Here is a 42,501-nt window from a genome sequence, read left to right as displayed (position 1 = left end):
GGATATAAATAAACCCACAAAAGACTTGTGTTCTGAATAAGTATGAAACAAGTCTTTTGTGGGTGTTTTATGTCCAATTTATCACATTGAAAAATATCAGAGTGAACAGAGCTATGCCTACACTATCAGCTCGGCTGCGTCCGGTGACAAGAAAGTGTTGATTCAGACTTTTCCGAGCTGCATGCGGTAGTATTTTTCGTAGAGACCGCCTTTTTTGATGAGCTCTTTGTGAGTGCCGCGCTCTTTGATGCCGTCTTCGTCAAGGACGATGATCTCGTCGGCGCCAAGGATCGTTGAAAGTCTGTGGGCAATGGTAATGGTGGTTCTTCCAACCGAGAGTTTATCAAGACTTTCCTGAATGTATCTTTCACTTTCGTTGTCGAGAGCGCTGGTTGCCTCATCAAGGATCAGGATAGGAGGGTTCTTAAGGAACACTCTTGCAATGGCGATACGCTGTTTCTGACCTCCGGAGAGCCTTGCGCCTCTTTCTCCAACTTCAGTATCAAAGCCGTTTGGAAGGCTTTCAATAAATTCGAGAAGATCAGCATTTTTTGCAGCTTCCACAATTTCTTCCATTGTGGCATCCTGCTTACCGTATGCGATATTTTCTTTTACCGTTCCATTAAAAAGATATACATCCTGCTGAACGATTCCGATGTAGGAGCGAAGGGACTTCTGAGTCACGTCTCTAATGTCAGTACCGTCAATAAGGACAGAGCCTTCTGTGACATCGTAGAATCTTGGAAGAAGTGAGCAAAGCGTTGTCTTTCCGCCGCCTGAAGGCCCAACTATGGCAACTGATTTTCCAGCTTCCACATGTAAGTTTATATCTTTTAACACTGCTTCATCTTCTTCATATGAAAAGCTTACGTTCTTATAATCGATAACGCCCTGGACATCCTTAAGCTCCCCGGCGTTTTCTTTGTCCACGATCTCAGGCATGGTATCCATAACCTCGCGGAATCTTTCAAAGCCGGCAAGCCCCTTCTGGAGCTGCTCCGTAAACTCAACAAGAACATTTACCGGATTGATGAAAATATTAATGTAAAGAGCGTAGATAGCAAGGTCTTCGCCGGTAAGCTGGCCCTTGGCTATAAAGAAGCCGCCTGCCACAAGCACTGTCACGAACATAAGGCCTTCGAACAGATTGTTTCCGGAGTGGAATTTGGCCATCTGACGGTAGTTTGCCTGCTTGGAGTCAAGGAATGCGATGTTGGATTCATCAAATTTCTTTTTCTCAATTTCCTCACCGGTAAAAGATTTAACGACTCTTATTCCACCTAATGTGTCCTGGAGAGAAGAGTTGATACCTGCAATTTTCCTTCTGTTATCAGAAAATGTGGCGCGCATTTTTCTGTTCTGGCTCACTGAAAAAACAGCCATGCATATGACAACAGCCACAAGGCACAGAGTCATAGGTACATTTATTCTCATAAGAAGAATGAAAGAGCCGACTATTTTTACCACTGAAATAAAGATGTTCTCCGGGCCGTGGTGGGCAAGCTCGGAAATATCGAATAAGTCGGACACGAGCTTACTCATCATTTCGCCTGTGTTGTGAGTGTCATAGTAGGAAAAAGAAAATGCTTCAAACCTCTCAAACAGATCATGCCTCATTCCTGATTCCATCTTCGCACCCATCATGTGACCCTGATAAGTAACATAGTATTTGCAAAGTGACCTGACTATGTACATGATGACAAGGCCAAGCGCCACAAGTCCCAAACGGCTTAAGATGACTTTTGGCTCTTCAAGGAAAAGAGTGCTTCTTAAGATCCTCAAAAACTGAGGAAAAGCCAAATCTATCACAGAAAGTATCGACGCGCATACAAGATCAAATATAAAAACGCCAATATATGGTTTGTAGTAGGGGATAAACTTTTTTATAAGCTTCATAATATGCTCCTCAAAATAATGTTATGTATAATTATACATTGTGCACTATTTATTATCAAGCATTGGAATGACAAACTTTAGCGCTGTAAATGGTTAAAACTATGTGGTATAATGTGAGTCAGTTTAAAATGATTTTGTCAGGAGGCAGATATGATCAATCAGCAGTATAAAGAAATGCTTGGGGCTAAATCTGTTATCAGAGAGCTTTCAGAATATGCAACAGCCAGGGGAAAAGAGATCGGATATGAGAATGTTTTTGATTTCAGCCTGGGAAATCCAAGTGTAGAAGTTCCAAAAGAGTTTACAGAGGAAATGATACGTCTTTTGCAGAATGAGGATACAATGACTCTTCACGGATATACTCCAAGTCTTGGAAACCCTCTTTATAAGGAAAAGATTGCAGAGTCTTTAAATGAACGTTTTGGGATGAATTATGGTCCGGAGCATATATTTCCTACTACCGGAGCTGCAGGCGCAATAGCTCATGCGGTTAGAGCTGTTACTGAGCCGGGGGATGAGATGATCACATTTGCTCCATTTTTTCCTGAGTATTTTCCATATATTAAAGGCGCAGGCGTAGAGCTTAAGGTCGTTCCTGCAGATACAGATTCTTTCCAGATCAATTTTGACAAGTTCGAGGAAATGCTTGGCGATAAAGTTATGGCAGTTCTTATCAACACTCCAAACAACCCTTCAGGCGTTGCCTACGGCACTGCAACATTGACCAGACTTGCAGATATATTAAAGAAGAAATCGGCTCAGTACGGACACACTATCTTCCTTATTTCTGATGAACCATACAGAGAGATAGTTTTTGAAGGCGCTGATACTCCATATGTTTCAAAGTTCTACGACAATACACTAAGCTGCTATTCATTTTCCAAATCTCTTTCTCTTCCGGGAGAAAGAATCGGATATGTTGCTGTAAATCCTGCCTGCGAGGGCGCAGAGTATATCGTGCCAATGTGCGGACAGATATCAAGAGGCACAGGCCACAACTGCCCTCCATCAATAATCCAGCAGGCAGTTGCAAAAGTATGCTCACTTACAGCAGATCTTTCCGTGTACGAGACCAATATGAACATAATCTACAAGACCCTTAAAGAACTTGGATTTACTGTGGTTAAGCCTGACGGAACATTTTATATCATGCCAAAGGCTTTAGAAGAAGATTCCATCAGCTTTTGCAAGAAGGCCAAGGACTACGATCTGATATTTGTGCCTGCTGACGGCTTCGGGGCTCCGGGATTCTTCAGAATGGCTTACTGTATTGATACAGAGAAGGTTGAAAGAGCCATGGTACGCCTTCGCGAGTTTGTCAAAGACAATTACTCCGCATAATATGGGCAAAGGTGATAATTTTTATTTCATAAATGCGTTGACAATGCGGTTTAAACAGAGTAAACTCTATTTCGTAAATGACTTCACTGTTTTAAAGAGTTACATAAATCAAGTGTGATTTTGAGGAGGGGACAAAAATGCCTGAAGTAAAGAAGACAACTTCTTCTGTTAAGCCAGCGACAGCAACAAAAGCTCCTGTAACAGAAGTAAAAAAATCTGAAGTTAAAGAACTTACTGAAGCTATCATCAAGGAAGAAGCTAAAAAAGAAGCTGCTAAGAAACCTGCAGCAAAGAAGGCCGAAGCTAAAAAGCCTGCAGCAAAAAAAGCTGCTCCTGCAAAGAAAGCTGAGCCTAAGAAAGCAGAAGCAAAGGCTGCTAAGAAACCTGCAGCAAAGAAAGCTACAACTGCAAAGAAGGCTGCTCCTGTAAAGAAAGCTGCTACTAAGAAAGCTGCTCCTGCAAAGGCAGAAGAGATCAAAGTTAGCATCGAGCTTCAGTATTCATACAAGCATATTCCATATGAAGATCTTATTCAGAACTCCAAGAATAACTTCCAGTATGAAATGGGTGGAAATGTTGATGAGATCAAGAAACTCAGCATTTATGTAAAACCTGATGAAGACGCTGCTTATTATGTAGTAAATGATAAGGTTCAGGGAAGAATCGGTTTATAATTTCAACGCGTATTTAGCGCTCTCTACGAAAGTAGGGAGCGTTTTTTTTCTTAATATTTATTTTATAAAAAGCGTTGTTGACATTACACTCTCATAGTGATATTTTAAGTTACAGAAGATATTAGCACTCGAATCAAGTGAGTGCTAACATCAAAACCATTCCGATGAATTTAACCGGTGAATACATAGGAAGGGCAATATGGAATTAGATGAGAGAAAAAGAAAAATACTTCATGCAATAGTTAAGAACTACCTTGAAACTGGAGAACCAGTCGGTAGCCGTACTATTTCCAAGTACACGGATCTTAATCTTAGCTCTGCAACAATCAGAAATGAGATGGCTGATCTTGAAGAGATGGGACTTATCTTACAGCCTCATACATCAGCAGGCCGTATTCCTTCTGATCAGGGCTATCGAGTATATGTGGATGAGATGCTCCGTGACAAGGAACAGGAAGTTGAGAACATGAAGGAAATGCTCCTCGACAAAGAGGAGAAGCTTGAGAATCTGCTTAAGCAGGTTGCCAAGACACTGGCGGTAGATACCAATTATGCAACAATGATATCTGCTCCGCAGATCAGGAAAAATAAACTTAAGTTCATACAGATAAGTAAGGTTGATGAAGGACATCTTCTGGCGACAATAGTTATAGAAGGAAATGTCATAAAAAACAAGATCATTCCGGTTGAGGAAGTTTTAGACGATGCAACAATGCTTAAGCTGAACATCCTTATGAACACAAGGCTTGACGGACTTGCTGTAGAGGATATAAATCTTGGCCTTATAGCTGCAGTTAAGCAGGAAGCTGGAATCCACAGCGAGATAATAGGCAACGTTATTGATGCGGCTGCCGAATCTATCACAGCTGATGAGGACCTTCAGATATATACAAGTGGTACCATGAACATCTTCAAGTACCCTGAACTTACAGATTCCACCAAGGCCAGTGAGCTTATCAGTACCTTTGAGGATACCAAGGATCTTTCAAGTATCGTAGAGGATACACTTTCCTCCGATTCTGAAGAGACGGGGATTCAGGTATATATCGGTAATGAGACACCGGTTCAGGCCATGAAGGATTGCAGTGTTGTAACAGCAACCTATGAGCTTGGCGATGGAATGAAGGGAACTGTTGGTATCATAGGACCCAAGAGAATGGATTACGATAAAGTTATTTCAACATTAAAGAATATGAGACATGCGCTTGATGATCTGTATAAAAAGGGCTAGCGCAGTTAATATAGACAAGTGTTAGGAGGCAATGAATTGAGCAATAAAAAGAAGCAGGTAAGCGAACAGGAAAAAGAAGTTCTTGAAAATATCATGGAAGACCTTGAAAAAGAAGCCAAAGAAAAAGAGGCTGCTGAAAATAAGGAATCAGATTCAGAAGAAGTAAAGGAAGAAGCTGAAAAATCTGAAGAAAAAGAGCCTTCCAAAAAAGAAAAGAAAGATCCTTTAAAAGAGAAGCTTGATGAACTCAATGACAGACTTATAAGACAGGTTGCTGAGTTTGATAATTTCAGGAAAAGAACTGACAGAGAAAAAGCTCAGATGTTTGAACAGGGACAGGGCAGTGTTTTAGAAAAGCTTCTCCCTATCGTAGATAATTTCGAGCGAGGACTTGCAGCAGTTCCGGAAGACGAAAAAGACGGAGCCTTCGCAGATGGTATGAACAAGATTTATAAGCAGCTTATAAAGCAGCTTGAGGATCTTGGAGTAACCCCTATTGAAGCCGTGGGAAAGGAATTTGATCCAAATCTCCACAACGCTGTAATGCAGGTTGAAAGTGAAGAGTATGAATCAGGTATTGTAGCACAGGAACTTCAAAAGGGATATAAGTTCCACGACACCGTGCTCAGACACAGCATGGTTGGTGTTAGCAAATAAGTTATATAGATGATTACAAATGCACAGCGTATTTTAAGCGTGCAAATGATCGAATTTAAATTATGGAGGACAAAGAAATGAGTAAGATTATCGGTATCGATCTTGGTACAACTAATAGCTGCGTAGCAGTTATGGAAGGCGGAAAGCCAACTGTTATAGCAAATGCAGAAGGTGCTAGAACAACTCCTTCAATCGTTGCATTTACAAAGAATGGTGAGAGAATTGTTGGTGAACCTGCAAAGCGTCAGGCTGTAACAAACGCTGACAACACAATTTCATCAATTAAGAGAGACATGGGTACAGACAATGGTCGTACAATTGATGGCAAAAAGTATTCACCACAGCAGATTTCAGCTATGATCCTTCAGAAGCTGAAAGCTGATGCAGAACAGTATCTCGGCGAAAAAGTTACAGAAGCAGTAATCACAGTTCCTGCATATTTCAATGATGCTCAGCGTCAGGCAACAAAGGATGCTGGTAAGATTGCAGGTCTTGAAGTAAAGAGAATCATCAACGAGCCTACAGCAGCAGCTCTTGCTTATGGTCTTGACAATGAAAAAGAGCAGAAGATCATGGTTTATGATCTTGGTGGTGGTACATTCGATGTATCTATCATTGAGATCGGTGATGGCGTTATCGAAGTTCTTTCAACAAACGGTGATACACACCTCGGTGGTGATGACTTTGACCAGGCAATCATCAACTGGATGATCCAGGATTTCAAGAATAAAGAAGGCGTAGACCTTTCAGGCGATAAGATGGCTATGCAGAGACTTAAGGAAGCTGCAGAGAAGGCAAAGAAGGAACTTTCTTCTTCAACAACAACAAACATCAACCTTCCTTTCATTTCAGCAGGCGCTGATGGCCCTAAGCACTTCGATGTAGATCTTACAAGAGCTAAATTCGAAGAACTTATCCACGACCTTGTTGAGAGAACAGCTATCCCTGTTCAGAACGCTATGAAGGATGCAGGTCTTACTAACTCAGATATCGGAAAGGTACTTCTTGTTGGTGGATCAACTCGTGTTCCTTGCGTAGTAGAGAAAGTTAAACAGCTTACAGGTCAGGAGCCTAGTAAGAACCTTAACCCTGATGAGTGCGTAGCAATCGGTGCTTCTATCCAGGGTGGTAAGCTTGCCGGAGATGCAGGTGCTGGTGACATCCTTCTACTTGATGTTACTCCACTTTCACTTTCTATCGAGACAATGGGTGGTGTTGCTACAAGACTTATCGAGCGTAACACAACAATCCCTACAAAGAAGAGCCAGGTATTCTCAACAGCTGCAGATAACCAGACAGCAGTAGATATCAATGTTCTTCAGGGTGAGAGACAGTTCGCTAAGGACAATAAGTCACTTGGACAGTTCAGACTTGATGGAATCCCACCAGCAATGAGAGGTGTTCCACAGATCGAAGTTACATTTGATATCGACGCTAACGGTATCGTTAACGTATCCGCTAAGGACCTTGGAACAGGTAAAGAGCAGCATATCACAATCACAGCTGGTTCTAACATGTCTGATGAAGATATCGATAAGGCTGTTAAGGAAGCTCAGGAATATGAAGCTCAGGATAAGAAGCGTAAAGAAGGAATCGATGCTCGTAACGATGCTGATTCATTCGTATTCCAGACAGAGAAAGCTCTTCAGGATGTTGGCGACAAGATCGACGCTTCTCAGAAGCAGCTTGTAGAAGACGATATCAAGGCTCTCAAGGAAACACTTGAGCAGACAAAGGATAAAGAACTTTCTGACAGCGAGATCGATTCTCTTAAGAGCCAGAAAGAAAAGCTTATGAACGATGCTCAGGCACTCTTTGCTAAGATGTATGAGAATGCACAGGGAGCAGCAGGCGCAGGTCCTAACATGGGAGCAGGCGCAGGCCCTGATATGAGTGGTGCTTCAAATAACGCTTCATCATCAGATGACAACGTAGTTGATGGAGATTACAGAGAAGTTTAATTGATATAGGGATACATAGTCTTAGGCTGCTGTGCTTGCACATTGCAGCCTATGACCATGAATACCAAAAAGATTTGAGGAATATATATGGCAGAGCAAAAGCGCGACTATTATGAAGTCCTTGGCGTTAGTAAGAACGCCTCTGAGGATGAAATAAAAAAAGCATACAGAGTACTTGCCAAGAAGTATCACCCGGATATGAACCCAGGTGATGCTGCGGCAGCTGAAAAATTCAAAGAGGCATCTGAAGCATATGCTGTTCTTAGTGACCCTGAAAAGAAGCGTCAGTACGATCAGTTTGGACATGCTGCGTTTGACGGAGGTGCCGGTGGATACGGTGGCTTCGACTTTAACGGTGCTGACTTTGGTGATATATTCGGTGATATATTTGGCGATTTCTTTGGCGGCGGAAGGTCACGTCAGGGAGCAAGAACAGGCCCTTCAAAGGGTGCTAACTTAAGAGCAAGTGTAAGGATCACATTCCTTGAGGCAGTATTTGGATGTGAGAAAGAGCTTGAACTTACAATTAAAGATTCCTGCCCAACCTGTCATGGGACAGGTGCTAAGCCCGGAACATCAGCTCAGACATGTTCCAAGTGCGGCGGTAAAGGCCAGATAGTATATACACAGCAGTCATTCTTTGGAACTGTTCGTAACGTTCAGACTTGTCCTGAATGTGGCGGAACAGGTAAAGTTATCAAGGATAAGTGTACAGACTGCCATGGAACAGGATATATTGCCAGCAGAAAGAAGATCAAAGTTACGATACCGGCAGGTATCGACAATGGTCAGAGTGTAAGAATCCGTGAAAAAGGTGAGCCTGGAGTTAACGGCGGACCTAGAGGAGATCTTTTAGTAGAGGTTATCGTATCTGATCATCCTATTTTCCAGAGAGAAGGATATGATATCTATTCTATGGTTCCTGTTTCATTTGCTGTTGCAGCTCTTGGTGGAACAGTTCTTATTGATACAGTTGATGGAAAGGTTGCTTACGATGTTAAGCCCGGAACACAGACTGATACAAGAGTAAGACTTCGTTCAAAGGGTGTTCCTTCACTTAGGGACAGAGATACAAGAGGCGACCACTATGTAACATTGGTTGTTCAGGTACCTGAGAAGCTTTCAAAGGAAGCTAAGGATCTTCTTAAGAAATTCGATGAGAAGACCGGAGATTCTTTAACTGCTGCTGAACGTATGATGGGAGCAGGAGATAAAGACCCAAGTGGTGACGGCTCAGGCGGCAAGAAGAAAAAAGGTTTCTTTAAGTAATTTTGGCATTTTAAATATTTTGTGTTATTATACGCGTGAAGCGGAAGTAAAAATCTGCTTCACGTTTTTTACTGTATTTTGAATTTTTGTGGAGGTTTTTCTATGAAGTGGATGCGCTTTAGAGTTCGTACTAATGAAGAATCAGAAGATATAATTATAAGCTACTTAGAAGACATTGGACTTGAAGGAGCACAGATAGAAGATAATGCTCCACTTTCAGCTGCAGATAAGGAGCAGATGTTTATTGATGCTCCTGAACTTGAACCTGATGAGAAAGATAACGGAATTGAAGCAGGTGCAGCTTATCTTAATTTCTTTTTGGAAATAGATGATGACAATATGCTTACTGTCGAACTACAGGATGAAAATGGTGAGTACGTCAAAGTTAAGAAGACACCTGAAGAGATCGAGAGTCAGATCAAACAGCAGCTCGATGAACTTAGAACTTTCTCTGATATAGGGGATGGAACTATTTCCATATCAGTTACAGAGGATATTGACTGGATCAATAATTGGAAGCAGTATTTCCATAAGTTCTACATTGATGACGTTTTGGTTATCCCATCATGGGAAAAAGAGACTACAGAAGATGACGAAAAAGCCAGCATGGTGCTTCATATAGATCCGGGCACAGCTTTTGGTACCGGTATGCACGAGACAACTCAGCTGTGCATCCGCATGCTCAGAAAGTATGTTACTAAAGATACAGAACTTTTAGACGTAGGAACAGGAAGCGGAGTATTGTCCATCCTTGCCCTTATGTTCGGAGCAAAACATGCCGTTGGCACAGACCTTGATAAGTGCGCAGTTCCGGCAGTTAAAGAGAATATGGAAAATAATGGCATCGCTGAAGACAAGTTCGAGATGATGATCGGAAATATCATTGATGACAAGTCGGTTCAGGATGCTGTTGGTTATGATAAATACGATATAGTTGTTGCAAACATCTTAGCCAACGTGCTTGTTCCTCTTACTCCTGTAATACTTGGCCAGTTAAAGAAGGGCGGTATATACATTACTTCGGGTATTATCAATACCAAGGAAGAAGAGGTAAAAAAGGCGCATCTTGATGCGGGTCTTGAGATACTTGAGATCCATCATCAGGGAGACTGGGTTTCAATTACTTCGAGGAAAAACTGATGTATCATTTTTTTGTGGAGAGTAACCAAATTACTCCTGATTATAAAAACGTTGAGATCACCGGAAGTGATTTTAACCATATAGCTAATGTTCTCAGAATGAAGGTTGGCGAGCAGTTCTCTGTCAGCATTCGCGGTGATGAGGACGGAAAAGAGATTTTTTACGAAATTGAGAGTATTAGCGACAGCAGCGTTGTTGGAAAATTGTGCTTTATAGAAGAGGGTTCACAGGAGCTCCCTTCAAAGATATATCTTTTTCAGGGACTTCCGAAAGTTGATAAGATGGAACTCATAATTCAGAAGGCTGTTGAGCTTGGAGCCTTTGAGATAGTTCCCATGGCTACCAAGAGATGCGTAGTAAAGCTTGATGAAAAGAAATCTCAGTCCAAGATAAAGAGATGGCAGACTATAGCGGAAGCTGCTGCTAAACAGAGCAAAAGAGCCATCATTCCAAATGTTCACATGCCAATGACCATGAAAGAGGCAGTTCAGTACGCAAAAGATATGGATGTTAAGCTTATTCCATACGAGAATGCTGAGCATATGGACGAGACTAAAAAGCTCATAGAAGGAATAAAGCCGGGAGAGAGCGTTGCTGTATTTATCGGGCCTGAAGGCGGCTTTTCTGAGGAAGAGATCGAGCTTTGCAAGGCGAGCGATATAAAGCCAATTACTTTGGGAAAAAGAATTCTCAGAACAGAAACAGCAGGATTTACAATCATATCCTGGTTAATGTATCATCTTGAAGGATAATAGGACATAAATAAAATGGAAGCATATTTAGATAATTCCGCAACCACAAGAGCTTACGATGAGGTGGCAGATCTGGTTGCAAAGATAATGAAAGAAGAATATGGAAATCCCTCCAGTGTTCATCATATGGGAATGGTTTCCGGTGAGAGACTTTCACAGGCAAGAGAGACAATTGCCACAAGTCTTAAGGTTGATCCGCAGGAAATAGTTTTTACTTCCGGTGGAACAGAGTCTGATAACCTGGCTCTTATAGGTGTGGCAAGAGCCAATAAATGGCGTGGTAATCACATTATTACAACTAAAATTGAGCATCCTGCCATACTCGAGACAATGGCTTTTCTTGAAAAAGAAGGTTTTGAAATAACATATCTTTCAGTGGACGAGACAGGAACTATTGATCTTGACGAGCTGAAAAACGCCATTAGAAAAGAGACAATACTTGTTTCAATCATGTTTGTTAACAACGAGATTGGAACACTTATGCCAATACAGAAAGCCGGAGAGCTCATAAAGAGCGTCAACAAGGATACATACTTCCACGTGGATGCGGTTCAGGCTTATGGTAAAGTTCTGATCAGACCAAGAACTATGAACATAGATCTTTTGTCTGTAAGCGGACACAAGATCCATGGACCAAAGGGAGTCGGCTTTTTATACGTAAAGAAAGGAACAAAGATCGTTCCTATATGCTATGGAGGCGGACAGCAAAAGGGAATGAGATCAGGAACTGAGAATGTTCCGGGAATTGCAGGCCTTGCTCTTGCAGCTAAGAAATGTTACGAGGATTTTGATGCAAAGATAAAGAAGCTCTATGACCTGAAGCAGTACACTGTTGATTCACTTCTTGAGCGCATTCCTGATATTAAGATAAACGGCCAAAAAGTAAATGAGGGAGCACCACATATCATCAGTGTTTCTATAAAGGGCCTTGCAGCAGAGACAGTACTTAATATGCTCAGCAGCAAAAATATTTATGTATCTGCGGGAAGCGCCTGCACATCTAATAATCCACATGTGTCAGATACGCTCCAGGCAATAGGTCTTGAAAAAGATTTGCTTGAATCAACAATTCGTATTAGTATGTCATTTATGACTACCAAAGAAGAAATTGATTATTTTTTGGATACACTATGTTCTCAGGTTTCTAACATGAGAAAGTTTTACAGGCATTAAAAGAAAGAGGTATTTATGCAGTATCATGCTTTTGTGATCAAGTACGCGGAAATTGGTGTTAAAGGTAAGAACAGATACGTTTTCGAGGAAGCTTTAGTTAAACAGATAAGAAGAGTGCTTTCAAAATGCGACGGTAAGTTTAATGTTACCCGTGTTGCAGGAAGAATGTACATCGACGCTCAGGATTTTGACTTCAATGAAACAGTTGACAGCTTAAAGACTGTTTTTGGTATTACAGGAATCTGCCCTGCTGTATCTATTGCAAGAGACAGCGAGAATCATCTTCCTGATGTGGATGGAGTTGCCAAGGCAGTTATAGATTTCATTGACGGAGTTTATCCCGACAAAAACAAGACCTTCAAGGTAAAGGTTAGAAGAGTTGATAAGAGCTATCCTATGGATTCAATGGCTATGGCTGCAGAACTTGGAGCCAGAATTCTTGATGCCTATGAGGAGATGAAGGTAGATGTTCATGATCCTGAGATCCTTATAAATGTAGAGCTCAGAGAAAAGCTCAACATTTACTCAGAGGTAATACCGGGACCTGGTGGAATGCCTATCGGAACTGCAGGTAAAGCAATGCTTCTTTTGTCCGGCGGAATTGATTCACCGGTTGCAGGTTACATGGTTGCTAAAAGAGGTGTTGAAATTGAGGCAGTTTACTTCAATGCGCCTCCATATACAAGTGAGAAGGCTAAACAGAAGGTTGTTGATCTTGCAGGAGTAATTGCCAAGTACACAGGCAAGGTTAAGCTTCATGTTATAAACTTTACAGATATTCAGATGTACATTTATGAGAAGTGCCCTCACGAAGAGCTCACTATCATCATGCGCAGATACATGATGAGAATAGCAGATATGCTTGCAGGTGAGTCTGGATGTATGGGACTTATAACAGGTGAGAGTATTGGCCAGGTAGCTTCACAGACAATGCAGAGCCTTATCTGCACAGGCGAAGTCGTAACAGATATTCCTGTTTACAGACCACTTATTGCATTTGATAAACAGGATATTGTGGATATCTCTTATAAGATTGATGCATATGAGACTTCTATCCTTCCTTACGAGGATTGCTGTACTATCTTTGTTGCCAAGCACCCTGTGACAAAGCCAAGAGCTGATATCATCAGAAGACATGAAGAGCTGTTGAATGAAAAGATAGATGAACTTGTAAAAGTAGCGCTTGAGACTGATGAAGTTATTGAAGTTAAGAGATGACCTCGGCAAGTGCTCTACACAAAAAGACCATCTTAAACCGAAGTTTAAGATGGTCTTGAATAAACTTTTTAAATAGATCTAATCTATAAAGATTAGATCATGTAAGGCTTCAATACTTCGAGAACCTCATCTGCGCCGTCTTCTGCATGGATATTAAGATCGATAGGCTTTGAAAGATCGAGTGAGAAAATACCCATAATAGACTTTGCATCGATAACGTATCTTCCTGAAACGAGGTCGAAGTCATAATCAAACTTCGTAATATCGTTTACGAAAGATTTTACCTTATCGATAGAATTTAAAGAAATTTTTACGGTCTTCATTGCGCAAATACCTCCTTCTTTTCTTTATAGTAAACGCAGTAACGGCAAAAGTCAATGACTTGACAAAAACAAAATTAGAAAGAAATTTTAATATGCAAAATAACGTTAACGGATTAAAGATTGCACTTCACAATCTTGGATGTAAAGTAAATAGCTATGAAATGGATGTGATGAGCCAGAAACTCAAGGAAAATGGCGCCAAGATCGTGCCTTTTGATGAGAAGGCAGATGTCTATATCATTAACACCTGCACGGTTACTAATATTGCAGACAGAAAGTCAAGGCAGATGCTTCACAGAGCCAAAAAAGAAAATCCTGAGGCTACTGTTGTTGCTGTCGGCTGCTATGTTGAGACAGGAATTGATGGCGTTAAAAAAGATGAGTGCATCGACCTGGCAGTTGGGAATAACAAAAAATCAGAAATTGTTGAGATTCTTAACGAATTCTTTGAAGCCAGGAATGATATAGATGACAAGACATTAAACGGTCATTCTGTCATTGATATTAATCATACTAATGAATATGAAAACATGACTCTTACACAGATGCCTGAGCACACAAGAGCTTATATTAAGATTCAGGATGGATGTAATCAGTTTTGCTCATATTGTGTGATCCCATATGCGAGAGGAAGAGTAAGAAGTCGTGAGGTGAAGGATATTCTTGCTGAGATTAAGGGACTTGTGGCAGCAGGCTGTAAGGAAGTGGTTCTTACAGGTATCCACACCAGTTCATACGGCGTGGATTTTGGCCAGCCTCAGCTTATTGATCTTGTGGAGCAGATTGCTGATATTGCAGGCATTGAGAGAATCCGTTTAAGCTCCCTTGAGCCAAGGATCATCACCGAAGAAAATGCCAAGAGACTTGCAGCTATTCCTAAGCTTTGTCCGCATTTCCACCTCTCACTTCAGAGTGGCTGTGATTCAGTGCTTAAACGTATGAACAGGCACTATACTGCTGCAGATTTTAAAGAAAGTGTAAGGATACTCAGGGAAGTTTTTGACAGACCGGCTATTACAACTGATGTTATAGTGGGATTCCCTGGCGAAACTGAAGAAGAGTTTGAAGAGTGCAGGAAGTTTGTGACAGATATAGACTTCTATGAAATGCATGTATTTAAATACTCTCCGAGAAAAGGCACAGTTGCTGCAGGAATGAAGGAGCAGCTCACTGATAAAGAAAAGACTGCAAGAAGCGAAGTTCTTCTTCACTTGACAAGAAAGCAGGCAGAATGTTATCGTAACCTCTTTATCGGAGAAAAACTTCGTGTTCTTTGGGAAGATGAAGAAGAGATAAAGGGAAAGCGTTACATGATAGGTCATACTGACAGATATGTGCGCGTTGCGGTTCCGGAAAATCAGATAGAAAAGTATGGAGCACATTCAGGGGAGATAACTACAGTTTCTCCTTCAGCCTTTATAAATGCGGATACATTGCTTATTTGATTTTGTTAGTGTAATATTAATACTGTATAAGTGTCTTATTATTCTTTTAAGACCTTTGCAAATATGAGGAATATCCTATTATTCCAGGAATGGAGAAAGTTTATGGCAGATCAGGATTTAGGAAACACCCAATTTTTTAAAGTAGAAGTTGAGCCTGAAACAGGGGTTAAGAAAGTTCTTTCTGTTGTTTATGATGCTCTCCTCGAAAAGGGATACAATCCGGTTAACCAGATTGTAGGATACATTATGTCTGGTGATCCTACTTACATTACCAGCCATAAGGGGGCAAGAAGCCTCATCATGAAGGTTGAGCGTGATGAGCTTGTTGAAGAGATGCTTACTGAGTATATCAAGAGTAATAACTGGGCAAGCAAATAATTTTTATTGGAAGTAACATATGCGAATTATGGGTCTTGACTACGGTTCCAAGACTGTTGGAGTAGCGCTCAGCGATGAGCTTTTATTAACTGCAGGTGCCAAGGAGATCATCCGTAGAAAAGAAGAAAACAAATTAAGAAGAACGCTAGCGCGCATTGAGGAGCTTATTGAGGAGTTTAAGGTGGAGAAAATAGTCCTTGGGCTTCCGGTTAATATGGATCAGACTCCCTCTGTGCGCTCTGAGTTATGTCTTGAATTCAAAGACAAAATAGAGAGAAGATGCGGAATCCCTGTTATTATGTGGGATGAGAGACTTACGACTGTTGAGGCTGATGAGATAATGGATGAAGCCGGTATAAGAGGTCGTGAGCGCAAAGAGTACGTAGATATGATAGCAGCGCAGGTAATCCTTCAGGATTATCTGGATAACAGCAAAACAAATGGTGAATAATATTGGAAAAAATAATTTTTAGTCCCGATGGGGAAGAAGCAGTAGAGTTCTACTGCCTTGAACAGACAAGCCTTGGTGGAAAGACTTACCTGCTTGTAACAGATGAAGAAGATGGTGACGGAGAGGCGCTTATTTTACGCGACGACTCCGATATTAAAGATGAAGAAGCGGTTTATGTAATAGTGGACGACGATCTGGAGCTGGATGCAGTTGCAGGTGTTTTTCGTAAGCTGCTTTCTGAGGATGGAATAGATCTTGATATCTAACGGGGAGCATTGTTGATAGCAGGTTCTATTTGTCCGCCAATATAAATGGAGGATTTAATTTGAGTAAAAAGAAAATTGAAAATGCGTCCAAGCTGCAGATCATCCCTATGGGTGGTCTCGAGCAGATTGGAATGAACATCACTGCCTTCAGGTATGAAGACAGTATTATTGTAGTGGATTGCGGTTTGTCTTTTCCTGATGATGACATGCTCGGAATCGACCTTGTAATACCTGACATTACATATTTGCAGGAAAATATCGACAAGGTAAAAGGATTTGTAATAACTCACGGACATGAGGATCACATCGGTGCGCTTCCTTATGTTTTGCATGAGCTTAATGTTCCGATCTATGCAACACGCCTTACAATGGGCATCATTGAGCATAAGCTTGAGGAACACGGTCTCCTTAAAAAGACCAGAAGAAAAGTTGTTAAATTTGGACAGTCAATCAATCTTGGGCAGTTCAGAGTTGAATTTATAAGAACTAACCATTCTATCGTTGATGCAGCTGCTCTTGCGATCTATTCACCTGCAGGAACTGTGGTTCATACAGGTGACTTCAAAGTTGACTACACACCTGTATTTGGAGATCCTATCGATCTTCAGAGATTTGCAGAGATTGGTAAAAAAGGCGTTTTGGCACTTATGTGCGATTCAACAAACGCTGAGCGACCAGGCTTTACTGCATCAGAAAAAACTGTTGGAAGAGCTCTTGATTCTCTTTTTGAGGAGCATGAGAATTCCAGAATTATAGTAGCTACTTTTGCTTCCAATGTTGACAGAGTTCAGCAGATCATAAATACAGCCCATAAATGCGGTAGAAAAGTTGTGGTTGAAGGCCGAAGCATGGTCAGCATAATTGATATTGCTCAGAAGCTTGAGTGCATCAAGATTCCTGAGAATACTCTTATTGAGATCGATCAGCTTAAAAACTATCCTGAAAACAAAACAGTTATCATTACTACAGGTAGCCAGGGTGAAAGTATGGCTGCCCTTAGCAGGATGGCCAGCAATCAGCACCGCAAGATAACAATCGGCAAGGGCGATACTGTTATTTTCTCATCTCACCCGATTCCAGGTAATGAGAAGGCAGTTACCAACATTATCAACGAACTTCAGATGAAGGGCGCAGATGTTATCTTCCAGGATGTTCATGTTTCAGGACATGCCTGCCAGGAAGATATTAAGCTTATTTACACACTTGTTAAGCCTAAGTATGCTATTCCCGTTCATGGTGAGTACAGACATCTCATTGCTCAGAGCAACATTGCCAAGGACCTTGGAATCCCAAAGGAAAATGTATTTATCTTAACTTCCGGAGATGTGCTTGAACTTGATGAAAGCAGCGCCAAGGTAAAAGGAAAAGTTCCTGTTGGAGCTATTCTTGTTGACGGACTCGGCGTTGGAGACGTTGGAAACGTAGTCCTTAGAGACAGACAGCATCTTGCAGAAGACGGTATTGTCATCGTTGTATTTGGAATTGATCAGGAAAGCGGTCAGCTCACTTCAGGTCCAAGCATTGTATCAAGAGGTTTTGTTTATGTCAGAGAGTCAGATAAGCTCATTGATGATGCTACAGACCTTGTATACGACGAGCTTATAAGTGCACTTGATAAAGGCATTTATGATTGGAATAAACTTAAAAATATTGTCAAAGACGTTTTAAGTGATTATATTTGGAAGAAGACAAAGAGAAGACCTATGATAATGCCAATTATCATGTCTACAAATGACTGATGCCTTTTAAAGGGGAATGCTTTTTATGAATGCTAAAAAGATGTTTTTGGGACTGCTTGACACTGTTGTGAAAGTTGTTTTCATAATATTTGTTGCAATGCTCATTGTAAAATATGCAAAGGTTGCATATGACTACGGATATCACATTTTTAACCAGACAGCGGTTTCATCCGGAACAGGAAGAACTGTTTCAGTTACCATTAAAGATGGGGATACAGCAAAAGAAATAGGTGAGAAACTTTTTGGAGTAGGACTTATAACAGATAAGACACTTTTCAAACTTCAGGAAATGTTTTCTGAGTATCATGGTATGGAAAAAGCAGGTACCTATGAACTTAGCACTACAATGACTCCCGAAGAGATGCTGGCTGTAATGTCCGGCGGCGAGAAGAGCGGTGATACTTCAGCAGAAGAAACATCTGGAGAGACATCTGAGGAAGAGACTTCAGAGGCAACAGAAGAAAATTCAGAGGATGTAAACGGTGGTTGAACAGGACAGGATAAAAGCATTTATCAATTCTTTGGACAGGGGGAATGAGCCCTATCTTGATGAACTTGAAATAATTGCCAAGCAGCAGGATGTACCTATTATTCGCAAAGACACCCAGGCCCTTCTGAAATTTTTAATGGTTCAGTCAAAGCCCTTAAATATTTTGGAAGTGGGAGCTGCTACCGGTTTCTCAGCTCTTTTGATGGCTGAGTATAGTAGCCCTGAGACAAAGATAACAACAATTGAGAAGTACGAAAAGAGAATACCTGTTGCCAGAGAAAACTTTATAAAGTACGACAGAGATAATAAAATCACACTTTTGGAAGGTGATGCGACAGAAATATTAAAAGCTCTCCAACCAGGGTATGATTTTATTTTTATGGATGCGGCAAAAGGCCAGTATATAAACTTTTTACCGGATTGTCTGAGAATCCTCAATAAGGGAGGACTTTTGGTGTCAGATAACTGCCTTCAGGACGGAGATGTGATAGAGTCCAGATTTGCAGTGACAAGAAGGGACAGAACCATTCATGCACGAATGCGTGAGTACCTTTATGAACTAAAACACAATGATATGTTGAACACAGTAATACTTACGGTTGGAGATGGAATGACACTTTCTGTAAAACTCTAAATGAAGAGCCAACTGTAAACCCAAGTTAGTTTAGGAGAAAGAATTATGAAAAAACCAGAACTGCTTATTCCGGCAAGTAGCCTTGAAGTATTAAAAACAGCTGTTATGTTTGGCGCAGATGCTGTATACATCGGCGGAGACGCCTTTGGCCTCAGAGCAAAAGCTAAAAACTTCAGCCCTGAAGAGATGAAAGAGGGAATTGAATTTGCTCATGCTCACGGTGTAAAGGTGCACGTAACAGTTAATATCCTTGCACACAACTATGACCTTGACGGTGTAGATAAGTACCTTCATGAGTTAAAAGAAATAGGACCTGACGCTCTTATTATCGCAGATCCAGGAATTTTTATGAAGGCCAGAAAAATCTGCCCTGAAATAGATATCCATGTATCTACACAGGCAAATAACACTAACTATGAGACTTATAATTTCTGGCATAATCTTGGAGCAAAGAGAGTAGTTGCCGCAAGAGAGCTTTCACTTAGAGAGATAAAAGAGATAACAGACAAGATCCCTGAAGATCTGGAGATGGAGTGTTTTATCCACGGTGCTATGTGTATTTCCTATTCAGGCAGATGTCTTTTATCTAATTATTTCACAGGAAGAGATGCCAACAAGGGTGCATGCACTCATCCATGCAGATGGAAATATGCAGTTGTTGAGGAAAAAAGACCCGGCGAGTACCTTCCAGTCTATGAAAATGAGCGAGGTACATATATCTTTAACTCGAAAGATCTGTGCATGATAGAGCATATTCCAGAGCTTGTTGATGCCAGAGTTGACAGCTGCAAGATCGAAGGCCGCATGAAGACAGCCCTCTATGTTGCCACTGTTGCCAGAACCTATAGAAAAGCCATTGACGACTATTTTGAGTCAGAGGAAAAATACAGAGCGAACATGCCATGGTATCTTGATCAGATCTCAAGATGTACTTACAGACAGTTCACCACAGGCTTCTATTTTGGAAAACCAAGTGATGAAGCTCAGATTTACGACAGCAATACTTATGTTAACGAGTACATCTATCTTGGAATCGTTAACGACGTTAATGATAAGGGACTTGCCCGCATCGAGCAGAGGAACAAGTTCTCTGTCGGCGATGAGATAGAGATAATGAAACCGGATGGAACAGACGTAAAGGCCACTGTAAAGGCTATGTACACAGAGGACGGAGAAAGTGTCGACTCATGTCCACACCCTCAGCAGATCATAGACCTCGAACTTTCTGAAATTCCATCCAAGTACGATATTCTTAGAATTGCTAACAACTAATTATACTTTCCTGCGAGTGGCACCTATGGATTTAATGCCACTCGCAGGAAAGTATATTTTTTTGTAGCAAAAAAGGAAAGCATGTTGTAAGATATAGGGCAGAAAAATTTAACCAAAGGGGATGCATTGATGAGTGATAGGGTAAATGTTGAAGAAATCTTTGGTCAGAACGTCTTTACTCTCGCCAAAATGAGAGAGAGACTTCCAAAGAATGTTTACAAGGAAGTTGTTAGTGTGACAGAGCACGGCGGAGAGCTTTCCAAGGAATCTGCTGATGTTGTTGCAAATGCAATGAAAGAGTGGGCTATGGAAAATGGCGCAACTCACTATACACACTGGTTCCAGCCTCTTACAGGAATAACTGCTGAAAAGCATGATTCTTTTGTGGGAAGTGCTGATAAGGATGGAAGGATGATCACATCATTCTCCGGCAAGGAACTTATTAAAGGAGAGCCTGACGCTTCTTCATTCCCATCTGGTGGTCTTCGCGCTACATTCGAGGCAAGGGGCTATACAACATGGGATATCACATCTCCAGCATTCTTAAAGGAGTCAGGTGCAGGCGTTACTCTTTGCATACCTACTGCATTCTGCTCATATACAGGTGAGGCGCTTGATAAAAAGACTCCGCTCCTTAGATCAATGGAGGCTATTAATAAGCAGGCCCTCAGAATCGTGAAGTTATTCGGGAATGATACAGCTACTAAGGTCAATGTTTCAGTAGGACCGGAACAGGAATATTTCCTTGTTGACTGGGATAAGTCAATGAAACGTGAAGACCTTATCTTTACAGGAAGAACCCTCTTTGGAGCTCAGCCACCAAAGGGACAGGAAATGGAAGACCATTACTTTGGTGTTATCAGAGAAAGAGTCGGTGAGTACATGAAGGATCTCAACGAAGAACTCTGGAAACTCGGCGTGCCTGATAAGACACAGCACAACGAGGTTGCACCTGGTCAGCATGAACTTGCACCTATCTATGAGACTGCAAATATCGCAGTAGACCACAACCAGATCATCATGGAGACAATGAAGCGTGTAGCAGAGCATCACCATATGAGATGTCTTTTACACGAGAAGCCATTTGCAGGAGTAAATGGATCAGGTAAGCACGACAACTGGTCACTTTGCACTGATGATGGAATAAACCTTCTTGATCCGGGCGATACACCAAATAAAAACATTCAGTTTCTCTTTGTTTTAGCCTGCGTTCTTAAAGCTGTTGATAAACATTCTGATCTTTTGAGGCAGAGTGCATCAGACGTTGGTAACGACCACAGACTTGGTGCTAACGAGGCTCCGCCAGCTATTATTTCAGTATTCCTTGGTGAGCAGCTTGAGGACGTTGTAAGACAGCTTATCGAGACCGGTGAAGCTAAGTCAAGTAAGCGTGGTGGAAAGCTTAAGACAGGTGTTTCCACACTTCCTCAGTTCGAGAAAGATGCTACAGACAGAAACCGTACATCACCATTTGCATTTACAGGAAATAAGTTCGAGTTCAGAATGGTTGGCTCATCAGATTCAATGGCCAGCTCAAATACTACACTTAATACAATTGTTGCTGAAGCTTTCTGTGAAGCAGCAGACAGACTTGAAAAAGCTAAAAACTTCGACACAGAAGTTCATGACATCATCAAAGAGTATCTTACAGAGCACCAGCGCATTATCTTCAACGGCGATGGATATTCTGATGCATGGGTAAAAGAAGCTAAGAGAAGAGGCCTTCCTAACATTGCCTCAACTATTGAAGCTGCTGATACACTTACTACAAAGAAAGCTATTGAGCTCTTTGAGAAGTTCGGTGTTTATACAAAGACAGAGCTTGAGTCAAGAAAAGAGATAATCTTCGAGACTTATGCAAAGACTATCAACATTGAGGCTCTCACAATGATCGATATGGCTTCAAAGCAGATCATTCCTGCAGTTATGAAGTACGCCGGAAGACTTGCAAGAGATGTCAATGAGATCAAAAATGCAGGAGTAGATGCAAAGCCGCAGATGGATGAGCTCAAAGAGATTCAGGACAATCTTTCAAAGATGAAGAAAGCCCTTGATAAGCTCAAGACCTATGAAGGAAAAGCTGCTGCAATTTCAGATCAGAGAGAACTTGCATTCTTCTATAAGGATGAAGTCAGACCTATCATGGATGCACTTAGAGCACCTGCTGATGCCCTTGAGATGCTTGTTGATAAAAACGACTGGCCATTCCCAACATATGCAGATCTTCTTTTTGAAGGATGATTTAGGTCTCGTGAAACCTAGATAAAATAAGTGATTGTGAGGTTCCAAGAAAAAATTTAAAATTTTTTTAAAAAAGTACTTGCTTTTTTATGGAACCTCACGTATAATCATTTCTTGTCGATGGGCTATCGCCAAGCGGTAAGGCAACGGACTCTGACTCCGTCATTACGTAGGTTCGAATCCTACTAGCCCAGTTTACATAGTGAAGCGAGATTGGCAACAATCTCGCTTTTTTTGTATCATCAGATTTTGTTTTTGCGGAGGTGTCCCATGTATACCTTTAATTCCAGGATCAGATACAGTGAAGTTGATAGTGAAGGAATTCTTACACTGGAATCTCTTATTGACTATTTTCAGGATTGTTCGACATTTCAGACTCAGGATGGGCCGGCTACAATGGAATACCTTAGGAGCCTTAACCTTGCATGGGTTCTTAACTCCTGGCAGATTGAGATAAAAAGATATCCAAAGCTCTGTGAAGAAGTTGTTATAGGAACGCTTCCCTATGAGCTTAAGGGTGCCCTTGGCCTTAGAAATTTCTTTATGGATACAAAGGATGGGGAGAGACTTGCTATAGCAAATTCCGTGTGGACTCTTTTCAACTTTGAAAAGAGCATTCCTGCAAGGGTGACACCGGTGATAGTTGATGCATATCCACTTGATGAAAAGCTTGAGATGAACTACGGCGACAGGAAGATCAAAGTGCCTGAAACGGGCCAGATCCACTCCTGTGAGGATATAGTTGTAAGAAAGCATAACCTCGATACAAATAACCATGTAAACAATGGCCAGTATATCAGGATGGCCATGGACCTTGTTAAGGACAAAGCAGGAAAGATCACTTCCATGAGGGCAGAATACAAAAGGCAGGCCTATTTGGGTGATATTTTAAAACCTGTTGTCATAGAAAATAAAACCAGTGATAATAGTATATATACTGTAAGCCTCAACAATGCAGAGGGTCAGGCAGTATGTGTAGTGGAACTAATTGTTAAGTAATCGTACGATAGGACGGAGGACACATGTTAAGATTAGGAGAAAAACAGACACTTGTAGTTATCAAGAAGGTAGACTTTGGTGTTTATCTTGCAGAAGAAATGGGAAGCGAAGAAAAAGTTCTTTTGCCAGGGAAACAGGTACCTGCGGGAACAGATATCGGTTCGGAGATCGAGGTATTCATCTACAAGGATTCTGATGACAGACCAATAGCAACTACCAACGAGCCCAAGATAATGCTTGGTGATGTCAGAAGGCTCAAGGTAAAAGATACAGGCAGAATCGGAGCATTTATGGATTGGGGCCTTGAAAAGGATGTTCTTTTACCATTTAAGGAACAGACAGCCAAGGTAAAAAAAGGCGACGACGTGCTCTGTGCTCTTTATATCGATAAGAGCTCAAGACTCTGCGTTACAATGAATGTTTACAGATATCTTCTAAATGAGAGTCCATACGGCAAGGACGACAAGGTTCAGGGCACTGTATACGAGCTCAGCGATAACTTTGGAGCTTTTGTAGCTGTTGATGACATATATTCAGCTCTGATCCCCAAAAAAGAGCTTTATGGAAACGTGAAGATCGGAGACAGCGTATCAGCAAGAGTTACTTCTGTAAAGGAAGATGGAAGACTTAACTTAAGCCTTAGAGAAAAGGCATATCTTCAGATGGATACAGATGCAGAGAAGATTTATGCCATGATAGAGGCAGCAGGCGGAAGGATTCCTTTTACTGACAAGGCTTCACCTGAACTTATCCGTGAAAAGACAAACATGAGTAAGAACGAGTTCAAAAGAGCTGTAGGACGTCTTTTGAAGGAAGAGAAAATAACTATAAAGGAAGATTCAATAGTTATCAGGTAAGGAGATAAGGACGTGAGTTATAAGAGAGCCAACAGGTCTTTCCTGTATATGATACTGGCGACACTGGCATTTACACTGCTTATGAGCTATTGGATCATACTTACAGGAAGCAGCCTTTCAATATTTACCAATAATGCTCTTTCAGAGCTGGTGGTGCTGATCCCGGCTATCGCAGCCATTCTCTATAGTGGAGAAAAGATAACAGAGGTTATACCTTTTAAGAAAATAAAGATATCGACACTGTTTATGATAGCAATTTATGTTATTACACTGTTTCCACTAGTGTCTTTTGTAAATTCAGTGTCAATGCTTTTTGTGGAAAACATGGTAAGCTCTATCAGCGATGAAGTCCTTGCTATGCCGATGTGGACAATGCTTTTGTCAATCGGTATTGTGGGTCCCTTTGTGGAAGAATTTGTCTTCAGAGGCTATATTCTTCAGAGCTATCAGCGAACAGGCCGCATAATTGGTTCAATCGTTTTGTCATCTATTCTTTTTGGAATGATGCACTTGAATTTTAATCAGTTTGCTTATGGGACTGTGATGGGAATAATGTTCTGCCTTCTAGTTGAGGCAACAGGCAGCATATGGTCATCATTTTTTGCCCATGCCCTGTTTAATTCCATCGAAGTTATCTACATGTATGCCGTGCCTGACGTGGTGAGCGAGGCGGACGAAGTGCTTGCGGATTACGGGATTGGTAATGAGGGCACTTACCTGATGATCGGCATTTATTTTGTTCTGGCTGTAATATTCACTGCCATAGCTCTGTGCGTTGTCTATAAGATCGCTGATATGGAAAACAGAAAAGATTTTGTGGATAGCATACACATGTATCCAAGACAGGGCTATAAACTTATAACCATACCGCTTATCATTGCTATGGTAATAGCAGTAGCATGGATGATATTTGTTGCGGCTTTTCTGTAATCAATAAGGTAAAAGAAAATGAAACACCCTTGGCTGTCTGAATAGCCAAGGGCGTTTTTTGATGGCTCACTGTCAGATGCGGATGTCGATGTTTCCGCCAATATCAGGATTAACTGACAACTCTGATACAGCATCAATGCCTGCAACTAAAGAGCTGCCTGTGTCCTCCATGACATCAAGGCTTTTTGAAAGCATGGCAACTCCCACATCTGTCAGAATCTTGTTCTGAGAAAGGGCCATCGATAAAGCAGGAATATCCATAGGCACCTCCTGTGCGATTGCGCTCCGAGAGTACTCCGAAGGCGCAATATACTTTATCCTATCGTTTGTATCGGCACTTTAACGTAAATTGTTAATACCAAAAACCCTTGGGCGTTTTTGTGAGTTTTGACTATGAAATTAAAAATATATACAAAAAAAGACTATTAATTGGTGGATTTTTTTGTACATTTATATTAAAATGCTTATGTATATAATTCAGTAGAGCAGTAAAGCTCTTCAGAAAGAGTGTGAAATGATTTCTAATCAAATTCTTCAGAATACCATTGATGGACTAAAAAACATAGCGCATGTAGATCTTTTTGTGCTTGATATTGATGGCAAGGAGGTAGCTTCCACAAGCAGTGATATTGTCAATGTTTCATCTGCTGCAAGGGATTTTGTGGAATCTCCGGCTGATTCTCAGGAGATCCAGGGATATCAGTTCTTTAAAATATACGATGAGCAGAGTCTAGAGTATATTCTTATCTGCACAGGAAGCGGTGAGAATATCTATATGCTTGGCAAGATGATCGCATATCAGATACAGACACTTCTTGTGGCTTATAAGGAAAGATTCGACAAAGATAACTTTATCAAGAACCTTCTTCTTGATAACCTTCTTTTGGTTGATATTTACAGTAGAGCTAAAAAGCTCCATATCCAGACTGATGCCAAGAGAGTAGCCATGATCATTGAATCGATCAATGGCAGGGACAACAATGCCCTTGAGATTGCAAGGACTCACTTTGGTACAGGTACTGACTTTGTAACAGAGGTTGATGAGGACAATATCATCATCGTTAAGGATGTTACAGATATCAATAAGCCGGGAGAGATTGCAAAGGCTGCAGAGGAGATGCAGGCAGGTCTTGAAAAAGAAGGCCTTTCAGGCGTAAGGATCGCTTACGGTACAGTAGTAGGCGAGATCAAGGAAGTCAGCAGGTCCTATAAGGAAGCCAAGATGGCACTTGATGTAGGCAAGATATTCTTCGATGAGAGAAAGGTTATCTGCTACAGCGAACTTGGCATTGGAAGACTTATATATCAGCTTCCTATTCCTCTTTGCAAGATGTTCATTAAGGAGATCTTCGGTGGTAAGAATCCTGATGATTTCGATCAGGAGACGCTTACGACAATTGATAAGTTCTTTGAGAATAGCCTTAATGTTTCCGAGACATCAAGACAGCTCTTTATTCACAGAAATACTCTTGTGTACCGACTAGATAAGCTTCAGAAGAGTACAGGGTTAGATTTGCGAGTTTTTGACGATGCAATCACTTTTAAAATTGCGCTTATGGTTGTAAGATACATGAAGTACATGGAAAAGTTCACTTGATCCTAAACGTGAATTTTTGATCTAAATAGTTTTGTTTCAGGAGAAATTTATGGAAAAAGGATATAGAAGAAAAAGGGGCACCAGGCAGATACCCGATGATGAGGTAATAACCCTTGAGAATGTTACCAAGTCATATTCCACAGGCGCACCTGCTTTAAATGGCGTCACACTTCACATCAAAAAGGGAGAGTTCGTATTCATCGTTGGCGACAGCGGTTCAGGTAAGTCTACCCTTATCAAGCTCCTTTTAAGAGAGCTTGTGCCGACAGACGGTGAAATAACAGTTCTTGGCTATAATCTAAGGAAGATCAAGCACAGCAAGATTCCTAAGTTTAGACGTAATCTTGGTATTGTATTCCAGGATTTCAGACTTTTAAAAGACAGAAATGTATACGAGAACGTTGCTTTTGCTCAGAGAATTGTTCAGACACCTACAAGAGAGATCAAAAGAAATGTTCCATCGATTCTTGCAACTGTTAACCTTGCAGGAAAATACAAAAATAAAATAAATCAGCTGTCAGGTGGTGAGCAGCAGAGAGTTGCGCTTGCAAGAGCTCTTGTAAATAAGCCTACGATTCTTTTGGCAGATGAGCCTACCGGAAACCTTGATCCTAACAATTCATGGGAAATAATGAAACTCATGGAACAGATCAATGAAAATGGCACAACAGTTATCGTGGTCACACATAACAGAGAAATCGTCAACGCCATGAAAAAGCGAGTTATAACCATGAAAAAAGGCGTCATTATAGAAGACGAGGAAGAGGGTATGTACATCGATGAGGATTAGTAGTTTCTTTTACACCATCGGACAGGGTTTTAAAAATCTAGGCAGAAACAAGTGGTATACGCTTGCTTCTATTGCGACCATCAGTGCCTGCCTGTTTTTGTTCGGACTTTTTTATTCTATAATCACTAACTTTGAAAACGTAGTAAAGACAGCCGAAGAAGGCGTTTCTGTAACAGTTTTCTTTAATGAGGGAACAACAGAGGAACAGATCCTTGCAGTAAAGACTGATCTTGAACAGAGACCTGAAGTTAGGGAGATTGTTTATGTATCTGCAGATGATGCCTGGGAAGAGTTCAAAGAGGACTACCTTGGCGAATACGCAGATGGATTTACAGAGAACCCTCTGGCAGATTCAGCGAACCTTCAGATATACCTTAATGATGTATCTTTGCAGGGAGCGCTTGTAACTTATATCGAGTCTATCGACGTAGTAAGAGAGGTTAATCGCTCTGAAGTTACAGCCAATACCTTAAGCGGCTTGAACGTGCTGATCGCATATATCTCAGCAGGTATCATCATCATTCTGCTTTTGGTATCAATATTCCTTATCAGCAATACAGTTACCATGGGTATTGCAGTTAGAAAAGATGAGATCAATATCATGAAGTATATCGGTGCAACAGACTTTTTCGTAAGAGCACCATTCGTGGTAGAAGGTATCATTATCGGAATCATTGGTTCAATAATTCCACTTGTTATTATATATTTTGTTTATACCAATGCTATCACTTACATAGCATCGAGATTTACTATGCTTTCTACATTGCTTAACTTCCTTCCTGTGCAGGTGGTATACAACAAGCTTGTACCAATCGCATTGGCAATCGGAATTGGTATTGGTTTCTTTGGTAGTTTCACAACTGTTAGAAAACACCTACATGTATAATACAAGAAGGACATCCTTTTACATTGAGTTTATTGAATAAAGCTTACAAAAACAGAATAGTTAAAGGGTTAATATGTGCAGCTACAGCAATTGCTATATTTGCAGGTAGCTGCATATCTTCGTATGCAGAAGTAACTGAGGAGAGTATCAAGGCTAAGGAAGCTCAGATCAGTGAGGCCAAAAAAGAGCGCGATTCACTTAACACTGCCAAGACCAATCTTGAGAAGATAAAAAAAGATCTTGAAAAGAGTAAATCCGATCTTAATGCCTATATTACTGAGCTTGATGCGTCACTTACTGATATCCAGACCAAGATAGATGCGCTTACTGATCAGATCACTGAGAAGGAAGCTGAGATAGAAGAGACCACAAGAGAGCTTGAGGAAGCTGAAAGAATTCAGCAGGAACAGTATGAGGCTATGAAAAAGCGTATCAAGTTCATGTACGAGCGTGGAGACACTATGTACATGGAGCTTTTGGTTGAATCCGGAAGCTTTGGAGATATGCTCAATAAGGCTGAGTACATTGAGATGCTTTCATCCTATGACAGGAAAAAGTTGAACGAGTATATTGCTACTACTCAGCTTATTACTGTCACAAAACAGGCCCTTGAAGAAGAAAAGGCTACTCTCGATCTTGCAATGGAGGAAAAAGAGCAGGAAGAAGCAAATCTCCAGTCTCTTCTTTCTACAAAGAGCAGTGAGCTTTCCGCAGTTAAGGCTGATATTTCCAATAAAGAAGCAGCGATTGCTGAATATGAGGCTGAGATCAAGGCCGAAAATGCAACGATTGCAGCGTTGGAAAAAGAAGTTGCTGCTGATAAAGCAGCTCTTTACAGCAGATATATGTATGACGGTGGTGTATTTACATGGCCATGTCCAAGCTATACCAGAATTTCTGATAATTTTGGTATGAGAATGCACCCGACTCTTGGGGTAGAAAAAATGCACAACGGTATAGACCTTGCTGCACCGGCAGGATCAGCAATACTTGCTGCTTACAACGGAACAGTAGTAGCTGCTGATTACAATTCCTCCATGGGTAATTACATCATGATAAACCATGGTGGCGGCCTATATACCATTTATATGCATTGTTCGAAGTTGTATGTCTCGAAAGGTACGGATGTTACTGCGGGAACCAAAATTGCAGCAGTAGGATCCACCGGAAGATCAACAGGTAATCATTTGCATTTTGGTGTTCGATTAAATGGAGCTTACGTCAGTCCTTGGAATTACCTGAAATAAAAGTCTCCCGGGGATAGGAGAAAGATGGATTATCAGACAGAGTTCGATGAACAGCAGTATCGAGGAAAATTAAACAGAAGATTTATCAGCGGTATATTAGTTGGATGCTTTGTTGCACTGTTTATAAGCGCAGCTGTTGGAATGGGATATTTGTTCACCTTTAATTCAGCAAGTGTACAGACAGGCAGCGGGAATTCAGTTTTAAACGATGAGACACTTACCAAAATAAATAAAATAGAGTCTGTTATTGATTCAAACTTTTATAAAACTGATGTTTCTAGCGAAGCAAAGGCCAACGGACTCTATAAAGGACTTATGGATTCACTTGACGATCCTTATTCTGTTTACTACACAGAGGAAGAGCTCACAGAGCTTATGAATGATACAGCAGGTATCTACTATGGTATAGGCGCTTATGTGAGCATGGATCAGACAACATCACTTCCTCGTATTTCTGGAGTTATAGAGGGAACTCCTGCTGAGGAGGCCAAACTCCAGACAGATGATATTATCTATGAAGTAGATAAACAAAGCACGCAGGGACTTGAACTGAGTGAAGTAGTATCACTTATTAAGGGTGAAGAGGGCACCACAGTTCATCTGACAATCCTTAGAGGATCTGATCTTGATGAGATCGAAGTCGATGTTATGCGTGCTCAGGTTTCAGTTCCTACAGTAACGACCAAGGTTATGGATGACGGCGTTGGATACCTTCAGATCACAGAGTTTGATGAAGTTACTCCAGATCAGTTTACTGAAGGTATGGCAGAACTTAGAGCAAATGATATAAAGGGACTTATCATTGACCTTAGAAGTAATCCCGGCGGAAGCCTCACAGCAGTTTGCGATATCGCAAGGCAGCTCTTACCTAAGGGAACTATTGTTTATACTGTTGACAGAGATGGAAACAGAGAGGACTACACCTGCGACGGAACCCATGAGATTGACATTCCTGTAGTAGTACTTGTTAACAAGTATTCAGCCAGCGCTTCAGAAATCCTTTCAGGCGCCATCAAGGATTACGGCATCGGAACACTTGTTGGAACAACTACTTACGGCAAGGGAATTGTTCAGAGAATCTTTGATCTAAAGGACGGCACAGCTATTAAACTTACAGTCAGCAATTACTACACACCAAATGGCAACGATATCCACGGAGTGGGAATTGATCCTGATGTAGAGATTGAGTTTGACGCTGATGCCTATGCCGAGGACAAGACAGACAATCAGCTTGATAAAGCTGTAGAAGTATTAAAAGATGCTATCGAGGACCTGGAAGAAAAAGCAGGTTGACAATAAAAGAAAATAATAGTATTATGCAAAACTGTGCTACGTCTTAGCACAGTTTTTCTTTTTGGTTTAATTGCTCATTCGAGCGCTTTTTCCAATATTAGAAAGTTAGTTTGTTGTGTTTTTTGAAAGGAATATCATGAAAGTAAAAGCGTGCATTTACACTGATGCCGGTAAGAAACGCGCTGTAAATCAGGACTCGTCTCTTATCAAGGTAGCCAGTGCAGGAAAAATGGGAAGAATATCTTTTGTTGCTGTCTGCGATGGTATGGGAGGACTCTCAAAAGGAGAAGTGGCCAGCTGTAAAGCCATAAGAACACTGGAAAACTGGTTCCATGAAGAGTTGTCTTTGATGCTGGGAATAGACGAAGATAAAATATGGGACGTTATTGAAATATCCTGGAGAAGGCTTCTTGCAGACATAAACAGAGATATAAGGCGTTATGGCAAACACAGGGGAATCAGGCTAGGAACTACTTTGACAGCTCTTTTGCAGATTGGAAGAAAATACATGCTCATGAATGTAGGGGACTCGAGAATATATCTGGTGAGCAGAAAAGACGTGCAAAAGATAACCCATGACCAGAGCCTTGTCCAGAGTAAGATTGACAGCGGGGTCATGCTGGAAGATGAAGTGCAAAACAGCCAGGAAAGAAATGTTCTCTTGCAGTGCCTTGGACATGGGAGCGTTCCGCAGCCTCAGATAATAAGGGGAGACATACGGATGAGCACAACAGTTGTCGCCTGCAGTGATGGTCTTTGGAAGACCATATCGGAAAAAGAACTGTTTAGAGCCCTGTGTCCTCAGATGTGCGTGACTTCTGAGGATATGCTGGAGGAATGTAAAAAACTGACCATGACAGCAATAGATCGCAAGGAACAGGATAATATCACTGTGGCCGCCATGTGTCTGGAGTATTAAAAATGGAGAGATTCAAGATACTAAAAAAGCTTGGGCAGGGCGGAAACAGCGAGGCTTTTCTTGCACGAGACAAAAAAACAGGAAAACTTGTGACTTTAAAGTTTGTAAAGAAAGTTCCGGTTTCTGGCGAGAATGGCGAGCCGGGACCCTTTGCCGTGGAAGCGGCAATCCTTAAAGAATTTGATAAAAGAAATTACAAAGAACTTGTAAAGACAGGAAGAATTCCCTGCTTTGTGGCTTTGGGAAAAGATTATATTGCGGTCAGTTATGTGCCGGGACAGAACCTTTTAGAGATTCTTAAGAAGAAAAGAAGACTTAAGGAAAAACAGGTAATAAGGATCGCAAAAGATCTTTTGACTATATTAAGGGCGCTTCATGAAAGCGATACTCCTATCGTCTATAGAGATCTAAAGCCCGCAAACATCATAGTAAACAGCGACGGGAAGGCCTGTCTTATCGACTTTGGTGCGGCTAGACTCTACAAAAGAGAAAAAGAGACAGATGATACAGTAAATCTGGGAACTATAGGCTATGCGGCGCCGGAGCAGTATGGGAGCCTTGGACAGAGTGATGAACAGACTGATATATACTGCCTTGGAATGACTGTCCTTTCTCTTTTGACAGGGATAAATGCCAAGGATTCTGATGCGCTGAGTATGGCAAGAAGCGGCGCTCTGAAAAACGTATCGCCACAGATGCTGGCAGTTATCGAAAGGTGCATAAAGGCTGGCAGAGATAACCGCTTTAAAAGCTTAAAAGAAGTAGAAAAAAGTATAAAGATAATACCTTTAAAAACAAGCACCATAAGGCTTTTAAAAGTGGCCTTGGTTGTTGTGACAGCTCTTTTGACATCAGCTGCTATCACTTTTGGAGCCATGCATGAAGAAAAAGCTGTTCAGGTGATCAAAGACGATATGGAAGTGAGAATCCCGGCAATCAGATACAGATTGTCCATTGCCAGGCAAAGAATAGCTGATATTGCAGATACTTTGATAAAAGAGGAGGATATATGATCATTTTTTTATATACATTTTTTGTGGTGCTTGGTGCACTGGTTGTCATTCTGGGTGTGGGCGGAATCCTGACAGGTCTTGGGGAGAGGAATGCCGATCTTGAAATCGAGGGAGAAGCCACGGCAGCAATGTGTACCACCAACCTTTTAGAGGTCAGCGGTGACTTTTCAAGGAACACAATGGACGATTTTGTGATCGAGCAGGACATGGTATATACCTACGATTCCTTTAATCTCTAGACCAAAGAACAAATGTTTGCATTAGTTAATTGCTTGTGCTATACTTCCAATACATGAAGTAGCAGATGTATCGCTTTAATTGTTTTGGAGAAAAATATGGGCGATTTTAAGTTAGTGGCTCCATACGAGCCCACAGGCGATCAGCCACAGGCTATTAAGGCTTTAGTGGATGGCTTTAAACAAGGCAACCAGTTCGAGACACTTCTTGGAGTAACAGGCTCTGGTAAGACTTTTACCATGGCTAATGTTATTGCGGCTTTAAATAAGCCAACTCTTATCATCAGTCACAACAAGACTCTGGCAGGCCAGCTCTATGGCGAGATGAAGGAATTCTTTCCAGAGAATGCAGTAGAGTACTTTGTTTCTTACTACGACTATTATCAGCCCGAGGCATATGTTCCACAGACAGATACTTACATAGCCAAGGACTCAGCCATCAATGATGAGATAGATAAGCTCAGGCTTTCAGCAACAGCCTCTCTTGCAGAGCGCAAGGATGTAATAGTGGTTGCCAGCGTGTCCTGTATCTATGGTCTTGGTAGCCCGGAAGAGTTCAAGGGCATGTCTATATCACTTCGTCCCGGAATGCAGAAGGACAGAGATGACATCATAAAAGACCTGGTGGCTATTCAGTACACCAGAAATGACATGGAACTTGGAAGGTGTAATTTCAGAGTCAGGGGAGATACAGTCGAGATATTCCCTGCCAATGCCGATGACTATCTTATTAGAGTAGAGTTCTTTGGCGATGAGATAGACAGGATCACTGAGGTTGAACCGGTGACTGCCAAGGTTAGAAGTGAGCTTACTCACGTGATGATCTATCCGGCTTCCCATTATGTTGTGCCTCAGGAGAAGATCAATAAGGCCTGCGACAACATAGAAAAAGAGCTTGAGGAACAGGTGAAGTTTTTCAAGGGAGAGGACAGGCTCATTGAAGCCCAGAGAATCTCAGAGCGTACAAACTTTGATGTGGAGATGATGAGAGAAACAGGCTTCTGTTCAGGAATTGAGAACTATTCAAGGCACCTCAACTTCATGGCACCGGGAGAACCGCCACTCACACTCCTTGACTTCTTTGACAGAGATTTTTTGATAATAGTGGATGAGTCACATATGACTATCCCGCAGGTTGGAGCCATGTATCACGGAGACAGGAGCAGGAAGCTGACTCTTGTGGACTATGGCTTTAGGCTGCCATCTGCACTTGATAACAGACCTCTTAACTTTGAGGAGTTTGAATCTCATATTGACCAGATGCTTTTTTGCTCAGCTACACCCGGTAAATATGAAGAGGAACATGAACTTCTCCGCACAGAGCAGGTAATAAGGCCCACAGGACTTCTTGATCCTGAGATTTCAGTCAGACCTGTTGAGGGACAGATAGATGATCTTATTTCTGAGATCAGAAAAGAAATAGATAAAAAGAATAAGGTGCTCGTTACAACCCTTACAAAGCGCATGGCAGAGGACCTTACAGAATATCTTGCTGAGGCAGGTATCAGGGTTAAATACCTTCACTCTGATATTGATACTTTAGAGAGAGCAGAGATCATCAGGGATATGAGACTTGATGTTTTTGATGTTCTTGTAGGTATCAACCTCTTACGAGAGGGACTTGATATCCCGGAGATTTCTCTTGTAGCCATAATCGATGCTGATAAAGAGGGATTCCTTCGTTCGGAGACTTCGCTCATTCAGACTATAGGAAGAGCGGCCCGAAATTCAGAAGGCCACGTTATCATGTATGCCGATAACATGACAGATTCCATGAAGAAGGCTATTGAAGAAACCAAGAGAAGGCGTGCTATTCAGGAGAAATACAATGAGGAGCACGGCATAACCCCTCAGACCATCAAGAAGGCAGTAAGAGACCTTATCGCTGTTACCAAGGCTATTGCCAAGGAAGAAGTTAAGTTTGAAAAAGAGCCGGAGTCAATGAACCAGGAAGAACTGGAAAAGCTCATTGGACAGGTTCAGAAGAAGATGAAAAAAGCTGCTGCAGAGTTGGATTTCGAAAATGCCGCTATGCTGCGTGACAAGATGATCGAACTTAAGAAAGTTCTTAATGATCTTACCGAAGGTAAATAACTGGTGAGATTTGTTTTAGTGGAGATGTATATATGTCTGAAAACAGAATGACAAAAAAGAATACTACAACCAAGAGAATCCTTCCCACTGATATTCATGATTACATCAGAGTGAGAGGGGCGGCAGAACACAATCTTAAACACGTTAATGTTAAGATTCCGAGAGATACTCTTACAGTGTTCACAGGACTTTCAGGTTCAGGTAAGTCTTCTCTTGCTTTTGACACTATTTTTGCAGAGGGACAGCGCAGGTATATGGAGTCCTTATCATCCTATGCCAGAATGTTCCTTGGTCAGATGGACAAGCCCAACGTTGAGAGAATAGAAGGTCTTTCTCCCACTATTTCCATTGACCAGAAATCAACTAACAAAAACCCCAGGTCTACTGTTGGAACAGTTACAGAGATCTACGATCATTTCAGAATGCTTTACGCAAGGATTGGTATACCTCACTGCCCTAACTGCGGTCGTGAGATCAGAAGGCAGACTGTGGATGAAATTTGCAATCAGATCATGGCTCTTGGGGATGGCACTAAGCTTCAGATCCTTGCTCCTGTTGTAAGAGGAAAAAAGGGTGAGCATGCCAAAACGCTGGAGAGAGCTGTTCGTGCAGGTTATGTCCGTGCAAGGATTGACGGAAGCCAGTACGAGATTGCAGAGGAAGAGATAAAGCTGGATAAGAATATCAAGCATAACATTGAGATCATTGTCGACAGAATTGTAGTAAGAGATGACAATGAGAACCTCAGAAGACGACTTACAGACTCTGTTGAGAATGCTCTGGGACTTGCTGAAGGGCTTTTGCTTGTTGATGTAATTGACGGAGAGGAACTCAGCTTTAGTCAGAACTTTGCATGCCCTGACTGTGGTATCAGTATATCTGAGATCGAGCCCAGAAGCTTTTCCTTTAACAATCCTTTCGGTGCATGTCCTGACTGCGCAGGCCTTGGCTATAAGATGGAGTTTGATGAGGATCTTATGATCCCTGATAAGTCTCTTTCTTTGAATGATGGATGTATCGTCGTAATGGGATGGCAGTCATCCAATAAAGAAGGAAGCTTCTCTAATGCCACACTTAAGGCTCTTGCAAAGGCTTATAAGTTCAGCATGGATACTCCTTTCCAGGATCTTCCTGAGAAAGTAAGACATATGCTGGTTTACGGAGCAGACAAGACTGTAAATGTCCACTACAAGGGATCAAGAGGAGAGGGCGATTATCCTATTCTTTTTGATGGTCTTATAAAGAACGTTGAGCAGAGATATAGAGAGACTTTCTCAGAATCAGCAAAAGCTGAGTATGAGGAGTATATGAGAATCACTCCATGTCAGCTCTGCGGCGGACAGAGGCTTAAAAAAGAGTCTCTTGCAGTCACAATTGATGATAAAAATATCTATGAGATAACTTCAATGTCCATAGATGATCTTCAGAAATACCTCGAGCAGCTTAAGCTTTCAAGTTATCAGGAAATGGTCGGAGCACAGCTCCTTAAAGAGATAAGAGCAAGAGTAGGGTTCCTTGTGGATGTAGGACTTGATTATCTGTCACTATCAAGAGCTACAGGAACTCTTTCCGGAGGTGAGGCACAGCGAATAAGGCTTGCAACACAGATTGGATCAGGACTTTGCGGAGTTTGCTATATCCTTGATGAGCCAAGTATCGGACTTCACCAGAGGGATAATGACAAGCTTCTTAATACACTTAAGAACCTGCGAGACCTTGGTAATACACTTATTGTTGTAGAGCATGATGAAGATACCATGAGAGCTGCGGACTATATTGTGGATGTAGGACCGGGAGCCGGCTCAAAAGGTGGAAAAATAGTTGCCTGCGGAACTGCAGAAGAGATCATGCAGGTCAAGGAATCCATTACAGGACAGTACCTGTCAGGAAAACTTAAGATAGAAGTTCCAAAGACCAGAAGAGAGCCTAAGGGCTGGCTTAAGGTTTTGGGAGCGCAGGAGAACAACTTAAGGAACATCGACATAGATGTACCACTTGGCGTACTTACAATAGTTACAGGTGTATCAGGTTCAGGCAAGAGCTCTTTTGTCAATGAGATACTGTACAAACATCTGGCAAGAGACCTCAACAGAGCAAGAGTCATTCCGGGCAAGCATAAAGGCATTGAGGGCCTTGAGCAGGTGGATAAGGTCATTGCCATTGACCAGTCTCCTATCGGCAGAACTCCAAGGTCTAACCCTGCAACCTACACGGGTGTATTTGATATGATCAGAGATCTTTTTGCCGGAACTCCTGATGCTAAGGCAAGGGGCTATCAGAAAGGCAGATTCTCATTCAATGTCAAGGGCGGACGCTGCGAAGCCTGTGGCGGTGATGGAATCATCAAGATTGAGATGCACTTTCTTCCTGATGTTTATGTACCTTGTGAAGTCTGCGGCGGTAAGAGATACAATCACGAGACTCTTGAAGTTAAGTACAAAGGAAAGAGTATCTACGACGTTCTTAACATGACTGTAGAAGAGGCCCTTGTATTCTTTGAAAATGTAAAAACTATAAAGAGAAAAATCCAGACTCTCTATGATGTAGGACTTGGATATGTTAAACTTGGCCAGCCAAGTACCGAGCTTTCAGGTGGTGAAGCCCAGAGAATAAAACTTGCCACAGAGCTCAGCAAAGTCGGAACAGGAAAGACTGTTTACATTCTCGATGAACCTACAACCGGTCTTCACTTTGCAGATGTTCAAAAGCTCGTAAAAATTATGCATGAGCTGGTTGAGCAGGGAAATACAGTTGTAGTAATCGAACACAACCTTGATGTTATCAAGACCGGCGATTACATCATCGACATGGGACCTGAAGGCGGTTCTAAGGGTGGAACAGTCGTTGCCAAGGGAACCCCAGAAGAAGTTGCCAAGTGCAAGAAATCCTACACCGGAGCATATATCAAAAAAATGCTTAAATAGGCAAAGAAGTTCCCGCCTAGGGGCACCTGCGCACAGATAGCCATTTGCGTGTCTAAGAGAGTTTAGAAAAGTTCATGAGCATTCAAATTTTCACTTTGGAATTCCGCTTTTGGATCACATGTCTGAGCCACTGGCACCAGGCACTTTTATGAGCAGTGGGCTTCATTTTTCTCTGACAAGAAAACGAAACTTTTTCCAAGTGCTCAGGCACCTTTTTCTTTAATGCGCATGCTACAGCAAAAACTCGCAGGGCTAATATGAATAACGTGGTCTACGGTGCGTGCGCACCTAAGGCATAAAAAAGAATCACTCTCCAAACTCATGAGTTTGAGAGATGATTCTTTATTTTTGCCTTGTTGCCCGCTTCAGCGGGCTATGACCACGTCATTCATATCTATACGCCCTGCTCAAACATCTGCTTTCGCATGCGCGGATCAAAGGTGCCTCTGAGCACAGGAAAAATGGCGTTTTCTTGCGACAGAGAAAAATGGAGCCCATCTGCTCAAAAGTGCCGGTAGCCAGCGGTGAGTTTGATCCAAGGAATTCCAAAGTGAAAATTTATTGCCATGAACTTATAAACTCGAAATGTCACGCAAATGGCTATCTGTGCGCAGGCGCCCCTAGGCGGGAGCTTCTGTTGGCGACGTTAAGAATTTAAAGCAGATTTTTGTAAAGATTTGGGGTGGGATATCCGATATATATAAAAGATGGATATCCCCTTTTCAATATTTTTTATTTGGTTTATAATCGTAATGATATTATAGGCTAAAGTATTATCCGCTTTTATGCGCTTAGATATATGCTGGTTGTTTTTGAAAGGGGCATTGTAATATGCAGTATGCAGATATTGGAATTGATTTAGGTACAGCGTCAGTCCTTGTTTATATCAGAGGAAAGGGCGTTGTTTTGAAAGAGCCTTCAGTTGTAGCTTATGACAGAGATACAGAGGAGATTAAGGCTATTGGTGAGGATGCAAGACTTATGCTTGGTCGTACACCTGGTAACATCGTAGCTGTTCGTCCTCTTCGTCAGGGTGTTATTTCTAACTACAAGATTACAGAACAGATGATGAGATATTTCATCAAGAAGGCTATTGGACGTAGAATACACAGAAAACCATTCATCGCAGTTTGCGTTCCAAGTGGAGCTACAGAAGTTGAGAAAAAAGCCGTAGAGGATGCAACAAGACTTTGCGGAGCAAGAGATGTTAAGACTATTGAAGAGCCTATCGCTGCTGCTATTGGAGCAGGTATCGACATCACAAAGCCATGTGGAAACATGATCGTTGATATAGGCGGTGGTACATCAGATATAGCAGTTATCTCACTTGGCGGAACAGTTGTAAGCACATCTGTTAAGGTTGCCGGAGATGACTTCGATGAAGCACTTGTTCGTTACATGAGAAAGAAACACAATCTTCTTATCGGTGACAGAACAGCTGAAGATATAAAGATCAAGATCGGTTCAGCATATCCAAGAGCTGAGAACGACTATCTTGATGTAAGAGGAAGAAACCTCGTAACAGGTCTTCCTAAGACTGTAAGAGTATCTTCTGAGGAAACAGAGGAGGCTCTTCGTGAACCTACATCACAGATCATTGAGGCTATTCACAGCGTTTTGGAGAATACTCCTCCTGAACTTGCTGCAGATATTGCAGACAGAGGAATTGTCCTTACAGGTGGCGGAGCACTTCTTCGCGGACTTGAAGATCTCATCTATTCTAAGACTGGTATCAACACTATGACAGCTGAGGATCCTATGACTGCAGTTGCTATCGGAACAGGAAGATATGTAGAGTTCCTTGCAGGTTATCGTCAGGACTAAGGTCCACCCCACTGTTCATGGACTGAACAGTTGTAAAGCCAGGATGGCATGAGGAATATTGTATGGTAAAAGGTCTTTACACTGCTTACACAGGAATGATCAACGAGCAACACAGAATGGACGTGCTCACCAACAATCTTGCTAATGCCAATACAAACGGTTATAAAAAAGAAGGCGCTACTGCACAGGCTTTTTCTGATCAGCTTGCGCTTAAAATTAAAGACTACACTGATGCCCCGTTCACTGCCCGTGGACTGGGCATTATTAATCCCGGTGTAAAGATCGGCGAAGGGTACGTGGACTGGTCGGAAGGACCTATGAAAGAAACAGGCAACACCTTTGATCTGGCTCTTGGCGGCTATGGCTTTTTTGGAATCGAGTATACCAACAAAGCTGTAAACATCGAAAGAGAAATAGCAGGTCAGACCGATATCATGTACACAAGAGACGGAAACTTTACGCTTACAAATGAAGGCGTTTTGGTAACCCAGGACGGAGACTTTGTTTTGTCACAGGATGGGGAACATATCGAGATTGATCCGGCACTTCCTGTGGAGATAAACACATTGGGCGAGATTATTCAGGATGGTGAAGTTGTTGCAACAGTAGGAAGATTTGATTTTGAAAAGGTAACCTATCCTGATGGAAGAATAACCTACAATACATTGGAGCATTACGGTGAAAATCTGTTTATTCCTACCGACGAAGCAACTCAGATTGACTCTACTGCATCGATTTATGCTGGCTTTTTAGAGCAGTCCAATGTATCTGTAGTAGATGAAATGGTTAATATGATTGCTGTCCAGAGAAATTATGATACTAATCAGCGAATGATAACCACTATTGATGGCACTCTCGATATCGCAGCTAACCAGCTTGGACGTCTGTCCTAAAAATTTATAGTATTTTTATAAATTATTTTTAGGAATGAGCCGATAAGAAAATAGAAGATGATATTACCAGTCACGGATGACGGTGATGTACACATTTATCTAAATCGGAGGTGGCTTATGGTAAGAAGTCTATGGTCAGCAGCAACTGGAATGAACGCTCAGCAGACAAACGTAGATACCATATCTAACAATCTTGCGAACGTTAATACAGTTGGTTATAAGGCTCAGGGAGCGCAGTTTAAATCTCTTTTGTACCAGGAATTACAGACTGTTACAACCACTTCAAACGGCAATCCAAAGCCTACCAATTCACAGGTAGGACTTGGTGTGCGTACTTCAACAATTAATCAGTTCTTTTCCCAGGGTTCATTTCAAAGTAGTGACAATCCAGCGGCACTTGCTATAAGTGGTGATGGTTTCTTTGGATATATGGCAGCTGATGGTGAAACCATCAACTATACAAGAAACGGAAATTTCGTATGGGCTCTTGCTGAAGAAGGCGGAACGACTCTTGAACTCACCACAGCAGAAGGAAACCCTGTTCTTGATATAGATGGAGCCGCTATTACTCTCGACGGGGCCATAGCAAGCAGGATCACAATCAGCAGTGATGGCAAGATCTATTACCCGGATGATCAGGGTGTTCCAACAGATATGGGACTTCAGATCGGATTGTGGCAGTTTTCTAACAGAGAAGGTCTTGAAAGGGTAGGAAGCGCAGCCTGGATACAGACAGCAGCCAGCGGCGAGCCTATTCTTGAAAATGATGCGGATAATATAAAGAAAAGTGAAATCGTTCAGGGATATCTTGAAGGATCAAACGTAAATGTAGCTACAGAGATGGTAAATCTTATTGTTGCCCAGCGTGCATATGAAATGAACTCAACTGCGATCCAGACAACTGATGAGATGATGCAGACTGCAAATTCACTTAAGAGATAATAAGGTGAGATAAGGGGAGACTATGGCGGGACTTGATATCAAAGGATTAAATGCAACGGCGCTTACAGATTATGCCATGCAGGAAAGTAAGAATGCCAGCACAATAGCACTTCAGAATAAGCTTCAAAATACCTCCAAAACTTCTACTGATGATGAACTTATGGAAGCCTGTAAAAGTTTTGAAGCCTATTTCCTTGAGCAGATGTTCAAAGAAATGCAGAAGTCTGTAGATGCTCTTAAACCTGAAACTGAGGACAATGCCACATCGACTTTGGTGGATTTTTTCAAAGATCAGACCCTTCAGGAAATATGCTCAACATCGGTGGATACTCAGAGCAATGGCTTTGCGCAGATGCTCTACGAAAACTTAAAACGAAACTATGACATTCCCGAAGCTCCTTCCACATAAAAGTATACTGTATTGTAAACGGACGCAGCCGAGCTGAAAGTGCAGGCATAGCTCTGTTCACTCTGATATTTTTCAATGTGATAAATTGGACATAAAA

The 42,501-nt window shown here is 41.6% G+C and carries 39 protein-coding genes and 1 tRNA gene; 37 read left to right on the top strand and 3 right to left on the bottom strand.

Annotation, left to right across the window (positions count from 1 at the left end):
• Positions 1-162: 162 nt before the first annotated feature.
• Complete coding sequence (locus tag G585_RS0112715) at positions 163-1,896, bottom strand: ABC transporter ATP-binding protein (RefSeq protein WP_022775482.1); 1,734 nt, start codon at positions 1,894-1,896, stop codon at positions 163-165.
• Positions 1,897-2,046: 150 nt separating this feature from the next.
• Between G585_RS0112715 and G585_RS0112710 the strand changes: the two genes are divergently transcribed.
• The 10 genes from G585_RS0112710 to thiI all read left to right on the top strand — a co-directional run bounded on the left by G585_RS0112710 (position 2,047) and on the right by thiI (position 13,312).
• Positions 2,047-3,237, top strand: coding sequence for a pyridoxal phosphate-dependent aminotransferase (locus tag G585_RS0112710; RefSeq protein ID WP_022775480.1), 1,191 nt, complete (start codon positions 2,047-2,049; stop codon positions 3,235-3,237).
• 137 nt (positions 3,238-3,374) lie between these two features.
• Entirely contained in the window at positions 3,375-3,911 is a 537-nt protein-coding gene (locus G585_RS19735) for a DUF6465 family protein (protein WP_022775475.1), read from the top strand.
• A gap of 199 nt (positions 3,912-4,110) precedes the next feature.
• The gene (gene hrcA, locus G585_RS0112700) at positions 4,111-5,142 is read left to right on the top strand and encodes a heat-inducible transcriptional repressor HrcA (RefSeq protein WP_022775474.1); all 1,032 of its coding nucleotides are present in this window, start codon (positions 4,111-4,113) and stop codon (positions 5,140-5,142) included.
• A 36-nt stretch (positions 5,143-5,178) separates the two neighbouring features.
• Positions 5,179-5,799, top strand: a complete 621-nt coding sequence (gene grpE / locus G585_RS0112695; RefSeq protein WP_022775473.1) for a nucleotide exchange factor GrpE — start codon at positions 5,179-5,181, stop codon at positions 5,797-5,799.
• A gap of 77 nt (positions 5,800-5,876) precedes the next feature.
• Positions 5,877-7,760, top strand: a complete 1,884-nt coding sequence (gene dnaK, locus G585_RS0112690; protein WP_022775471.1) for a molecular chaperone DnaK — start codon at positions 5,877-5,879, stop codon at positions 7,758-7,760.
• Between the two features lie 87 nt (positions 7,761-7,847).
• The gene (gene dnaJ, locus G585_RS0112685; protein WP_022775470.1) at positions 7,848-9,029 is read left to right on the top strand and encodes a molecular chaperone DnaJ; all 1,182 of its coding nucleotides are present in this window, start codon (positions 7,848-7,850) and stop codon (positions 9,027-9,029) included.
• 102 nt (positions 9,030-9,131) lie between these two features.
• Entirely contained in the window at positions 9,132-10,169 is a 1,038-nt protein-coding gene (gene prmA, locus G585_RS0112680; RefSeq protein WP_022775469.1) for a 50S ribosomal protein L11 methyltransferase, read from the top strand.
• A complete protein-coding gene (locus G585_RS0112675; RefSeq protein WP_022775468.1) occupies positions 10,169-10,921 on the top strand; it encodes an RsmE family RNA methyltransferase in 753 nt (250 codons plus the stop codon). The genes prmA and G585_RS0112675 overlap by 1 nt, the downstream gene beginning before the upstream one ends.
• Positions 10,922-10,936: 15 nt before the next feature.
• Complete coding sequence (locus tag G585_RS0112670) at positions 10,937-12,094, top strand: cysteine desulfurase family protein (RefSeq protein WP_022775467.1); 1,158 nt, start codon at positions 10,937-10,939, stop codon at positions 12,092-12,094.
• A gap of 15 nt (positions 12,095-12,109) precedes the next feature.
• Positions 12,110-13,312 carry a tRNA uracil 4-sulfurtransferase ThiI gene (gene thiI / locus G585_RS0112665; protein ID WP_022775465.1) on the top strand — a complete coding sequence of 401 codons (1,203 nt, stop codon included), beginning with the start codon at positions 12,110-12,112 and terminating at the stop codon, positions 13,310-13,312.
• Positions 13,313-13,404: 92 nt separating this feature from the next.
• On the opposite strand, the gene G585_RS0112660 is transcribed toward thiI, so the two are convergent.
• Positions 13,405-13,635 (bottom strand): HPr family phosphocarrier protein, encoded by a 231-nt coding sequence (locus G585_RS0112660; protein WP_022775464.1) that lies wholly within the window; start codon positions 13,633-13,635, stop codon positions 13,405-13,407.
• A gap of 92 nt (positions 13,636-13,727) precedes the next feature.
• Here G585_RS0112660 and mtaB point away from each other — a divergent pair, with 92 nt between their 5' ends.
• From mtaB to G585_RS0112595, 13 genes are all read left to right on the top strand, one after another.
• Entirely contained in the window at positions 13,728-15,080 is a 1,353-nt protein-coding gene (gene mtaB, locus G585_RS0112655; RefSeq protein WP_026663982.1) for a tRNA (N(6)-L-threonylcarbamoyladenosine(37)-C(2))-methylthiotransferase MtaB, read from the top strand.
• A 102-nt stretch (positions 15,081-15,182) separates the two neighbouring features.
• The gene (locus G585_RS0112650) at positions 15,183-15,458 is read left to right on the top strand and encodes an IreB family regulatory phosphoprotein (protein WP_022775461.1); all 276 of its coding nucleotides are present in this window, start codon (positions 15,183-15,185) and stop codon (positions 15,456-15,458) included.
• 19 nt (positions 15,459-15,477) lie between these two features.
• Positions 15,478-15,909, top strand: coding sequence for a Holliday junction resolvase RuvX (gene ruvX / locus G585_RS0112645; protein WP_022775460.1), 432 nt, complete (start codon positions 15,478-15,480; stop codon positions 15,907-15,909).
• 2 nt (positions 15,910-15,911) lie between these two features.
• Positions 15,912-16,175 (top strand): DUF1292 domain-containing protein, encoded by a 264-nt coding sequence (locus G585_RS0112640; protein ID WP_022775458.1) that lies wholly within the window; start codon positions 15,912-15,914, stop codon positions 16,173-16,175.
• Positions 16,176-16,282: 107 nt separating this feature from the next.
• The gene (locus tag G585_RS0112635) at positions 16,283-17,914 is read left to right on the top strand and encodes a ribonuclease J (protein WP_051142995.1); all 1,632 of its coding nucleotides are present in this window, start codon (positions 16,283-16,285) and stop codon (positions 17,912-17,914) included.
• A 25-nt stretch (positions 17,915-17,939) separates the two neighbouring features.
• A complete protein-coding gene (locus tag G585_RS19070; protein WP_022775455.1) occupies positions 17,940-18,404 on the top strand; it encodes an endolytic transglycosylase MltG in 465 nt (154 codons plus the stop codon).
• Complete coding sequence (locus G585_RS0112625; protein ID WP_022775454.1) at positions 18,397-19,038, top strand: O-methyltransferase; 642 nt, start codon at positions 18,397-18,399, stop codon at positions 19,036-19,038. Before G585_RS19070 ends, G585_RS0112625 begins: the two co-directional genes overlap by 8 nt.
• Positions 19,039-19,083: 45 nt before the next feature.
• A complete protein-coding gene (locus G585_RS0112620; RefSeq protein ID WP_022775453.1) occupies positions 19,084-20,310 on the top strand; it encodes a peptidase U32 family protein in 1,227 nt (408 codons plus the stop codon).
• A gap of 129 nt (positions 20,311-20,439) precedes the next feature.
• Positions 20,440-22,551, top strand: coding sequence for a glutamine synthetase III family protein (locus tag G585_RS0112615; protein WP_022775451.1), 2,112 nt, complete (start codon positions 20,440-20,442; stop codon positions 22,549-22,551).
• 121 nt (positions 22,552-22,672) lie between these two features.
• Positions 22,673-22,745: transfer RNA gene (locus tag G585_RS0112610), tRNA-Gln, on the top strand.
• A 76-nt stretch (positions 22,746-22,821) separates the two neighbouring features.
• Complete coding sequence (locus G585_RS0112605; RefSeq protein ID WP_022775450.1) at positions 22,822-23,550, top strand: acyl-[acyl-carrier-protein] thioesterase; 729 nt, start codon at positions 22,822-22,824, stop codon at positions 23,548-23,550.
• A 23-nt stretch (positions 23,551-23,573) separates the two neighbouring features.
• Positions 23,574-24,407: a CvfB family protein gene (locus tag G585_RS0112600; protein WP_022775448.1), complete on the top strand. Its 834-nt coding sequence runs from the start codon at positions 23,574-23,576 to the stop codon at positions 24,405-24,407.
• A gap of 12 nt (positions 24,408-24,419) precedes the next feature.
• The gene (locus G585_RS0112595) at positions 24,420-25,337 is read left to right on the top strand and encodes a CPBP family intramembrane glutamic endopeptidase (protein WP_022775447.1); all 918 of its coding nucleotides are present in this window, start codon (positions 24,420-24,422) and stop codon (positions 25,335-25,337) included.
• A gap of 72 nt (positions 25,338-25,409) precedes the next feature.
• On the opposite strand, the gene G585_RS0112590 is transcribed toward G585_RS0112595, so the two are convergent.
• Positions 25,410-25,598 (bottom strand): YjfB family protein, encoded by a 189-nt coding sequence (locus G585_RS0112590; RefSeq protein WP_022775446.1) that lies wholly within the window; start codon positions 25,596-25,598, stop codon positions 25,410-25,412.
• 253 nt (positions 25,599-25,851) lie between these two features.
• On the opposite strand from G585_RS0112590, the gene G585_RS0112585 reads away from it, so the two are divergent.
• The 14 genes from G585_RS0112585 to G585_RS0112520 all read left to right on the top strand — a co-directional run bounded on the left by G585_RS0112585 (position 25,852) and on the right by G585_RS0112520 (position 42,404).
• Positions 25,852-26,934, top strand: coding sequence for a PucR family transcriptional regulator (locus G585_RS0112585; protein WP_022775444.1), 1,083 nt, complete (start codon positions 25,852-25,854; stop codon positions 26,932-26,934).
• A gap of 49 nt (positions 26,935-26,983) precedes the next feature.
• Positions 26,984-27,724, top strand: a complete 741-nt coding sequence (ftsE, locus tag G585_RS0112580; protein WP_022775443.1) for a cell division ATP-binding protein FtsE — start codon at positions 26,984-26,986, stop codon at positions 27,722-27,724.
• Complete coding sequence (gene ftsX / locus G585_RS0112575; protein ID WP_022775442.1) at positions 27,714-28,610, top strand: permease-like cell division protein FtsX; 897 nt, start codon at positions 27,714-27,716, stop codon at positions 28,608-28,610. The genes ftsE and ftsX overlap by 11 nt, the downstream gene beginning before the upstream one ends.
• Positions 28,611-28,633: 23 nt before the next feature.
• The gene (locus tag G585_RS0112570; RefSeq protein ID WP_081644835.1) at positions 28,634-29,857 is read left to right on the top strand and encodes a murein hydrolase activator EnvC family protein; all 1,224 of its coding nucleotides are present in this window, start codon (positions 28,634-28,636) and stop codon (positions 29,855-29,857) included.
• 24 nt (positions 29,858-29,881) lie between these two features.
• The gene (locus G585_RS18075) at positions 29,882-31,150 is read left to right on the top strand and encodes a S41 family peptidase (protein ID WP_022775439.1); all 1,269 of its coding nucleotides are present in this window, start codon (positions 29,882-29,884) and stop codon (positions 31,148-31,150) included.
• A gap of 136 nt (positions 31,151-31,286) precedes the next feature.
• Positions 31,287-32,069 (top strand): PP2C family protein-serine/threonine phosphatase, encoded by a 783-nt coding sequence (locus tag G585_RS0112560; RefSeq protein WP_022775437.1) that lies wholly within the window; start codon positions 31,287-31,289, stop codon positions 32,067-32,069.
• Positions 32,070-32,071: 2 nt separating this feature from the next.
• Positions 32,072-33,082: a serine/threonine protein kinase gene (locus G585_RS19065; protein ID WP_022775436.1), complete on the top strand. Its 1,011-nt coding sequence runs from the start codon at positions 32,072-32,074 to the stop codon at positions 33,080-33,082.
• Positions 33,079-33,321 carry a hypothetical protein gene (locus G585_RS0112550; protein WP_022775435.1) on the top strand — a complete coding sequence of 81 codons (243 nt, stop codon included), beginning with the start codon at positions 33,079-33,081 and terminating at the stop codon, positions 33,319-33,321. Before G585_RS19065 ends, G585_RS0112550 begins: the two co-directional genes overlap by 4 nt.
• 96 nt (positions 33,322-33,417) lie before the next feature.
• Positions 33,418-35,412, top strand: a complete 1,995-nt coding sequence (uvrB, locus tag G585_RS0112545) for an excinuclease ABC subunit UvrB (RefSeq protein ID WP_022775433.1) — start codon at positions 33,418-33,420, stop codon at positions 35,410-35,412.
• A 47-nt stretch (positions 35,413-35,459) separates the two neighbouring features.
• Positions 35,460-38,336, top strand: a complete 2,877-nt coding sequence (uvrA, locus tag G585_RS0112540; protein WP_051142994.1) for an excinuclease ABC subunit UvrA — start codon at positions 35,460-35,462, stop codon at positions 38,334-38,336.
• Positions 38,337-39,167: 831 nt separating this feature from the next.
• Positions 39,168-40,160 carry a rod shape-determining protein gene (locus tag G585_RS0112535; RefSeq protein ID WP_022775430.1) on the top strand — a complete coding sequence of 331 codons (993 nt, stop codon included), beginning with the start codon at positions 39,168-39,170 and terminating at the stop codon, positions 40,158-40,160.
• A gap of 62 nt (positions 40,161-40,222) precedes the next feature.
• A complete protein-coding gene (locus G585_RS0112530) occupies positions 40,223-41,053 on the top strand; it encodes a flagellar hook-basal body protein (protein WP_022775429.1) in 831 nt (276 codons plus the stop codon).
• Between the two features lie 117 nt (positions 41,054-41,170).
• The gene (locus G585_RS0112525; protein WP_022775427.1) at positions 41,171-41,995 is read left to right on the top strand and encodes a flagellar hook-basal body protein; all 825 of its coding nucleotides are present in this window, start codon (positions 41,171-41,173) and stop codon (positions 41,993-41,995) included.
• A 22-nt stretch (positions 41,996-42,017) separates the two neighbouring features.
• Entirely contained in the window at positions 42,018-42,404 is a 387-nt protein-coding gene (locus tag G585_RS0112520) for a hypothetical protein (protein ID WP_022775426.1), read from the top strand.
• The last annotated feature ends 97 nt before the right edge of the window (positions 42,405-42,501 follow it).

Source organism: Butyrivibrio sp. AE2015, assembly GCF_000420825.1.
Taxonomy (GTDB): domain Bacteria; phylum Bacillota; class Clostridia; order Lachnospirales; family Lachnospiraceae; genus Butyrivibrio.
This window is presented reverse-complemented; position numbering and strand designations above follow the sequence as displayed.

What these genes read in the sequence shown, in the direction of transcription:
- uvrB (WP_022775433.1), top strand. Translation starts at nt 33,418, where the DNA reads ATGGGCGATTTTAAGTTAGTGGCTCCATACGAGCCCACAGGCGATCAG.
- G585_RS0112605 (WP_022775450.1), top strand. Translation starts at nt 22,822, where the DNA reads ATGTATACCTTTAATTCCAGGATCAGATACAGTGAAGTTGATAGTGAA.
- G585_RS19735 (WP_022775475.1), top strand. Translation starts at nt 3,375, where the DNA reads ATGCCTGAAGTAAAGAAGACAACTTCTTCTGTTAAGCCAGCGACAGCA.
- G585_RS0112550 (WP_022775435.1), top strand. Translation starts at nt 33,079, where the DNA reads ATGATCATTTTTTTATATACATTTTTTGTGGTGCTTGGTGCACTGGTT.
- G585_RS0112650 (WP_022775461.1), top strand. Translation starts at nt 15,183, where the DNA reads ATGGCAGATCAGGATTTAGGAAACACCCAATTTTTTAAAGTAGAAGTT.
- G585_RS0112660 (WP_022775464.1), bottom strand. Translation starts at nt 13,635, where the DNA reads ATGAAGACCGTAAAAATTTCTTTAAATTCTATCGATAAGGTAAAATCT.
- hrcA (WP_022775474.1), top strand. Translation starts at nt 4,111, where the DNA reads ATGGAATTAGATGAGAGAAAAAGAAAAATACTTCATGCAATAGTTAAG.
- mtaB (WP_026663982.1), top strand. Translation starts at nt 13,728, where the DNA reads ATGCAAAATAACGTTAACGGATTAAAGATTGCACTTCACAATCTTGGA.
- G585_RS0112590 (WP_022775446.1), bottom strand. Translation starts at nt 25,598, where the DNA reads ATGGATATTCCTGCTTTATCGATGGCCCTTTCTCAGAACAAGATTCTG.
- G585_RS0112670 (WP_022775467.1), top strand. Translation starts at nt 10,937, where the DNA reads ATGGAAGCATATTTAGATAATTCCGCAACCACAAGAGCTTACGATGAG.
- G585_RS0112535 (WP_022775430.1), top strand. Translation starts at nt 39,168, where the DNA reads ATGCAGTATGCAGATATTGGAATTGATTTAGGTACAGCGTCAGTCCTT.
- G585_RS0112635 (WP_051142995.1), top strand. Translation starts at nt 16,283, where the DNA reads ATGGGTGGTCTCGAGCAGATTGGAATGAACATCACTGCCTTCAGGTAT.
- G585_RS0112520 (WP_022775426.1), top strand. Translation starts at nt 42,018, where the DNA reads ATGGCGGGACTTGATATCAAAGGATTAAATGCAACGGCGCTTACAGAT.
- ftsE (WP_022775443.1), top strand. Translation starts at nt 26,984, where the DNA reads ATGGAAAAAGGATATAGAAGAAAAAGGGGCACCAGGCAGATACCCGAT.
- G585_RS0112600 (WP_022775448.1), top strand. Translation starts at nt 23,574, where the DNA reads ATGTTAAGATTAGGAGAAAAACAGACACTTGTAGTTATCAAGAAGGTA.
- G585_RS18075 (WP_022775439.1), top strand. Translation starts at nt 29,882, where the DNA reads ATGGATTATCAGACAGAGTTCGATGAACAGCAGTATCGAGGAAAATTA.
- G585_RS0112525 (WP_022775427.1), top strand. Translation starts at nt 41,171, where the DNA reads ATGGTAAGAAGTCTATGGTCAGCAGCAACTGGAATGAACGCTCAGCAG.
- ruvX (WP_022775460.1), top strand. Translation starts at nt 15,478, where the DNA reads ATGCGAATTATGGGTCTTGACTACGGTTCCAAGACTGTTGGAGTAGCG.
- thiI (WP_022775465.1), top strand. Translation starts at nt 12,110, where the DNA reads ATGCAGTATCATGCTTTTGTGATCAAGTACGCGGAAATTGGTGTTAAA.
- G585_RS0112530 (WP_022775429.1), top strand. Translation starts at nt 40,223, where the DNA reads ATGGTAAAAGGTCTTTACACTGCTTACACAGGAATGATCAACGAGCAA.
- G585_RS19070 (WP_022775455.1), top strand. Translation starts at nt 17,940, where the DNA reads ATGAATGCTAAAAAGATGTTTTTGGGACTGCTTGACACTGTTGTGAAA.
- prmA (WP_022775469.1), top strand. Translation starts at nt 9,132, where the DNA reads ATGAAGTGGATGCGCTTTAGAGTTCGTACTAATGAAGAATCAGAAGAT.
- ftsX (WP_022775442.1), top strand. Translation starts at nt 27,714, where the DNA reads ATGAGGATTAGTAGTTTCTTTTACACCATCGGACAGGGTTTTAAAAAT.
- uvrA (WP_051142994.1), top strand. Translation starts at nt 35,460, where the DNA reads ATGACAAAAAAGAATACTACAACCAAGAGAATCCTTCCCACTGATATT.
- G585_RS19065 (WP_022775436.1), top strand. Translation starts at nt 32,072, where the DNA reads ATGGAGAGATTCAAGATACTAAAAAAGCTTGGGCAGGGCGGAAACAGC.
- dnaJ (WP_022775470.1), top strand. Translation starts at nt 7,848, where the DNA reads ATGGCAGAGCAAAAGCGCGACTATTATGAAGTCCTTGGCGTTAGTAAG.
- G585_RS0112560 (WP_022775437.1), top strand. Translation starts at nt 31,287, where the DNA reads ATGAAAGTAAAAGCGTGCATTTACACTGATGCCGGTAAGAAACGCGCT.
- G585_RS0112710 (WP_022775480.1), top strand. Translation starts at nt 2,047, where the DNA reads ATGATCAATCAGCAGTATAAAGAAATGCTTGGGGCTAAATCTGTTATC.
- G585_RS0112585 (WP_022775444.1), top strand. Translation starts at nt 25,852, where the DNA reads ATGATTTCTAATCAAATTCTTCAGAATACCATTGATGGACTAAAAAAC.
- G585_RS0112715 (WP_022775482.1), bottom strand. Translation starts at nt 1,896, where the DNA reads ATGAAGCTTATAAAAAAGTTTATCCCCTACTACAAACCATATATTGGC.
- G585_RS0112675 (WP_022775468.1), top strand. Translation starts at nt 10,169, where the DNA reads ATGTATCATTTTTTTGTGGAGAGTAACCAAATTACTCCTGATTATAAA.
- dnaK (WP_022775471.1), top strand. Translation starts at nt 5,877, where the DNA reads ATGAGTAAGATTATCGGTATCGATCTTGGTACAACTAATAGCTGCGTA.
- G585_RS0112620 (WP_022775453.1), top strand. Translation starts at nt 19,084, where the DNA reads ATGAAAAAACCAGAACTGCTTATTCCGGCAAGTAGCCTTGAAGTATTA.
- G585_RS0112615 (WP_022775451.1), top strand. Translation starts at nt 20,440, where the DNA reads ATGAGTGATAGGGTAAATGTTGAAGAAATCTTTGGTCAGAACGTCTTT.